Source organism: Acinetobacter sp. ACNIH3 (assembly GCF_002918965.1).
Taxonomy (GTDB): Bacteria; Pseudomonadota; Gammaproteobacteria; order Pseudomonadales; family Moraxellaceae; genus Acinetobacter; species Acinetobacter schindleri.
Map to the genome: position 1 here is coordinate 1 of NZ_PQLP01000016.1, position 55,466 is coordinate 55,466.

Annotated in this window: 63 protein-coding genes and 1 rRNA gene (1 of these 64 running past the window's edge); 40 read left to right on the forward strand and 24 right to left on the reverse strand. The window is 44.0% G+C overall.

Annotated features, from left to right (window positions below; genetic code table 11):
* A 5S ribosomal RNA gene (rrf, locus tag C3420_RS08415) occupies positions 1-110 on the forward strand; the annotation flags it as partial.
* Between the two features lie 472 nt (positions 111-582).
* On the opposite strand, the gene C3420_RS08420 is transcribed toward rrf, so the two are convergent.
* The 5 genes from C3420_RS08420 to rplM form a co-directional block, all read right to left on the reverse strand.
* Positions 583-1,236, reverse strand: a complete 654-nt coding sequence (locus C3420_RS08420) for a hypothetical protein (RefSeq protein ID WP_103800250.1) — start codon at positions 1,234-1,236, stop codon at positions 583-585.
* A gap of 19 nt (positions 1,237-1,255) precedes the next feature.
* A complete protein-coding gene (locus C3420_RS08425) occupies positions 1,256-1,684 on the reverse strand; it encodes a ClpXP protease specificity-enhancing factor (RefSeq protein WP_103800249.1) in 429 nt (142 codons plus the stop codon).
* A 13-nt stretch (positions 1,685-1,697) separates the two neighbouring features.
* On the reverse strand, positions 1,698-2,348 hold the full coding sequence (locus C3420_RS08430; RefSeq protein ID WP_004811304.1) for a glutathione S-transferase N-terminal domain-containing protein: 651 nt from the start codon (positions 2,346-2,348) through the stop codon (positions 1,698-1,700).
* A 334-nt stretch (positions 2,349-2,682) separates the two neighbouring features.
* Positions 2,683-3,069 carry a 30S ribosomal protein S9 gene (gene rpsI / locus C3420_RS08435; RefSeq protein ID WP_004811301.1) on the reverse strand — a complete coding sequence of 129 codons (387 nt, stop codon included), beginning with the start codon at positions 3,067-3,069 and terminating at the stop codon, positions 2,683-2,685.
* 12 nt (positions 3,070-3,081) lie between these two features.
* Entirely contained in the window at positions 3,082-3,510 is a 429-nt protein-coding gene (gene rplM / locus C3420_RS08440) for a 50S ribosomal protein L13 (protein ID WP_004811299.1), read from the reverse strand.
* A gap of 302 nt (positions 3,511-3,812) precedes the next feature.
* On the opposite strand from rplM, the gene pdxA reads away from it, so the two are divergent.
* The 3 genes from pdxA to C3420_RS08455 are packed head-to-tail and all read left to right on the forward strand — an operon-like array spanning position 3,813 to position 6,487.
* A complete protein-coding gene (pdxA, locus tag C3420_RS08445; protein ID WP_103800248.1) occupies positions 3,813-4,781 on the forward strand; it encodes a 4-hydroxythreonine-4-phosphate dehydrogenase PdxA in 969 nt (322 codons plus the stop codon).
* Between the two features lie 30 nt (positions 4,782-4,811).
* On the forward strand, positions 4,812-5,624 hold the full coding sequence (gene rsmA / locus C3420_RS08450) for a 16S rRNA (adenine(1518)-N(6)/adenine(1519)-N(6))-dimethyltransferase RsmA (RefSeq protein ID WP_103800247.1): 813 nt from the start codon (positions 4,812-4,814) through the stop codon (positions 5,622-5,624).
* A 5-nt stretch (positions 5,625-5,629) separates the two neighbouring features.
* Positions 5,630-6,487: a symmetrical bis(5'-nucleosyl)-tetraphosphatase gene (locus C3420_RS08455; RefSeq protein ID WP_103800246.1), complete on the forward strand. Its 858-nt coding sequence runs from the start codon at positions 5,630-5,632 to the stop codon at positions 6,485-6,487.
* Between the two features lie 47 nt (positions 6,488-6,534).
* Here the strand turns inward: C3420_RS08455 and C3420_RS08460 are convergent, their stop codons facing one another.
* The 6 genes from C3420_RS08460 to C3420_RS17800 all read right to left on the reverse strand — a co-directional run bounded on the left by C3420_RS08460 (position 6,535) and on the right by C3420_RS17800 (position 10,672).
* Positions 6,535-6,984, reverse strand: coding sequence for a DUF2147 domain-containing protein (locus C3420_RS08460; protein WP_048881122.1), 450 nt, complete (start codon positions 6,982-6,984; stop codon positions 6,535-6,537).
* A gap of 69 nt (positions 6,985-7,053) precedes the next feature.
* Positions 7,054-7,491, reverse strand: a complete 438-nt coding sequence (locus C3420_RS08465; RefSeq protein WP_103800245.1) for a hypothetical protein — start codon at positions 7,489-7,491, stop codon at positions 7,054-7,056.
* 529 nt (positions 7,492-8,020) lie between these two features.
* Positions 8,021-8,695, reverse strand: a complete 675-nt coding sequence (locus C3420_RS08470; RefSeq protein ID WP_071320881.1) for an LrgB family protein — start codon at positions 8,693-8,695, stop codon at positions 8,021-8,023.
* 9 nt (positions 8,696-8,704) lie between these two features.
* Positions 8,705-9,076, reverse strand: coding sequence for a hypothetical protein (locus C3420_RS08475; RefSeq protein WP_004811284.1), 372 nt, complete (start codon positions 9,074-9,076; stop codon positions 8,705-8,707).
* A 32-nt stretch (positions 9,077-9,108) separates the two neighbouring features.
* Positions 9,109-10,449, reverse strand: coding sequence for a ribosome rescue GTPase HflX (hflX, locus tag C3420_RS08480; RefSeq protein ID WP_103800244.1), 1,341 nt, complete (start codon positions 10,447-10,449; stop codon positions 9,109-9,111).
* A 91-nt stretch (positions 10,450-10,540) separates the two neighbouring features.
* Complete coding sequence (locus tag C3420_RS17800) at positions 10,541-10,672, reverse strand: hypothetical protein (protein WP_260396356.1); 132 nt, start codon at positions 10,670-10,672, stop codon at positions 10,541-10,543.
* Positions 10,673-10,859: 187 nt separating this feature from the next.
* Here C3420_RS17800 and C3420_RS08485 point away from each other — a divergent pair, with 187 nt between their 5' ends.
* Positions 10,860-11,690, forward strand: a complete 831-nt coding sequence (locus tag C3420_RS08485; protein WP_103800243.1) for a lysophospholipid acyltransferase family protein — start codon at positions 10,860-10,862, stop codon at positions 11,688-11,690.
* A 91-nt stretch (positions 11,691-11,781) separates the two neighbouring features.
* On the opposite strand, the gene C3420_RS08490 is transcribed toward C3420_RS08485, so the two are convergent.
* On the reverse strand, positions 11,782-12,330 hold the full coding sequence (locus C3420_RS08490) for an NUDIX hydrolase (protein WP_103800242.1): 549 nt from the start codon (positions 12,328-12,330) through the stop codon (positions 11,782-11,784).
* A gap of 124 nt (positions 12,331-12,454) precedes the next feature.
* Here C3420_RS08490 and C3420_RS08495 point away from each other — a divergent pair, with 124 nt between their 5' ends.
* From C3420_RS08495 to C3420_RS08535, 9 genes are all read left to right on the forward strand, one after another.
* Positions 12,455-13,069: an NUDIX hydrolase gene (locus C3420_RS08495; RefSeq protein WP_004893234.1), complete on the forward strand. Its 615-nt coding sequence runs from the start codon at positions 12,455-12,457 to the stop codon at positions 13,067-13,069.
* 15 nt (positions 13,070-13,084) lie between these two features.
* The gene (locus tag C3420_RS08500) at positions 13,085-13,615 is read left to right on the forward strand and encodes a gamma carbonic anhydrase family protein (RefSeq protein WP_103800241.1); all 531 of its coding nucleotides are present in this window, start codon (positions 13,085-13,087) and stop codon (positions 13,613-13,615) included.
* A gap of 135 nt (positions 13,616-13,750) precedes the next feature.
* Complete coding sequence (gene tsaB / locus C3420_RS08505; RefSeq protein WP_008304387.1) at positions 13,751-14,416, forward strand: tRNA (adenosine(37)-N6)-threonylcarbamoyltransferase complex dimerization subunit type 1 TsaB; 666 nt, start codon at positions 13,751-13,753, stop codon at positions 14,414-14,416.
* A gap of 16 nt (positions 14,417-14,432) precedes the next feature.
* A complete protein-coding gene (locus C3420_RS08510; RefSeq protein WP_005221045.1) occupies positions 14,433-15,257 on the forward strand; it encodes an undecaprenyl-diphosphate phosphatase in 825 nt (274 codons plus the stop codon).
* Positions 15,251-16,072, forward strand: coding sequence for a class I SAM-dependent methyltransferase (locus C3420_RS08515; protein WP_103800240.1), 822 nt, complete (start codon positions 15,251-15,253; stop codon positions 16,070-16,072). The genes C3420_RS08510 and C3420_RS08515 overlap by 7 nt, the downstream gene beginning before the upstream one ends.
* A 121-nt stretch (positions 16,073-16,193) precedes the next feature.
* On the forward strand, positions 16,194-17,594 hold the full coding sequence (locus C3420_RS08520; RefSeq protein WP_103800239.1) for a C13 family peptidase: 1,401 nt from the start codon (positions 16,194-16,196) through the stop codon (positions 17,592-17,594).
* Between the two features lie 38 nt (positions 17,595-17,632).
* The gene (fghA, locus tag C3420_RS08525; protein WP_103800238.1) at positions 17,633-18,469 is read left to right on the forward strand and encodes an S-formylglutathione hydrolase; all 837 of its coding nucleotides are present in this window, start codon (positions 17,633-17,635) and stop codon (positions 18,467-18,469) included.
* Positions 18,470-18,584: 115 nt separating this feature from the next.
* A complete protein-coding gene (locus tag C3420_RS08530; protein ID WP_103800237.1) occupies positions 18,585-19,703 on the forward strand; it encodes a YjgN family protein in 1,119 nt (372 codons plus the stop codon).
* A 12-nt stretch (positions 19,704-19,715) separates the two neighbouring features.
* Complete coding sequence (locus tag C3420_RS08535) at positions 19,716-20,756, forward strand: M48 family metallopeptidase (protein ID WP_103800236.1); 1,041 nt, start codon at positions 19,716-19,718, stop codon at positions 20,754-20,756.
* A gap of 3 nt (positions 20,757-20,759) precedes the next feature.
* Here the strand turns inward: C3420_RS08535 and C3420_RS08540 are convergent, their stop codons facing one another.
* Positions 20,760-21,050, reverse strand: coding sequence for a DUF2218 domain-containing protein (locus C3420_RS08540; RefSeq protein WP_103800235.1), 291 nt, complete (start codon positions 21,048-21,050; stop codon positions 20,760-20,762).
* 173 nt (positions 21,051-21,223) lie between these two features.
* On the opposite strand from C3420_RS08540, the gene rpe reads away from it, so the two are divergent.
* The 4 genes from rpe to C3420_RS08560 all read left to right on the forward strand — a co-directional run bounded on the left by rpe (position 21,224) and on the right by C3420_RS08560 (position 24,155).
* Complete coding sequence (rpe, locus tag C3420_RS08545; RefSeq protein WP_071320891.1) at positions 21,224-21,910, forward strand: ribulose-phosphate 3-epimerase; 687 nt, start codon at positions 21,224-21,226, stop codon at positions 21,908-21,910.
* 643 nt (positions 21,911-22,553) lie between these two features.
* Positions 22,554-22,871 (forward strand): quaternary ammonium compound efflux SMR transporter SugE, encoded by a 318-nt coding sequence (sugE, locus tag C3420_RS08550; protein ID WP_103800234.1) that lies wholly within the window; start codon positions 22,554-22,556, stop codon positions 22,869-22,871.
* 110 nt (positions 22,872-22,981) lie between these two features.
* A complete protein-coding gene (locus C3420_RS08555) occupies positions 22,982-23,464 on the forward strand; it encodes a methylated-DNA--[protein]-cysteine S-methyltransferase (protein ID WP_103800251.1) in 483 nt (160 codons plus the stop codon).
* A 37-nt stretch (positions 23,465-23,501) separates the two neighbouring features.
* Complete coding sequence (locus C3420_RS08560; RefSeq protein ID WP_103800233.1) at positions 23,502-24,155, forward strand: nuclease-related domain-containing protein; 654 nt, start codon at positions 23,502-23,504, stop codon at positions 24,153-24,155.
* Between the two features lie 16 nt (positions 24,156-24,171).
* Here C3420_RS08560 and C3420_RS08565 read toward each other — a convergent pair whose 3' ends face one another.
* Complete coding sequence (locus tag C3420_RS08565) at positions 24,172-25,122, reverse strand: tRNA dihydrouridine synthase (RefSeq protein ID WP_103800232.1); 951 nt, start codon at positions 25,120-25,122, stop codon at positions 24,172-24,174.
* A 210-nt stretch (positions 25,123-25,332) separates the two neighbouring features.
* Between C3420_RS08565 and C3420_RS08570 the strand changes: the two genes are divergently transcribed.
* Positions 25,333-26,097 (forward strand): class I SAM-dependent methyltransferase, encoded by a 765-nt coding sequence (locus tag C3420_RS08570; protein ID WP_103800231.1) that lies wholly within the window; start codon positions 25,333-25,335, stop codon positions 26,095-26,097.
* Positions 26,098-26,163: 66 nt separating this feature from the next.
* On the opposite strand, the gene C3420_RS08575 is transcribed toward C3420_RS08570, so the two are convergent.
* Complete coding sequence (locus C3420_RS08575; protein ID WP_004893275.1) at positions 26,164-26,973, reverse strand: cytochrome C assembly family protein; 810 nt, start codon at positions 26,971-26,973, stop codon at positions 26,164-26,166.
* A gap of 138 nt (positions 26,974-27,111) precedes the next feature.
* Here C3420_RS08575 and ffh point away from each other — a divergent pair, with 138 nt between their 5' ends.
* From ffh to C3420_RS08590, 3 genes are all read left to right on the forward strand, one after another.
* Positions 27,112-28,518 carry a signal recognition particle protein gene (gene ffh, locus C3420_RS08580; RefSeq protein ID WP_004811236.1) on the forward strand — a complete coding sequence of 469 codons (1,407 nt, stop codon included), beginning with the start codon at positions 27,112-27,114 and terminating at the stop codon, positions 28,516-28,518.
* A gap of 142 nt (positions 28,519-28,660) precedes the next feature.
* The gene (locus C3420_RS08585; RefSeq protein WP_004893278.1) at positions 28,661-29,227 is read left to right on the forward strand and encodes an RBBP9/YdeN family alpha/beta hydrolase; all 567 of its coding nucleotides are present in this window, start codon (positions 28,661-28,663) and stop codon (positions 29,225-29,227) included.
* Positions 29,228-29,364: 137 nt separating this feature from the next.
* Positions 29,365-29,976, forward strand: a complete 612-nt coding sequence (locus C3420_RS08590; RefSeq protein WP_004811232.1) for an RBBP9/YdeN family alpha/beta hydrolase — start codon at positions 29,365-29,367, stop codon at positions 29,974-29,976.
* Here the strand turns inward: C3420_RS08590 and C3420_RS08595 are convergent.
* Both C3420_RS08595 and C3420_RS08600 read right to left on the reverse strand, forming a co-directional pair.
* Entirely contained in the window at positions 29,924-30,670 is a 747-nt protein-coding gene (locus C3420_RS08595) for a type III pantothenate kinase (protein ID WP_004811230.1), read from the reverse strand. The two genes, C3420_RS08590 and C3420_RS08595, sit on opposite strands and share 53 nt — an antisense overlap.
* 10 nt (positions 30,671-30,680) lie before the next feature.
* Positions 30,681-31,436, reverse strand: coding sequence for a biotin--[acetyl-CoA-carboxylase] ligase (locus C3420_RS08600; protein ID WP_004811228.1), 756 nt, complete (start codon positions 31,434-31,436; stop codon positions 30,681-30,683).
* A gap of 27 nt (positions 31,437-31,463) precedes the next feature.
* Here C3420_RS08600 and C3420_RS08605 point away from each other — a divergent pair, with 27 nt between their 5' ends.
* The 7 genes from C3420_RS08605 to ftn all read left to right on the forward strand — a co-directional run bounded on the left by C3420_RS08605 (position 31,464) and on the right by ftn (position 41,825).
* The gene (locus tag C3420_RS08605; protein ID WP_004811226.1) at positions 31,464-32,273 is read left to right on the forward strand and encodes a sulfite exporter TauE/SafE family protein; all 810 of its coding nucleotides are present in this window, start codon (positions 31,464-31,466) and stop codon (positions 32,271-32,273) included.
* Between the two features lie 259 nt (positions 32,274-32,532).
* The gene (locus C3420_RS08610; RefSeq protein WP_004811224.1) at positions 32,533-33,228 is read left to right on the forward strand and encodes a GntR family transcriptional regulator; all 696 of its coding nucleotides are present in this window, start codon (positions 32,533-32,535) and stop codon (positions 33,226-33,228) included.
* A gap of 11 nt (positions 33,229-33,239) precedes the next feature.
* Positions 33,240-36,692 (forward strand): chromosome segregation protein SMC, encoded by a 3,453-nt coding sequence (smc, locus tag C3420_RS08615; protein WP_004811222.1) that lies wholly within the window; start codon positions 33,240-33,242, stop codon positions 36,690-36,692.
* 1 nt (position 36,693) lies between these two features.
* Complete coding sequence (locus tag C3420_RS08620) at positions 36,694-37,680, forward strand: cell division protein ZipA C-terminal FtsZ-binding domain-containing protein (RefSeq protein WP_004811220.1); 987 nt, start codon at positions 36,694-36,696, stop codon at positions 37,678-37,680.
* 94 nt (positions 37,681-37,774) lie between these two features.
* Positions 37,775-39,814, forward strand: coding sequence for an NAD-dependent DNA ligase LigA (ligA, locus tag C3420_RS08625; protein WP_004811218.1), 2,040 nt, complete (start codon positions 37,775-37,777; stop codon positions 39,812-39,814).
* Positions 39,815-39,984: 170 nt separating this feature from the next.
* Positions 39,985-40,959 (forward strand): 23S rRNA (adenine(1618)-N(6))-methyltransferase RlmF, encoded by a 975-nt coding sequence (gene rlmF / locus C3420_RS08630; protein WP_004811216.1) that lies wholly within the window; start codon positions 39,985-39,987, stop codon positions 40,957-40,959.
* 401 nt (positions 40,960-41,360) lie between these two features.
* Positions 41,361-41,825 carry a heteropolymeric bacterioferritin subunit Ftn gene (gene ftn, locus C3420_RS08635; RefSeq protein ID WP_004811213.1) on the forward strand — a complete coding sequence of 155 codons (465 nt, stop codon included), beginning with the start codon at positions 41,361-41,363 and terminating at the stop codon, positions 41,823-41,825.
* A 599-nt stretch (positions 41,826-42,424) separates the two neighbouring features.
* Here ftn and rluB read toward each other — a convergent pair.
* From rluB to C3420_RS08655, 3 genes are read right to left on the reverse strand one after another with little or no spacing between them, the layout of a single operon-like run.
* Positions 42,425-43,498, reverse strand: a complete 1,074-nt coding sequence (gene rluB, locus C3420_RS08645) for a 23S rRNA pseudouridine(2605) synthase RluB (protein WP_004811208.1) — start codon at positions 43,496-43,498, stop codon at positions 42,425-42,427.
* A 41-nt stretch (positions 43,499-43,539) separates the two neighbouring features.
* Positions 43,540-44,130, reverse strand: coding sequence for an SMC-Scp complex subunit ScpB (gene scpB / locus C3420_RS08650; RefSeq protein ID WP_004811206.1), 591 nt, complete (start codon positions 44,128-44,130; stop codon positions 43,540-43,542).
* On the reverse strand, positions 44,127-44,921 hold the full coding sequence (locus C3420_RS08655; RefSeq protein ID WP_026056761.1) for a segregation and condensation protein A: 795 nt from the start codon (positions 44,919-44,921) through the stop codon (positions 44,127-44,129). The genes scpB and C3420_RS08655 overlap by 4 nt, the downstream gene beginning before the upstream one ends.
* A gap of 411 nt (positions 44,922-45,332) precedes the next feature.
* Here C3420_RS08655 and C3420_RS08660 point away from each other — a divergent pair, with 411 nt between their 5' ends.
* Both C3420_RS08660 and C3420_RS08665 read left to right on the forward strand, forming a co-directional pair.
* Entirely contained in the window at positions 45,333-45,860 is a 528-nt protein-coding gene (locus tag C3420_RS08660; protein ID WP_004811201.1) for a hypothetical protein, read from the forward strand.
* 90 nt (positions 45,861-45,950) lie between these two features.
* Positions 45,951-46,412: a hypothetical protein gene (locus tag C3420_RS08665; RefSeq protein WP_076753143.1), complete on the forward strand. Its 462-nt coding sequence runs from the start codon at positions 45,951-45,953 to the stop codon at positions 46,410-46,412.
* Here the strand turns inward: C3420_RS08665 and C3420_RS17605 are convergent.
* From C3420_RS17605 to C3420_RS08680, 3 genes are all read right to left on the reverse strand, one after another.
* The gene (locus tag C3420_RS17605) at positions 46,390-46,692 is read right to left on the reverse strand and encodes a hypothetical protein (RefSeq protein WP_103800230.1); all 303 of its coding nucleotides are present in this window, start codon (positions 46,690-46,692) and stop codon (positions 46,390-46,392) included. The genes C3420_RS08665 and C3420_RS17605 overlap by 23 nt on opposite strands.
* A 36-nt stretch (positions 46,693-46,728) precedes the next feature.
* The gene (locus C3420_RS08675) at positions 46,729-47,346 is read right to left on the reverse strand and encodes an L-threonylcarbamoyladenylate synthase (RefSeq protein WP_103800229.1); all 618 of its coding nucleotides are present in this window, start codon (positions 47,344-47,346) and stop codon (positions 46,729-46,731) included.
* Between the two features lie 86 nt (positions 47,347-47,432).
* Complete coding sequence (locus C3420_RS08680; protein WP_103800228.1) at positions 47,433-48,095, reverse strand: elongation factor P hydroxylase; 663 nt, start codon at positions 48,093-48,095, stop codon at positions 47,433-47,435.
* 99 nt (positions 48,096-48,194) lie between these two features.
* Here C3420_RS08680 and C3420_RS08685 point away from each other — a divergent pair, with 99 nt between their 5' ends.
* The 6 genes from C3420_RS08685 to lysM all read left to right on the forward strand — a co-directional run bounded on the left by C3420_RS08685 (position 48,195) and on the right by lysM (position 51,980).
* A complete protein-coding gene (locus C3420_RS08685; RefSeq protein WP_004811191.1) occupies positions 48,195-48,752 on the forward strand; it encodes a YceD family protein in 558 nt (185 codons plus the stop codon).
* Between the two features lie 77 nt (positions 48,753-48,829).
* The gene (gene rpmF / locus C3420_RS08690; protein ID WP_004279227.1) at positions 48,830-49,012 is read left to right on the forward strand and encodes a 50S ribosomal protein L32; all 183 of its coding nucleotides are present in this window, start codon (positions 48,830-48,832) and stop codon (positions 49,010-49,012) included.
* Between the two features lie 234 nt (positions 49,013-49,246).
* Entirely contained in the window at positions 49,247-50,233 is a 987-nt protein-coding gene (gene fabD / locus C3420_RS08695; RefSeq protein ID WP_103800227.1) for an ACP S-malonyltransferase, read from the forward strand.
* On the forward strand, positions 50,230-50,964 hold the full coding sequence (gene fabG / locus C3420_RS08700) for a 3-oxoacyl-ACP reductase FabG (RefSeq protein ID WP_103800226.1): 735 nt from the start codon (positions 50,230-50,232) through the stop codon (positions 50,962-50,964). The genes fabD and fabG overlap by 4 nt, the downstream gene beginning before the upstream one ends.
* Positions 50,965-51,050: 86 nt before the next feature.
* Positions 51,051-51,287 (forward strand): acyl carrier protein, encoded by a 237-nt coding sequence (acpP, locus tag C3420_RS08705; RefSeq protein WP_004646101.1) that lies wholly within the window; start codon positions 51,051-51,053, stop codon positions 51,285-51,287.
* Positions 51,288-51,473: 186 nt separating this feature from the next.
* Positions 51,474-51,980 carry a peptidoglycan-binding protein LysM gene (gene lysM, locus C3420_RS08710; protein WP_076753146.1) on the forward strand — a complete coding sequence of 169 codons (507 nt, stop codon included), beginning with the start codon at positions 51,474-51,476 and terminating at the stop codon, positions 51,978-51,980.
* 81 nt (positions 51,981-52,061) lie between these two features.
* On the opposite strand, the gene C3420_RS08715 is transcribed toward lysM, so the two are convergent.
* The gene (locus tag C3420_RS08715) at positions 52,062-52,529 is read right to left on the reverse strand and encodes an Lrp/AsnC ligand binding domain-containing protein (protein WP_004811183.1); all 468 of its coding nucleotides are present in this window, start codon (positions 52,527-52,529) and stop codon (positions 52,062-52,064) included.
* 139 nt (positions 52,530-52,668) lie between these two features.
* On the opposite strand from C3420_RS08715, the gene C3420_RS08720 reads away from it, so the two are divergent.
* The 3 genes in view from C3420_RS08720 to C3420_RS08730 are tightly spaced (at most 48 nt apart) and all read left to right on the forward strand, a layout consistent with a single transcriptional unit that may run on beyond the window.
* Entirely contained in the window at positions 52,669-53,928 is a 1,260-nt protein-coding gene (locus tag C3420_RS08720) for a D-amino acid dehydrogenase (protein ID WP_004811182.1), read from the forward strand.
* Positions 53,929-53,951: 23 nt separating this feature from the next.
* On the forward strand, positions 53,952-55,064 hold the full coding sequence (gene alr, locus C3420_RS08725) for an alanine racemase (RefSeq protein WP_004811180.1): 1,113 nt from the start codon (positions 53,952-53,954) through the stop codon (positions 55,062-55,064).
* A 48-nt stretch (positions 55,065-55,112) separates the two neighbouring features.
* Positions 55,113-55,466, forward strand: partial view of a RidA family protein gene (locus C3420_RS08730; protein ID WP_034424226.1) — the 5' portion only. Its footprint extends 6 nt past the window's final position; only the first 354 of its 360 coding nucleotides appear in the window; it begins with the start codon at positions 55,113-55,115; its stop codon lies off the right edge, out of view.

Genomic DNA, 55,466 nt, shown 5'->3' on the forward strand with positions numbered 1-55,466 from the left:
CGACCATAGCAAGAGTGAACCACCTGATCCCTTCCCGAACTCAGAAGTGAAACCTCTTAGCGCTGATGGTAGTGTGGGGTTTCCCATGTGAGAGTAAGTCATCGCCAGCTCATTATTCTAAACACCCTCTGCCAAATGGCAGGGGGTGTTTTTTTATGGCCGAGATTTAATCAAAAGCTTGCAAATATTATTTTTATATAAAGCCACAGCAGAAAATCTGCACACTATATAAATTCATAGTGGTTGTTATCTTCTAGGATGAATTCCCTGTAATCGATTTTAGTAGTGTTTTTTAGCTGATGCTTAAGTGCAGTATCGCTATTAAATACTTCGCTACAGTGCCTAGGAGGACGGGTGAAAGGTGAATAACTTTGTTTACCTACCACCATGGTGGTAATAAAACGTTTTGCGAGCTATCGGTAGATAGACTCAAATGCTTTATATGAAGGGTATTGATATCTACGGTGTATATTTCATAAAGGATGAAAGATTTACATATAAATATTATTTTTAGTTATATGCTGTATGTTTACATAGAAATAAAAAACCAGCTCAAAGCTGGTTTTTTATTAGTTGGATAATTTAAGCAAACACTTTCATAACCTGATCTAGAAGTACCCATAGGATCACAATCGCCACTACAGGCTCTGCAATTTTTGCCCAAGTTGGCGCATTGACTACAACCACATCTTCAACTTCATGTTCTAGGGACTGATTGTTTTGGCTGACCATCTGATTAAACTCCTTCATCGTTGCCTCCAATGATAGCTCTTCTTGTGGCATTGGTTTAGAGCCTTTCAGTTCTAACAGATTATTTGTTGTCCAAACCCAATCATCTGCTTGACCAGAAAGATGCTCGATCTGACCATCTAACAGTTCCTGAATACTGTTCAGATTATGATTGCCGGTATCATGTAGCTGTTTAAGCTCTATTAGCTGAAGTTTGAAAATCTCATAAATATTGGCTTCTTGTACTTCACGAGAAAGGGTAGACTGATTAGATTTAAGTGTACTCAGATGACGGGCAATTTCCTGGATATATAGTTCATCAGGATGATTAATTTCATTATAGATCTTATTCGGATTAAGCTTCCATTCACTAACCAGCTTACCTAAAGTCAGCGCACTGATTTCGGCAATGTATGCACGACGTTCCTGCTTTGGATACTGACTTAGAAGCTCAGGCTTTTGAGTTTCTATCTGTTCAACAAAATATTGTACTAAATCAAAAGCCATTCACTTACTCCGTTCTTATTTAATCTAATAACCTGAGGCTTGGTTTTCTCTTTGGTGTTTCAGGTTCTTCTTCAATGTTTGATTTTAAAGCATCTTCTTCAGTTTGTGTATGCTCATATTCATTTGGATCAAAGAATAGTCCCTGACCATTTTCACGTGCATAGATGCCAAGTACCGCAGCCATTGGTACATAAATATCACGTGATACACCACCGAAACGTGCAGAGAATGTAATCGCGTCATTGCTCATATGTAGCGCATGTACGGCGTGTGGTACGATATTTAGAATGATCTGGCCATCTTTAATAAACTGTTCTGGAACCATGGTATTTGGACGCGTAGCATCAACCAATAGGTATGGTGTCATATTGTTATCACAGATCCATTCATAAATCGCACGAGACATATAAGGACGTGTAGGCGTAAGGTTGAATTCCTGTTCAGACATAATGAATACTCGATTAATTTGATAACTGGGCAGCGTAGCGGTTCTTTTCCTGCAACGTCATTGATTTGATAAAAGCAGGACGGCTGAAGATTCGCTGGCAATACAGATAGAATGGGCGGCATTGCTGTTTAGGTAATTCTACACCCATACTGTGCAAACGGATAAACATCGGCGCAAGCATGCAGTCCAAGATACTGAACTGCTCTGACATGAAATAGGGAAAGTGCTGAAATAGTGGCATCAGTGATACCAGAATATCGCGAAGCTGTTTTTGCGCCTGAGCTTTCGCAGCGGGATCTAAAGAATCCGGGTGTTTGAGCATGATATCGGCCAGTTTAAGCCAGTCATGTTCAAAGCGCCATAGATATTGGCGTTGCTCAGCTCGCGGCATCGGTGCATCGGCATAGAGCTTGTTCTGGCGATAGCGATCATCAATATATTCAGAAATAATCTGGCTAATAAATAATTTCAGATCATTTTCAATCAGCATCGGTAGCTGATTATAAGGATTTAGACTGGCCAAGTCCTCATCGTCACTATCGACCAAGATTAAATGATATTTAATTTGTTTTTCGGTAAGAACGTAGCGAATCCAATGGGAACGAAAGTCATCGGCATGGCTATATAAGGTGATTCCTTGAAGTGGCGCGCTTTCGACTGACATAAATCCTGAGCAAATTTTAGTGAGTAGAATAGGATACTAAAAATCAACCTAAAAAGCACGAAGCATAAAAGACCAATTGGCTTTTGACAGGGTAGATTATAAGAAAAAATGAAAGGAGCAGAACAAGATGATCATGAATTTAGGTTTAATCATAGTGTTTGTGATTATAGGTATAGCCAACTATTATCTGACCAAGTCCTTCTGGTGTCATGAAGGGGTATGGGGTAAAGATGTTCATGAACAATAATATATACAATTCTATTCAATGGTAAATTTAAAGCCATAAAAAAACCCTGGAATAAACCAGGGTTTTTTGTCCGATTCGGTAAACGAATTAACGTTTAGAGAATTGAGGACGTTTACGAGCTTTACGTAAACCAAGTTTCTTACGTTCAACTTCACGAGCATCACGAGTAACGAAACCAGCTTGACGAAGAGCAGGTTTAAGAGTTTCGTCAGCAGCGATCAATGCACGAGTAATACCGTGACGGATAGCGCCTGCTTGACCACCGATACCACCACCAGCAACAGTGATGTAAAGGTCGTATTTGTTAGTTGCTTCAAGAAGTTCTAACGGTTGGTTAACAACCATACGAGCAGTCTCACGACCGAAGTATTGTTCTAAAGAACGGTTGTTAATTACGAGTTTACCAGTACCAGCAGATAGGAAAACACGTGCAGTTGCGGTCTTACGGCGACCTGTACCATAGTTTGTAGCCATGTGCTGTATCCCTTAGATGTCCAAAACTTGTGGCTGTTGAGCTGTGTGAGGATGCTCAGTACCAGCGTACACTTTCATTTTCTTGATCATTGCATAACCAAGAGGACCTTTTGGCAACATGCCTTTAACAGCGCGTTGGAAGATCTCTTCTGGTTTGTGTGCAACTAATTTCTCGAAGTTAGTTTCACGGATACCACCAGGGAAACCAGTATGGCGATAGTATTTCTTATCAAGTGATTTTTTACCAGTCACTTGAACTTGCTCAGCATTAATAACAACGATGTAATCGCCAGTGTCAACGTGAGGAGTATAAGAAGTTTTGTGCTTACCGCGTAAACGACGAGCGATTTCCGTCGCAAGACGGCCTAGAGTTTTGCCAGAAGCATCAACAACGTACCAGTCGTGTTGAACTTCAGCTGGCTTAGCGCTGAGAGTTTTCATTAAACCACTACCTATTATAGTTGGTTTGGACGGTGGAATCTGTCCAAACAAAAGGAGACGAGATTCTAAACGAATACGTGAAGAATCACAAATGAAAATTAAAAATTTCAAGCGCTGTATTTTATATAATCTACGAGCATAAGGGAAGAAAAATTAAGCAGAATGCATAAAAATAACTGGCGAGATTTGTAACGCAGATTTCTCTGAGAATCACAACAGTCCAAAACACTGTACAGATCGCTGCACGCAAGCCTGTTTGAAACAGGCTATACTATTGAAGGCCTTAGTGAATAGAGAAGAAGATGCTGCCTTTATATGTCACCAGTGGTGAACCTGCCGGAATTGGTCCTGATATCTGCTTGAGTCTGGCAAATCGGGTTGATGAGCGTCCGATTGTGGTACTTGCGGATCTGGAAATGTTGGGTCAGCGTGCCCAGCAGTTAAATCTGGCAATAGAGCTGATTGAATATAAGGGACAAGAGTCTTCTTCTGAAGAAGGTCAGCTCTATGTAGAGCATGTACCTTTAAAACAACAAGTGATATTGGGTGAGCTCAATAGCCATAACGCTGCTTATGTATTGGAACAGTTACGTCGTTCAGCTGACTATGCCATGACCGGGAAAAGTGTTGGTGTGGCAACAGCACCAGTGCAAAAGTCAGTCATTAATGATGCCGGAATTCATTTCAGTGGGCATACTGAGTATTATCAGGAATTTGCTGGTGTGCCTCGTGTGGTGATGATGCTGGCAACTAAAACCTTACGTGTCGCTTTAGCAACAACGCATCTTCCGTTACGGGCAGTCGCGGATGCAATTACGCCTGAGCGTCTGCATCAAGTCATTAATATTTTAATTCATGATTTACAATCCAAATTTAAAATCGAACAGCCAAAGATTCTGGTCTGTGGTTTAAATCCGCATGCAGGCGAGGGCGGTTATTTGGGGATGGAAGAGATTGAGGTGATTAATCCGGTACTGGAAAGCTATCGTGCTCAAGGCATCAATATGAGCTTGAGCCTACCTGCTGATACCTTATTTACTCCGGAAAATTTAAAAGATGCCGATGCTGTTTTAGCCATGTATCACGATCAGGGCTTACCTGTGTTAAAATCGCAAGGCTTTGGTGAAGCCATCAATATTACTTTGGGCTTACCGTTTATCCGAACTTCTGTCGATCATGGCACAGCACTCTCCCTCGCAGGTACAGGCCTTGCGAAAAGCTCTAGCTTACATGTCGCTGTGGATTTGGCGCTGGATTTAGCGCGTCAGTGATCTCGTCTTTATTACACGTTGGAAATGTCTATGTATCAGATTAATGCCTTAAACCCGAAAGATGAAGGGCATCACACGCGTAAGCGTTTTGGTCAAAACTTCTTACATGACCAACGTGTCATTGCTAAAATTGTCCGTTCAGTCAATCCGCGTGCGGGTGAAAATATTGTTGAAATTGGTCCGGGTCTAGCCGCTTTAACTTCACCTTTAATTGGTGAATGTGATGCTTTAACAGTCATCGAACTTGACCGGGATTTGGCAGCTGGCTTGCCGGGTCGTGTTCCGCATCCTGAGCGTTTAACGATTGTTGAAACAGATGCATTGAAGTACGACTTCACCAATTTATTTGAAGAAGGTCGTCCATTACGTGTAGTGGGTAATCTGCCATATAACATTTCGACACCCTTATTGTTCCATCTTCTGGAATTCGGTGACAAAGTTAAAGACATGCACTTCATGCTGCAAAAAGAAGTGGTGGATCGTATTACCGCTTCACCGAATACTAAAGAATATGGCCGTTTGTCGGTGATGATTCAGTATTACTGCAAACCGACATTCTTGTTTGAAGTGCCACCAGGTTCGTTTAATCCACCACCAAAAGTAACTTCTGCGGTATTCCGTCTAGAACCCTATGACGTAAAACCGATCGTGGCGAAGAATGAAAAAGCCTTGGCACGTCTGGTATCCCACGTATTTACCCAGCGTCGTAAAACTTTGCGTAATAGCTTAAAAGGCATGCTGGTTGAAGATGGTTTTGAAAAGGCAGGTGTAGATCCGATGGCGCGTCCAGAGACCCTGACACTTGCTCAATTTGTGGCTTTATCTGATCAAATGGTAGCTTAAAAAGAATGACTCGCACTGTTCGATACAATTATGTGATTGGTGATGTGCAAGGCTGTTTTGAGGCCTTGAAGGCATTGCTGAAAGAAATCCGCTTTGATCCGGATCAGGATTTTATCTGGTTTGCGGGTGACTTAGTCGCTCGGGGTGAAAACTCGCTGGGCGCGTTGCGCTTCATTAAAAAGTTGGTCGATAATGGTGTCGCTGCAACAGTGCTGGGCAACCATGATTTGACTTTATTGGCTTATGCACGCGGCATTAAGCCGATTAAAGACAAGGACAATGTCCGTGATGTGATTGATGCCATTGACAGTGATGATCTGATTGACTGGCTGCGGAAACAGCCTATGTGTCTGTTCCCGAATGAACAGACAGTGCTCACGCATGCCGGTATTCCTAAACTTTGGGATGTTGCCAAGACTGCTGAGTTAGCTAAAGAAGTAGAAGTAGTCATAGGTCATGATGATTTTGAAGTCATGGATGCGTTCCTGAGCGATATGTTTGGTAAAGAGCCAGCACTCTGGTCAGATGAGTTAGAGGGTCATGAGCGTATACGTTGTATCGTGAATTACCTGACGCGGATGCGTTTAACCGATATAGAAGGACGTTTAGAATACAGTTTTAAAGACTCTCTAAATGATCCAATGCCGGAAGGCTTTCAGCCCTGGTTTGACTTTGAATCCAAAGCGGCCAAAACCCATCAAATTATCTTTGGACATTGGGCTGGATTACAAGGGAAAACCATTACGCCACAGATTCAGAATGTAGATGGCGGGTGTGTTTGGGGAAATCAGCTGATTGCGTATCGATTGGAAGATAAAGAATTATTTAAGGTTGATAATCCGGTCATGTCATCCTCAAGCTAAGCCATAATAAAAAAGCCACATGATGTGGCTTTTTTATTTACAGGGCCTTAATCCAGTCTGATCCAGGTTTGGCTGCGACCTAATGCGGATACTCCCATATAGCCACGTAAGGTCAGACGTTTACCAGTGGCATTCAGGCGAGCTTTGGCATCATAAATTTTTCCGGTCAGCGGATCGATGATCCGACCCTTATCATAGTTATTGGCTTTACCTACTTGTTTTAAGCCGGTAAGTAAGTCCATGCCTAAGATCGGTTGATTGGTATACGGAGCCGGGCAGTTGTTACAGCTTTTTTGTGGGGTATAACCAGGGCGAGGCGTTACTTTAACGATTTTACCTACGTAAGTACCGTTATTTTCTTGACGAATTTCAATAATGGCTTTAGGGGAGCCAGTTTTATCATCAATTTGTTGCCAAGTGCCGGTTAAATCCTGTGCAAAAGCTGACACAGTCATACATGCACCCATTAGCATCATTGCGATTTTAGATTTTTTCATATTAATCATCCCCATGTGGTTTGTTACAGACAGTCACTAGTTATTTTTTGATCAGTCTGCACTAAGAATTCAGTTGTGTTTAAGTCCCATGACCGAAACTTGAGTATGGTCATATAAATTTAAGGGATTACCATCGACAGCGACCTGATTAATCAGGTCATGAATATGTATATCGGATGCTGATTGCAGCGTAGCGTTTCCAGCATGATGTAATGCAGTGAATTTCAATTTATTGAAGGCTTCTGGCTCCAGTATTTCAAATAAGTACTGAGTGGAGGGCAAATGATCAGCACCTTGTTTTATTGGCTTATTACCAAAAAGTGGGTGGGATAACGAGGTGCCTAAATTTCTAGATAAGCCACCTCTATTATACTTCGCCGATTTAATCAGGACCATGGCCGGATCTGTCTTGTCATGCATCTGCTGCCAGCTGCTTATCCAATTCTCTCCACAAGAAATTGGGTTTAAAGCAACACCAGATGTCCTGAAAACACTCATTGTTTTCATTCAATTTCCTTGTATTTCAAAATCAAATATCCATTTGATTTGCTTCACTCTTGCTGTATATGAAGTTTTAATACACAAAGATTAAAAAAATCTATATGTTTATTATTCATACAACCTTATATAAAAAAATGCAAGTTGAATATAGGCAGAGATTCATACTTAAGTCTTAAAGATTATAACAATATTCTTGTTAGTGGAAACGTGATTTTTAACCCATATTGAATTATGTATAGGAAAATGAGAGAGAAATATTTAAAATAACTGACCAAAGAGACAGCGTGTAGCCAAGTTGAAAATAGGGGAATTTAGTAATATTAAAACGCTTGAAAAGATTATAAATATATAAAATTACTAAGTTAAAATCTGTCATTTAGGTCAATTTTATTACTGGTATGAAACTTAAATGAATTTATGAAGTGACTAAATTGTCATTAGAATTTAATAATTCATATTTTTATCTAAATCGATATAAGAATAAAATGACTATATAAAATAGATATAGTCATCCAGAAATGACGATGTGGTCAGATTAAAGATTCTGAAGATATAGAATAAAAGTCGGTAGCCAGAGGGCCGTAAAGACAGCATTCACTGCCATACCAAATGCTGCGTATCGACCTGCAACACTACCACGCTGCCAGGCTTGCGCTGTGCCAATCGCATGAGCGGCAAGGCCCAGTGCAAGACCAGAAGCACGTTCGTCATTGATATGACGCAGAATGAGGGGGGAAAACGCAGCCCCAATGACACCAGACAAAATTACAATCAGAATCACCAGGCTAATTGGTGCATCCAGTAAAGTTGCGATATTAATCGCAATTGGGGTAGTAACTGCACGAGTGGCAAAGGCCATGATATCACCGGCTGCCATATGTAACAGATAAGCGAGTCCCATGGGCAGGGCAACTGCACTGATACTGGCGAAGATCAGAATTCCAATCACACCTTTTAATGGTAGGTCATCATAGCGCATCGCTGCCAGAGGAATTGCCAAGGCCACCGTAACATAGCCTAAAAGACGGTTAAACAAGGGATTGGTGTCTTCCGTATAATGTTCATAAGGAACACCCAGTACAAACAGAATAGCCAGCACGAAGAACATGCCAAAGACAATGACCGGAATTTTAGGAATCACACGGTTACATGGTTTTGCCGCAAGATAGGCCGCCAGCGTGATCAGGAAACCATAGAGTACAGATAACATAATGATCTCCTAAAGCCAGCGCTTGGCCATTTTTGCATAGACCCATAATGGAATGAGCGTACTAACAAACAGAATTAGCAGAAAGGCTGGAATTTTATGTCCCATATGCACCAGCATCATCAATGAGCCGGCGCTGACAGGTAAAAATGCAAAGGCACTTTCTTTCATAATCTTGTTATTGGTATCTACCAGTCGGGCAGGAATTTTGCTCCAGCGACGCCAGCTAAACAGGACGATGAGCAGGCTGATCAAACCAACCAGATTGCCTAACTCAGGGTGCTCTAGCTGGGTCATGATCCATACTGCTGCTTCCCGAAAGACAATAATTAGAAGCAGCGTGCCGATCCATGCTGGCCAATCTATATGCTTAATCCAGTTCATTTTAGAGTCTATTTAATTTGATTTATCGAGTTTTAGTCGATCTTACGCGGTATTTCAAATTCTTCAAGTGGCCGTTGAAACTGAACTGCTTGCTCACCCAAAATATCTTCTAGGGATAGATGTGCCTGCCGGATGATCTGTGCCAGTTTCTGTGGAGCAATACTGACCTGCAAATGCAGCTGACCTTGCTCATCATAATGCTCGGACTGAATCACGTTCAGATCATAAAGTTGATTACGCAGTTTGCCATGTGCAGGCTGTAACTTAAGTTCAAACTTTTGCAGTTCTCCCATCAACGCTTCATGTACCGCCTTACGTAGCAGGTCAATCCCTTCTCCAGTGTGAGCAGACACATACACCCGTTCTGGCTGATTAGGTCTGTGATAGATAATCTTGGCTTCTTCACCGCTTTGATCAATTTTATTATAAACACGAAGTACTGGAACATTAGCCCCAATTTCCTTGAGCACACTTTCTACTGCATCAATCTGTTCCAGAATTTCCGGACTGCTGGAGTCAATCACGTGCAGCAACAGGGTGGCTTCTAAGGTTTCTTCCAAAGTCGCTTTAAAAGATTCTACCAGTGAGTGAGATAGGTTACGCACGAATCCTACCGTATCTGCCAGTACTACAGTGCCAATGCCTTCCCAGTCCAGACGGCGCAAGGTTGGATCTAGAGTGGCAAACAGCTGGTCAGCGGCATAGACATCGCTATCTGCAAGAATATTAAACAGGGTAGATTTACCGGCGTTGGTATAACCAACCAGAGAAATGGTAGGTACAGCAGCTTTCTGACGGGCTACACGACCTTGCATCCGAGTTTGACGGACTTTATCCAGTCGGGCTTTGAGTTGCCCCATCCGTACACGCAGCAAACGTCGGTCAGTTTCTAACAAAGTTTCACCAGGACCACGTAAACCAATCCCCCCTTTCTGGCTATCCAGATTGCCACGACTACGAATCAGGCGAGAAGAAAGATGCTGTAACTGGGCCAGTTCGACCTGTAATTTACCTTCATAAGTACGGGCGCGCAGCGCGAAAATATCCAGAATGAGTTCAGTACGGTCGACCACCCGGCATTTAACAACGCGTTCAAGGTTACGTGCCTGGGCAGGGGTCAGGGTATGATCAAAAATCACCAGATCAGCTTCAAGAGCTTCAACTTTTTCTGCAATTTCCTCAGCCTTGCCGGAGCCGATAAAATATTTAGGATCGGGTCTTAAACGCTGAGCATACATATGCTCAAGAATTTCTGCCCCTGCTGAACTGGCCAACAGGTGAAATTCTTCTGCATCCAGATCTTCCAGCATCTGCACGGTCACACTGACCAGAATGACACGATCTTTGGCACGATGCTGTTCAAAATGTTCCACTCAGTCCACACTCTACTTAAAAACTTTTTTAATAGAATTCATTTTAGTGGAAAAAGACAGGGACAGATAGCATTGCTCTGTGAGTTTTGGGTTAGAGTGCAGCAACAAAAAGTTGAGCAAGGCCGACTAAAACAGCCGCATAGAATGCGGTTGCCACAAAAATGTATTTCAGTGCTTGTGTGGGTTGAAGGGTTTCAACCGTAACCTTTGGATCTTGCTGCATGCTAAAACTCCATAATTTGCTCATTCAATGGAAATATAATAATTCATCGTATAATTGAATAAAAATTGCAAAATTTAATCCGTCTGAACGGTTTTTATAATCAATGCATGTTCAGAATGAACAGTATAGAATAGTAAAGATACGTGAAGATGATGACCTGAATCGACCTGGAAATAGTGATCCTTGTATGCACTCGACTATAAATAATGAAACATCTGAAATTCGTGGTTTAGCAAAATTTTTGCTCTATAGCAGAAAAATGTTTGCCTCTGTCGCAGCAGTGAGTGAAGGGTTCTATCTGGTTTACCGACACGGTTTATACAAGAATCCGAATAACCCACATAACACGCGATATGTGCAGTATTTCTGTCGTCAGTTATGCAAGGTATTTAATATTGAAGTGCAGGTACATGGCACTATTCCACGAGAACCCGCCCTTTGGGTAAGTAATCATGTGTCCTGGCTGGATATTGCAGTACTCGGTTCTAGTGCACGGGTATTTTTCCTGGCTAAAGCCGAGATTGAACAGTGGCCGCTGCTTGGCAAACTGGCGAAGGGCGGGGGAACTTTATTTATCAAGCGTGGGTCGGGAGATTCAGTCCGGATCCGTGAGCAGATTACCGGATTTTTAAAACAGGACATTCCAGTGCTGTTTTTCCCTGAAGCCACCACTTCAGATGGACGTGCAATTAAGAAGGTCCATGGCAGGATTCTGGGGGCGGCGATTGAAGCAAAGCGCCCGGTACAGATTTGCCTGATTTGTTATGTCAATCAGCAGGGGGAGCTAGATACGGTCGCGCCTTTTATTGGTCAGGTCGGTTTCGCTGAGCATGTACGTAAAGTGTTAGAGATGCCAAATGTCACGGCACACTTAATGGCATTACCGGGCATTTCTACAGAAGGTCATACGGTGGATACGCTGACGCCGTTGGTGCAGGAAAAGATGAATGAAGGTCTGAAGTATTTACAGAATAAAGTCCTGAAAACACCCTTGGAAGTTACTGCATCAGTTTCATAGGTAAAATAAACAGAATCATTTTCCAAAAAACTAAAATGAGCGTTTATTGGCGCTCATTTTTTTTATATGTAGCATTCAGTAGTTTGTTGTTTTAACCGGTGTGATCCAGACGTGAACCTAGGGTTTCAAGATGCATCGGGAAAACATTATTTTTACGGTCTTCAAAATAATGACGTAAGGTTCTTTCTACACTCGGGAATGCCAGCTCTGCCCAAGGAATATCCGCTTCGTCAAACAGGCGTGATTCAATGGTTTCTTCACCAGCACCAAATTTGCCTTCCACCAGTTGAGTTTTAAACAGCACATAAATCTGACCGATCCGTGGAATATTGTACATGCAGTACAGCTGTTCGATTTCCACTTCAGCTTCGGCTTCTTCACGGGTTTCACGTGCTGCCCCTTGTTCCATGGTCTCAAACAGCTCCATATAGCCGGCAGGTAAGGTCCACAGGCCATAACGGGGTTCAATCGCGCGTCGGCATAGCAGTACTTTGTCTTCCCAGACCACTAGGGATCCGCAAATAATCTTTGGATTAATATAATGAATAAAACCACAGGAGCTGCAGACATGACGAAGTTTTTGATCACCTAAAGGTATTTTTTCAGTTGTCTTATGTCCACAGGCCGTACAGAAGTTCATATTCATCATCAATGACAAAAAGTAGACTCAGGATAACTGAAAAATTGAAATTTGGCATCAATTCTATCCTCAGGAATCAAAAATCAGCTATGATGAAATCATAATGAGAATGAGGAAGGCGTGGATGGATGAACGCGATTTAACACACAGATTACAGCAACGTTTGCGCTTTTCCAGGCGGATTCAGCCAGCGCATGCTGCCGTGTTAATTGCGATTACGGATGAGTCGAATCCCAAGGTCTTACTCACCCGCCGTTCGGCTTATCTGTCCAATCATGCCGGTGAGGTTTCTTTTCCGGGTGGTAAGCGTGATCCGCAGGACACCAGCAATATCGTCGTAGCGCTACGCGAAGCCTATGAGGAAACCGCACTAAATCCTTTTGATGTGCAGCTCATTGGTGATCTGCCCATGCAAAAGGCACGAAATGGCATGCTGGTAAAACCGATTGTCGGACTGATTCCACCAAAAGTTCAGTTGGTTCCACAGCCCACTGAAATTGACCGGATTTTCTTTGCCTCACTGCGGCATTTACTTGAAGCCAAACCCACACCTTATGAAGTACGCTTTGCCCAGCAGTCTTTATATTTCCCGAGTATGCGCGTGGAAAATGAAGTGGTCTGGGGGCTGACTGCGCGTATGCTGATTTCTTTATTTCAGTATGGCCTCGACTATAAAAAAGACTGGCCATTCTTACTTAATTCACCAGCTTTTAAACGATCAAAATTCTTTCAGGACTGAAGAGGATATTCAGGCATGTTGTACAAATTTCAGGGACATTCTCCAAAAGCGCTGCAACAACCATGGGATGGTTGGGTCGCACCCACAGCGACCGTGATTGGTCAGGTTGAATTGGGCAAACAGGTCAGTATCTGGTTTGGCGCCGTGGTGCGTGGTGATAACAGCAAAATCCATCTTGGGGACTATACCAATGTACAGGAAAATGCCGTACTGCATACTGATGCGGGGATTGAAATGCATATTGGTGATTATGTGACGATTGGTCACCAAGCCATGCTGCATGGCTGTACCATTGGTGATAATAGCCTGATCGGGATTCAGGCTGTAATTCTCAATAATGCCGTGATTGGTAAAAACTGTATCATTGGCGCGAATGCGCTGATTCCGGAAGGCAAAGTGATTCCGGACAATTCTGTGGTGATGGGATCGCCGGGCAAGGTGATAAAAACCCTAGATGAAGATACTGTACAAAAGCTGAAAATGAGCGCACTGCATTATGCCAACCATTTTCAGAAGTTCCAGCAACTGGAACAGGTTGAGCTTTAAGCAACTCTTCTACCTGTATTTATTGACCTGGCGATGGCCAGGTTTTTTTGTATCTGTTTCGGGAAAATCTCGCGTAGCGGATATGAGTGGAGTATCATATCCGCGTTTTTTATATTCTCTGAATTAAGGTTGTGCATGAAAGTGCTGGCATTGGAAACTGCCAATGAGCAGTGTTCCGTTTCTGTGATTGATGACACTCAAGAATTATTTTTCCAACTTGATGCGCGCGCAAAGGCACAAACGCAAACAATTCTCCCAATGATCGAGCAGGCTTTAAAAGATTTAAGCCTAGCGGTTTCTGATTTGACTGCGATTGCATTTAGTCGTGGACCGGGTTCATTTAGCGGTGTACGTATTAATGCCGCGGTAACACAAGCCTTGGCTTGGTCGAATGACCTGCCTGTGGTACCCGTTTCGACCTTACAGGCCTTGGCACAGGCGGCATACCGTTTGCATGGTCTGACGGAAGTGACTGCGGTACTCGATGCACGTATGAATGAAGTTTATATCGCCAGCTATCAGCTGGATGCTCAAGGCATTATGCAGCCAGTAGATGAAGAACAGTTGCTTGGTTATGAACAGGGTAGCGCCACAGTAAAATTTGCTGTAGTCGGCTCAGGCGCTCATCTGGTTCAAACAGAAGCCACTGAATACAAAGATGTCAGTGCGACTGCACAGGATATTGCCACGATAGCGCGTGTGGCAGCAGCATCAGAAAACTGGGTCAGTGCTGAATTGGCACTGCCGGTCTATTTACGCGATAACGCATGGAAAAAAATTCCAGAACAAGGCAAAGCATAATTAATCAGGATTAAGCATGGATCTATTACTGCTGCTGAAAGCGGCAATCATGGGTATTGTTGAAGGTATTACAGAGTTCTTACCAATTTCCAGTACAGGGCATTTGATTCTGGCTTCAGAATTAATGAATTTCTGGACCAAGGAAAAGAGTGATGTTTTCGTGATTGCCATTCAGATGGGGGCGATCGCAGCAGTAATTTATGAATACTGGACACGTCTGTCGGGAGCCGCCACCGGGATTGTCAGTGGTGAACCACAAGGACGCCGTCTCGGTATTGGTCTGATTTTGGCTTCGATTCCAATCATACTTATCGGGCTGACTTTTGGTCAGACTGTAAAAGAATTGTTATTCAACAATATTGCAATTGCGATTGGCTTGATTGTCGGTGGTCTGATCATTATCTGGATTGAAAAGAATCCACCTCAAGTCCGTGCCCAAGAAGTTGAAGACCTGACCATTAAAGATGCTATCTGGATTGGTCTGATTCAGGTGTTATCGCTGATTCCAGGTACTTCACGTTCTGGTGCTACCATTATCGGGGCGATGTTCCTGGGAGTATCACGTAAGGCAGCGACTGAGTTTTCCTTCTTTCTGGGTATCCCGGTAATTGTCGGTGCAGGCCTGTTAGACTTATACCAGAGCTATGACGTGTTTAGTGGGACTCAGGACTGGGTGGTACTTACTGTTGGTCTTTTAGTCTCCTTTATTTCAGCATTGTTATTGATCCGTGCGTTAGTCGCTTATGTCGCGAAGCGTGATTTCATGATTTTTGCCTGGTACCGTATTGTATCGGGACTGCTCATTTTATTGTTTGCATACACAGGCTGGACATTATGGTAAGCGAGATTCGCTTATACACTGAAACTGCATATATCGAGAAAGCACAGCACTTTGAGGCTGTGCTTTCTTCTCGTGGTGTACAGGTTCAGATTGAGACCGTAGAAAAACTCAATGCGCGTTTCTTTCGCCTGACTCCCGAACTGGCACTGTGTGTTGATGCGGACGGTTTATGGCTATCTGCCAATGGCATGAAAATGCAACCGGACTGGAAAGCGGAAGTGGGGCGTTTAAAACGTGCTTCACTGAAGTCGGAAATGATTGCACGTGCTTGCAACCTGGGTGAAAAGCCGACCCTAATTGATGCGACTGCCGGTCTTGGTCATGACAGCCTGTTGATGGCACATCTTGGTGCGCATGTCACTCTGGTCGAACGTCATCCGATTCTGTTTACCTTGCTGGAAGATACCCATACGCGTGCGCAGAATGATGCTTTCCTGAATCCGGTTGTATCGCGTATTCATCTGGTCTTCTCTGATTCTGCTGACTATTTAATCCAGCAGGCAGCAGAAAGCGCCATGGTGGATGTCGTTTATCTGGATCCGATGTTCCCGCAGCGTGACCAGAATCAGCAGGCACCCAAGAAACAGGCACAGGTGAAAAAACAGATGCAGCTATTGCATATGCTTTTGCCTGAAGATGGTGAAATGGACCTTGGCGATAACCTGCTGGAACTGGCACAGAAAATTGCTAAACGGGTGGTGGTGAAGCGTCCGCGTCTTGCCGTTTTTCTGGCTGATAAAGCACCCGATCATCAATGGCAAGGGGATGCTTGTCGCTTTGATGCGTATTTTCAGCATGATCTTGTAGCTGAATAAGATAATTGCTTCAAAATTCGCCAAGGATTTGTTATATAGTTAAAAATAGCATTGATAAAAGTCCTATCAAGCATAAACTTATTCTGCGAATTAGCGAGCCACTTGATCTCCCCGAAATCCTATGATCGACTTCAAACCATCCATTAATTTTTGGCACGATTTTAAGAGCAATCAAATTGCCGGAATATGGTTGTTTCTGGGGTCGAGGCGTTCCCTGCAAATGGTACGTCCCTCCATTCTTCAACTGGTGTTCTGGGGCATTCTGGGCGGTTGTGCCAACACCCTGTTCAGTTGGCTCAGTTCAGGCCGGATTGGGGAATTTAACTCCCAAGGTCTGGTTAGCTACGCACTCTGGCCTTTTATTGCCCTGATTGTTGGGATTTTTCTGTCACAGCGGATCAATAATCCGCGTTTGATGCTGGTGCCGGCCCTGCTTTGGCTGGTACTGGATACGCACATTATGCTGTTCCAGTGTCTGATTCAGTATCTGGGCGATCTCGACTATCTGCCGTACATCCTGTATGACTATATCCCGACCTTATTTGTGATGCTGTTTGTCTGGCAAAGTCTGGCTGTGGTCTGGGTATTTTCACGTGAGCTGAAATGGCCGTGGTGGGAACGGGCACTGATTATGCTGGCAACCCTGTTTACCTTGGTCGTTTGGCAGATTTCTGTCAAAGATCAGCCGATCTGGAAAGTGGAAGAAGTCCCGCCAAGCTTTGCTGAAGATGCCTTCTATGCACAACCTAATTTACTAAACAAAGCGTTGGATTCTATTGAATATGGCGAGTTTGCGCAATCACACTGGTATTTTGTGGGTGTGGCAGGTGCCAGCTATCAAGATGTATTCTATTCAGAGATCGAACGGATTAAGGAACAGTTTGATACCCGCTTTGGAACCTTTGGTCGTTCGATTGCCTTGGTAAATCACCCAGCAGCTCGTACCGAGATGCCAATTGCTTCCAAAACCAGTATGGAACTGGCTTTACGCCGTATTGGCCAGCAGATGAATCGCGAAAGTGATGTGCTCTTCCTGTACATGACTTCGCATGGTTTGCCAAACGTATTTGAAATGGAAAATGCACCGCTAGATCTGGCGCAGGTCGATCCAAAGTGGTTGCGTGACACGCTGGATGCATCCGGCATCCGCTGGCGAGTCATTGTGATTTCTGCCTGTTATTCCGGCAGTTTTGTTTCTGCACTGCAAAATGAAAATACCTTGATCATCACCGCTTCAGCAGCAGATCGCCAGTCCTTTGGCTGCTCGAATGAAGCCGACTATACCTACTTTGGCCGTGCCTTCTTTGATGAAGCCATGCGTGAGCAGGACAGCTTAAAGGAAGCTTTTACACAAGCCAGCCAGACGGTAGCGAAGTGGGAAAGTGCACAAGGTTTTGAACCTTCTGAGCCACAGTGGGTCATCGGTAAGAATATGGAGTTGATGTTACCTCAGCTTGAACAACGTCTTTTCCCGCCAGCGACAACAACTTCAGCTTCCCAGTCAGTCGCTTTGGCGCCCTAAACCGATCAATGACTTTAGAAAATAGAAAAGGAATCATGATGGAACTGCTACAGAATAATAGAAGTTTTGAAGGTGAACAGCGAATCTATCGCTTTGATTCTAAAGTGTTAAAAAATTCAGCGCGCTTTGGTATATTTCTGCCGCCGCAAGCCTTGGCAGGACAAAGCTGTCCAGCATTATTTTATTTGGCAGGTCTGACCTGTACTGAAGAAACCTTTGCGATTAAAGCGCATGCGCAGCGTCTGGCAGCACAGCTGGGCCTGATTCTGATTACACCAGATACCTCGCCACGTGGTGAAGGGGTAGCTGAAGGGGATAACTGGGACATCGGACAGGGTGCCGGTTTCTATATCAATGCAACGCAGTCTCCTTGGGCTGAACACTTCCAGATGGAAAGCTTCCTCATGAATGAGCTTTATCCATTAGTGAATGAAGAATTTGAAATTCAGCCAGGCAAAATCGGTATCTTTGGACATTCGATGGGGGGGCATGGCGCATTAACCTTGGCATTTAAATATCCAGAAAAATTTGTCTCTGTTTCTGCCTTCGCTCCGATCTGTGCACCAAGCCAATGCCCTTGGGGTGAAAAGGCCTTTAGCAATTATTTAGGTGAAGATCGTGCAGAATGGGCCAAACATGATGCGACTGAACTGGTCAAAGCCAAAGGTGCACTTTATCCGGATATCCTGATTGACCAAGGCTTTAATGATCAGTTCTATAACCAGCTGAATCCTGCCTTATTCCAGCAAGCTTGTGATGCCGCGGGACAAAAGCTTACCTTACGTGAACATCAGGGCTATGATCATGGTTATTACTTTATCCAAAGCTTTGTTGATGACCATCTACAGTTCCATGCGGTACAGCTCGAAAACTGATTTTTAGCTATAACCCAAAGCAAATGACTCATGGCGTGGATGCAAATATACTGGCATCCATGTCTGGTCATGCGTTATGCTTGCAAAGATTTATACAATAAAAACAAGGCAGTTTATGCAAAATACCAGTGATATAGACGCATCTACAATTCCTCCAGTCATTCCACCATTTCCACCTGATATTCCAGCCACGTCGGAAGTAAGACCTGTACGGGTAGGCGGATTGCAGCATTTTCGTTTTCATGGGACTGCCAGTGAATATTTCGGTATCTGGATTGTGAATATCCTGCTGACAATCGTCACTTTAGGATTGTATTCACCTTGGGCCAAGGTACGCCGTTTACGTTATTTTTATGGTAATACTGAATTTGTACAACGCCGTTTCGACTTTACCGGGGTGCCAGTCAAAATTTTGATGGGGCGTCTGATTGCGCTGGGACTATATTTTGCGATTTCGATTGCTTCAAACCTGTCTACTACAGCGACACTGGTCGGGTTGCTGATTCTTTATCTGGCAGTGCCCTGGCTGATTCGGGCGACACTACGATTTAATGCCCGCAACAGTAAATTTGGCAATGCCCGGTTTTATTTTGGCGGCACCAATAAGGAAGCTTACTGGACCTTTATCAAAGCCATTCTGATTTATATCCTGACCCTAGGGATCTTTTTCCCGGTATTGGTCTGGCTATATAAACGTTATTGCTTTGATCATCTCTATGCAGGCCAGTTGAACTTCAGGCTGAATGCCACATGGGGCGATTACATGAAGGCCATGTATGTCCCGCTGTTTATTTTCATGGGTTTTCTGGTTGCGGTGATGATCTTTGGCATAGGTTCCAGTTTTGCCAATCTTGGCAATCCTGGAGTTTTAAGCTCGCTAATCGGCTGGATTGTGGCGATTTATCTCTTTGGTTTTTTTATTATTTTCCCCCTGATGCAGGCCCGGATTTTTATTACCACTTGGAACAATACCTCTATCAGTCGTAGCCAGTTCAAGACCGAGTGTACCCAATGGCACTATACCTGGATTTTGGTGACTAACTGGATTGCACGTATTCTGAGTTTAGGTTTGCTTACACCATGGGCAGCGATTCGTCTATATCGCTATCAGGTGGAATCATTAACCCTGAATTTACATAATGATCCGGACATGATGATGAACAGAGCACAGCAGGATCACAGTGCGCTGGCAGAAGAGATCAGTGACATCTTCGATATTGATGTGTCGTTATAACAGGAGAAAAGTATGTCTGCTCAGGTCACTGACGTCATTTTCTATGATGGTATTATCTCAAAACCGCAACCGGCGCAGGTGTCCCGGATTGATGATCAGTCGGTACTGATTCGTTATGGCGAAGCTTATGCACAGCAGCGGCGTTATCTGTATGCAGACATGCAGCTGATTGGAGCACTTGGAAAAATTCAGCCAGTGATTGAACTCAAAGATGATGCCCGCCTGGAGTTTTCTTCTGAGCTGCCAGAATGGTTTAATTTACAGCGTAAGGGATTACAGCACTCGATCTGGAAACTGGAACGCACCCCGGCTTTAATTCTGTTTAGTGTGGCATTTGTACTGGCACTGGGTTTTGCGACAATTAAATGGGGCATTCCAGCAGCTTCCTATCATGTGGCTCATCATCTGCCTGCCAACACTTTGACGCGTATGGGCGATGAAGCAGAAAGCTATGTCTTGAAGATGACTGAAGATACTAAATTGCCTAAGGCACGTCAGCAGAAGATTGTTACGCAATATCAGCAACTGGTTGCAGGAGATCAGCCGGCGAAAGTGGTGTTCCGTCAAGGCGGAGCAATCGGTGCCAATGCACTGGCGATTCCAAACAATACCATTATCCTGACTGATGAACTGGTCGCACTGGCTCAGGATGATCGGGAAATTATGGGGGTGTTGGCACATGAACAGGGCCATCTGGTACAGCGGCATAGCCTGCAACAGGCACTTTCCAGTTTAGGGTTTAGCGTAATTTTAATCATGATTACCGGTGATGGTTCAGACCTGCTGACCAATTTACCGGTGGCCATAGTCGGTGCCAGCTATTCGCGTAATTTTGAGGCTGAAGCAGATGACTATGCTTTAAATGCGATGCAGGCCCAGCATATTCCCACCATTCATTTTGCCAACTTCCTAGAACGCTTGGCTAAAGACAGTGGGGAAGATAAGGAGGCCGAAAGCTCAGTATGGGATTTCTTTAGTAGCCATCCTGCAACACAAGAGCGGACTAAGGCGGTAAAAGCATTTGAGGCAGAACATACACTACGACAGCCCTGAGGCTTAGAGTTGCTGAATTTGCCATTCTGCCTGTAAAGGCTCCTGACCCATCCGTTCGAGATGCTCAATGACCACCTGCTGTAGTCGCGGCAGGTCGACATCTTCCTGCTGTGCTCGAATCTGTACCCGTAAATGCTGATCCATAGGTATCATTTCCACCATCGCATTTGGCATGTGAATTTGAATATTCTGTTCAGTCGAGGCCACTTCAAATTTGTGTTGCCAATGTTTCATTAACCGTAAGGCAATACGTTGAGCTTGTAAGGTCGGAATATCAGTATAACTTTCTTGCATAGTTTGAATGATCTTGTTGAGAGGTATTCATCATAGGCGGGAGCATCCATAACCGGCAAGTCTTGTCCTATAACAATTTGTTAAGCGGATGCGATTATTGCGGCGAACAGACGCAGGCGCAAATACAATTTGTTATAATGCGGTATTCATCTCATATTCAGCCAGGTTCTTCCATGTCCAAGCCGTATTTAATTGCACCTTCTATTTTGTCTGCTGACTTTGCCCGCTTAGGTGAAGAAGTTGAAAATGTACTGGCAGCAGGTGCTGATGTTGTTCATTTTGATGTCATGGACAACCACTATGTGCCGAACCTGACTTTTGGGGCAGGTGTGTGTAAGGCATTAAAAAAATATGGCATTAAGGCACCGATTGATGTGCATCTGATGGTCAAACCGGTCGATCGCATGATTGGTGATTTCCTTGAAGCCGGTGCGGACATTATTACTTTTCATCCGGAAGCTTCTGATCACGTTGACCGTTCTTTGCAGCTGATTAAATCTGGCGGTGCTCAGGCAGGTCTGGTATTTAATCCGGCAACACCTTTGCATTACCTTGATTATGTACTGGATAAAGTGGATCAGATCCTGTTGATGAGTGTAAACCCGGGCTTTGGTGGTCAGAAATTCATTCCGATGACTTTGGATAAATTACGTCAGGCACGCAAGATCATTGATGCTTCTGGTCGTGATATCCGTCTAGAAGTAGATGGTGGTGTAGGACCAGCCAATATCCGCGAAATTGCAGAAGCAGGTGCGGATATGTTTGTGGCAGGTTCAGCGATCTTCGGTAAACCGGATTATAAAGCTGTGATTGATGAAATGCGTGCAGAACTGGCGAAAGTAGGACAAGTCACTGTCTGATCGGAATTTTATGTTATTCACAGCAATCTGTGGATAACTTTATGGATAAGTATATGGATATCTATGTGGGTAACCCTATGGATATCCAGCATAAATTGTAATCAATTGTAGCTTGGTTGTTTAAGCATTATACAAAATATGTATAAAAAGAACTCAATTTGGGTTCTTTTTCTATTTTGAAAGACTTACAAATTCTGGTGTTTTATTCACCTATGCTTACAAATCAAGCTTTATAAAAAGTGATCAACTTATTTTAAATTCGTGTTTCATTGTGTAACTTCTCCGAACAATTTTAAATTTAATTCATGTGCATAACTTAATTATTTGATGTGGATAAGCTTCTTGTTTTGGAGCAGTGCTGAGCACCTTGTTGTCATTTTTAAAGCAAATGAGAACTCTGTTTTGTTCTCAACTGTATCTCTAAAGTAGCGAGTTTTTTAAGGGCTGTCTTGGGTGCTTGAGTTAAGCTGAGTTAAGTTACATCTCATACGGTCAATTTTTGTAATCTGCACTATATTTTTGCAAGTAATTTTATACAATCTCACAGTTTTAGGAGGAACGACCTCCCTTGATGTAAAATATTGCTTTTACTCAGGAAAAATCGTCAGGACGGCCTGATTTCTTAATTCATGAAGGAGGGCATATGGCCTGGTTTTTACTCATACTGGCAGGTCTTTTAGAGGTAGTGTGGGCCTACTCAATGAAGCTATCGGAAGGCTTCAGCAAACTGCCCCCCAGCATTATTACTATCTTTTTCATGTTTCTAAGTTTTGCACTGCTGGCTTACGCTATGCGTACGCTACCTTTAGGCACCGCCTATACCATCTGGACCGGAATTGGTGCAGTTGGTTCTTTCCTGATTGGGATTTTTATTTTGGGAGAACCTGCGACTGCCATGCGCATGCTAGCAGCTGTCTTGATTATTTCCGGTCTGGTTTTGATGAAACTCTCATCTTCTTAAAGTTTATAGGGTGTACCCTAATGTAAATGTTTCAGTATTTATTTATATCAGCCTTATATTGATCATTGCGTTAAAATAATCTTTCTATGGCAATCCAACAGGGTGAAGACATGAACTTAAGCTATATCTATATGGATTCACCTGTAGGGCAATTGCGATTGGTCGCCAGTACTGAGGCACTGGTTGCGGTGCTCTGGGATTGTGAAACGCCGAACCGGGTCAAGCTGGCAACTTTAATGGAAGATCCTGAGCATCCTGTTCTGATTGCGACTAAAGTACAGTTGGAACAATATTTTGCTGGTCAACGTAGCTGTTTTGATGTGCCACTCGATTTTGCTGGTACACCATTTCAGAAAAGTGTCTGGCAGGCCTTGCTGAATATTCCTTATGGAGAAACTCGAACCTATCGTGATATTGCCCTGGAAATTGGCAATCCGAAAGCGGTTCGTGCCGTGGGGGCTGCCAACGGTCGCAATCCGATTTCGATTATTGCTCCATGCCATCGTGTGATTGGTAGGAATGGCGCTTTGGTGGGTTTTGCAGGTGGACTGGACCGCAAGGAAATCCTGTTAAATATTGAACGAAATAAGTAAGATATATTCTATCCTAATAAAAATCTGACCCGACAAAATGAATCCATTTTTTGCTCCAGTGATTGAAAATTTCTGGTGGCTGTTTCTTTTATTTTCCTTAGCAGCTTTATTCAAGCTATTTAAACCATATCTCAAAGGGAAATTCGGTGAGTTTGCCGTTGTTGTGCATGCTAAACGCTATCTTAAACAGCCGCATTATATTTTGATGAATGACCTGACCTTTGAGGATGGGCAAGGGGCTACTACCCAGATTGATCATCTACTGTTAAGCCCATTTGGGCTATTTGTGATTGAAACCAAAAATTATAAAGGCTGGATTTTTGGTAGTGAACGTCAAAAAATGTGGACTCAAAAACTTTATAAACAGAGTTATAAATTCCAGAATCCGCTGCATCAGAACTATAAACACGTCAAAGTGCTGGAACAGGTTCTGACAGACGTTTTAAGTCCAGAACATATCCATTCACTGGTGGTGTTTATGCCAGAAGCTGAGTTTAAGACCGCGATGCCAGCAAATGTTTTTCGTAATGCCAGCTGGACGGATTACGTGAAAAGCTTTCAGGAGCCGGTAATTTCTGAAACCAAACTCAATCGGATTCAGCTGCATCTGGAGAAGGCTATGCTGGAGAAATCCAGACAGACCAATCGTCAACATATAGAGGGCTTAAAGCAGCGTAAGCAAGTTAAATAAAAAATCCCTGAAAAGTTCAGGGATTTTTAGCTGAATGCTGAGCAGCTTTGAGCTTTTCAGTAATTTCTTCCAGCGGTTTTACCCGTTTTACTTCATCCCACAGCGACTTCGCTTCAGGATAATGCTTAGACATCATGCCGAGCCACTGCTTATAACGACCGACCATATTCATTTCTTTTTTATAGGAACCATTCAGAAAACGAATTTGCAGGCCAAGCAGTTCGTTCCAGCTAATGAGTGGATCATCACTATTTTTACGGATACATTGAGTCAAATCAGGCGTCGTTACTGCACCGCGTCCAATCATCAGATCTTCACAACCAGATTCCAGCTGACATTGCTTGGCATCGGTATTTGTCCAGATTTCACCATTGGCAATGACATTAATCTTTAAAGCTTCACGGATCGGTTGCAGCTGGTCCCAGAATGCAGGTGGGGTATAGCCATCCGCTTTAGTCCGCGCATGCACTGTTACCCAGGCAGCACCAGCATCTTCAATGGCATGGGCATTTTCCAGCATAAAGTTACGGTCCATATAGCCAAGCCGCATTTTTGCGGATACCGGAATATGTGCAGGAACCGCATCACGCACAGCTTTCACCAGCTCATACACGACTTCAGGTTCATCCAGCAGTACTGAACCACCACGATGACGGTTGACGGTTTTAGCCGGACAGCCAAAATTCATATCAATTGCGGGTGCACCCATAGCAGCAACTTTGACTGCATTGGCTGCCAGCATTTCCGGATTATTCCCCAAGAACTGTACATGTACCGGTGTACCGGCTGCAGTTTTACCTTCATTTAGGAGTTCAGGGCAATAATTATGGTAAACATGGTCCGGCAGCAGCGAATCTGTGACACGAATAAACTCGGTCACACACCAGTCAAAGCTTCCGACGGATGTCAGTACATCGCGCATAATCGGGTCCGTTAAGCCTTCCATGGGTGCAAGAACAAGTTTCAACGTGTTCACCTGTGAATTTGAAAAACGGTGTTATACGGCTTTTTCGCCTGAATGTCCAGGCAGTTTAAATTTCATGCTTATAAAGGAAGGAAGCGTAAAAATGAATTTAGTACATATCAACAGATCAGCTGTCTTCAGCACAACAAAATAATAGAGTTTTAAATATTGATGGCTATATTGAAAAGAACAATAAATCTTCAGGATAGCAGTATGGAACAGCCTCATTTCAAGGATTATTTCTCCAAGCAGTCACAGGACTACGCCTTGTTTCGCCCACATTATCCAGACATGTTGGGCAAGATATTGTCAGAGCTGTCACCTGATATACAACTGGCTCTAGACGTTGGTTGTGGCTCAGGGCAGTTTTCAGAGGTCTTGGCAAATTACTTCGATCAGGTGATTGCGATTGATGGCAGTGCTGAACAGCTTGCCCAAGCCAAGCCTCATTCAAAAATACAATATCTTCAAGCTAGAGCAGAAGATATTCCTCTGGCTGACCAGAGTGTTGATCTGATTTCGGTAGCGCAAACTGCACATTGGCTGGACCTGGATAAGTTTTATGCAGAAGTACAACGTATTTCGAAACCAAATGCCATTCTGGCTTTGATTACTTATGGTGTTTTTAATGTTGATGAGGAGCATTTGAATCATTATTTCAGGCATTTTTATGAAGTGACACTTGCTTCATACTGGCCGCCAGAACGTCATCATGTAGATGAAGGTTATCAGAATCTGATATTCCCATTTGAAGAAATTTCAATTTCGCCCCCTGTGCTGCAAGTTGAATGGAACTTTTACCAGCTGATTGGTTATATGAGTACATGGTCAGCTGTTAAAGCAGCCACCAAAGCTTTAGGACATAATCCACTCAATATACTGGCAGATACCATGTTATCCGAATGGGAAGATCCGGAATTGCCCAGAGTCATCCGCTGGCCCTTGTCGGTACGGGTAGGCAGAGTAAATCCAGATTAAGTTTTGGCAAATAAAAAGCCCAGTAGTTGGGCTTATGAAAATATTAATTTTAAAAAAATCTTAAACTTACTTATTCAACAACATTTCCAGCACAAACTTGGAACCGATAAAACCTACAGCCAGCAAACCAAAACCGATTAAAGTAAAACGAACAGCCTTTTGTCCACGCCAGCCAAATTTCCAGTGACCAATCAGTAAAGCGCCATAGACCAGCCAGGAAATAATACTAAATGCTGTTTTATGTGCAAGGTGTTGGGCGAAGAAATCATCAATGGTAAAGAAGCCGAAACCTAAGGCAATGGTCAGTAAGACAAAACCGGTCATCAGCATATCAAACAGCAATGACTCCATATCCTGATAAGATGGTAGCAGATTGACCCAGACCCGACGTTTCTGTTTTTTCTTGAGTTCACGGTCCTGAAAACGCAGAATCACCGCCTGAATGGTGGCCATCAGCAGTACCGCATAGGCAGATAATGACAGGATGATATGAATATCAAGACCAAGCGAGTTCTGCACAATGATTTTGGCTTGTGGGGTAAAAGCAAAGCCTAAAATCAGGCCAGTCGCTGCAACCGGAATACCAATCAGATTCAATGGCAGAATAGGGCGATAGGTACTATAAGCCAGACTCAGTAAAAGCATTAGTCCTGAAGTAAACGAAACCAGAACAAAGACATCGTAATTTATCCCCATCGGGGTGTGCATGTCACCATAAAGAACCATGCCATGTAACACCAGACCAAGAGCGGCTGTGATACCGACAAACCACTGATTTGGAATACGTTTCGACATTAAATGAACAAACAAATACCAGAAAGATGCGGTATAGGCGACTAATGCCAAAATTGTATAAACCAGAGGGAGGCTAACCATGTCTAACCTTTTTAAGGGTGATGAATATTCATTTATATAAATTCGATGCGAACTACAGTATCCTATAGCATTCTATGCATAAATTTTCTATTTTAAGAAACAATTTTTTGCTCACGGCTATTTTAAGCGGATTTTGCAATGTTTGATACCTTAACAGAACGACTCACGCAGAGTTTAAGAAATGTTACTGGCTCAGGGCAGCTAACCGAAGACAATATTAAAGATACGTTACGTGAAGTACGTATGGCACTTCTTGAAGCCGACGTTGCGTTACCTGTAACTCGTGAATTTATCGCGAAAGTTAAGGAAGAAGCATTGGGCCAGGAAGTGATGACTCAGTTATCTCCAGGCCAGGCCTTCGTCAAGATTGTCTATGACGAACTAACCAAGATGATGGGCGCGGCGAACGAAAGCCTCGACCTGGCAGCAAAACCACCTGTGGTTGTGCTACTTGCTGGTTTGCAGGGTGCGGGTAAAACCACGACTGCTGCAAAACTTGCACGTTTCTTACAAGAACGTCAAAAGAAAAAAGTCGCGATGGTGTCTGCCGACGTATACCGTCCAGCAGCAATCAAGCAGCTACAAACGGTTGCGGGTGAAGTAGGTGCGATTTTCTTTGAATCGAATGCCAATGAACGTCCAATTGATATTGCTAACCGTGCCATCGAACAGGCAAAAATCCAGTTTGCTGATGTCCTGATTGTCGATACCGCAGGCCGTCTGCATGTCGATGATGACATGATGGACGAGATCAAAGAGTTGCACGCTGCGATTAGCCCAACTGAAACCCTGTTCGTGGTCGATGCCATGACTGGTCAGGATGCGGCAAATACTGCAAAAGCCTTCAACGATGCTCTACCTTTGACCGGTGTAATCCTGACCAAGACTGATGGTGATGCTCGGGGTGGTGCAGCACTTTCTGTTCGTGCTATTACTGGCAAGCCAATCAAGTTCCTGGGGATGGGTGAAAAGCTGGATGCGCTTGAGCCATTCCATCCGGAACGTGTGGCACAGCGTATTCTTGGCATGGGTGACGTGCTTTCTCTGGTCGAAGAAGTTGAACGCAAAATCGACAAAGAAAAAGCCGAGAAAATGGCGAAAAAACTGCAGAAAGGCGGCAGCTTCAACTTTGAAGATATGCTGATGCAGTTTGAGCAAATGAACAAGATGGGTGGCATGATGGGCTTCCTGGATAAACTTCCAGGGATGAGCAGTGCTGGCCTTCAGGATGCAATTGCTCAAGCCAACCCTGAAAAACAAATCAAGAAAATGGAAGCGATTATCCAGTCTATGACTGTTAAAGAGCGTCGTAACCCTGACTTGATGAACCCAAGCCGTAAGAAGCGTATTGCAGCAGGCTGTGGTATGGATGTTGCTGAAGTGAATAAACTGATCAAGCAGCATGCCCAGATGGCGAAAATGATGAAGAAATTTGCCAATCCATCAGGTATGGCAAAAATGATGAAGTCACTCGGCGGCTTGCAGAAACAGTTTGGCGGCGGTGGTGGCATGGGTCCACTGTTCGGCGGCAACGACAAGAAATAAGTTCTTTGTTTAAAAAAAGGCGCTTCATGCGCCTTTTTTGCTTTTTAAGATATACAGTTTAATCAAAGCATACATTTACTTACCCAATCCTGTCGTTAGCTGAGGCAGACTCTTTAAAAAATGCAAACACAGGAGTAATAAAATGACGCAAGTGATTGTGGTACACGGCTATACGGCTGGTCCAGATGAAAACTGGTATCCCTGGATTCAGCAGAAAGCCAAGGAAGAACATGTGAGTCTAAAAGTTTTACGACTTGATCCCTCTACCACACCTCGGCTGGAAACCTGGCAAAAGCAGATGCAGGAGCAGATAGAAAGCGTCGATGAGAACAGTATCTTTATCGCTCACAGCTTAGGCACTATTGCGGCTTTGCATTATTTATCTCATAAATTGAAACAGCAGAAAATCAAGCAACTCGTACTCATTGCTGGTTTTAATGGGCGACTCGGACGTCTGGAAGAAGTGAATCCATTTATTGATGCTGCCCAAATTGACTTTGATTTATTGAAGCAGCAGATTCAGGAACGAGTGGTCATCTACTCTGAAGGTGATGATCGGGTAGCACCAAAATTTAGTCTGGAGCAGGCAGAAAGTCTGGATGCACAAGTGATTAAGGCGCAGCATTTTGGTCATTTTATTGACTCGCAAGGCTGCACTGAACTGCCTGAAGTCTGGCAAAGTATTGAACCAAATCTTATACGCCAATAAGCGTTTCGAGGCTGAAAGACTAAACTTTACAAAATGGGTGCTAGTGGTCTGGAAATTTGCTTGAAAGCTTTGTAAAACATGTTAAAACAATGAGCCGGTAGCATCATTATTTTAACAATTAGTATAAGTATACAGCTATGACAAATAAATCAGGAAACGTTTATATCATTCATGACTATCAGTCGACCTCTAATGACCATTGGTATCCGTGGTTAAGTCGACAGGTCAAGAAACTTGGTATTGATGCTAAGCGCATCATGTTAGCCAATCCATTAGAACCGAAAATGCAAGATTGGCAACAAAGTCTGGCAGTGCAGATCCCGCAAATGGATGCCGATACCATTCTGGTAGCACACGGGTTGAGCTGCCTGAGTGTGCTGAAATTCGTAGAACAGCACTATCTGACTCACCGTAAAGCTATTCGTGGGGTAGTGATGGTGGCAGGTTTTGATCAGCCGCTGGTGATGTGGTCAGAACTGAATGATCTGGTGCGCAGTGTAAAACTGGATTTCAAAACACTTTCCAAAAGCTATAAATACGGGATTATGTACATTTCTAACAATGATCCACATGTACCCACTGCCATGTCTTTAAGTCTGGCCCATCGACTTCTCAATACCCAGATTTTTGAAGTCTTGCAGGCAGGACATTTTGAAAAAACTGATGGTTATGCGGATTTCCCACAGCTACTGGAAGTCATCCAGCGGCTATATGGTCTAAATGAGCTGCAAAATGCTGCAGGCCTTTAAGTAACAGGTCGGATTCAATCACGGGGTGAAAGGATTGTAAATGCTGTGCAAACAGAGGGGCATCTCCACCCGTGAGAATCAGCTGGGCAGGAAAGTCACTCAACACCTTTTCAATGGTGCTGAGTAGCCCGAGCAGAATACCGTGATGTACTGCATCAATGGTATTGCGTCCCGGGCTCAGCTCTTCAAACGCAGCATCTGGAATTTTAATGCCTTTAGTATTCTGAATCAGGGCATCTCGCTGTAGATGTAAGTTTGGCAGGATAAAACCCCCCAGATGTTTTTGCCCTTGAGCCAAGTCAATGGTGAGAGCGGTACCACAGCTAATGACGCAATAGTTTTGTGTATTCGATGTTGCAACTGCCAACACCTGTAACCAACGGTCAATTCCGAGTTGAGCCGGATCATCATAGCCACAGATCAGGCCTGCATATTCAGCATGAACTTTGGCAAAGATCACTGGAATATCCAGGCGTTTTAGAATTTTCAGGATACGTTCATTATTTTGCTTATCTAGTACAGAAGAGATTCCCACCTGATGCAGGCCAGATCCCATAAAATGCTGAATCAGACCCAGCAGTAAATCCGCCGGAGACTGTAGATGCATTTCAGCCGCATGTTCAATGATACGGTCTTGTTCCGTGATCCAGTATTTAAGACGTGTATTGCCAATATCCAGCCATAATTTTTTCATTGATCTTGCCTTAGCTACCAGTCTTTAAACGTAATTGCCCCTGATAAAAGGTCTGAATACCAGATTCAGTCTCAATCTGCACCGCGCCATCTTCCTGAATACCGGCAAAGATACCGGCATATTGTCCTTGTAGGTCAGTAAATTCCACCTGTTGCTGAATAAAAGCGGCATAATGATTAAAGCGGGCCGCCAGATTGTGGCTGCCATGATTAAACCATTGACCCGCCTGTTGAATGGCCTGATAGAGTTCAGCAATCAGCTGGTTGCGTATCACTGTAGCCAGGCCCAGTTCAGAAAGGGAAGTGATCGGCTGATCCAATTGTTCTGCTTCAATCGGCGCCAGGTTAATTCCCACACCGACCACTGCCTGATGGGTAGAGATCGGCTCTACCAGAATGCCGCCCCATTTGGCATTCTGACTATATAAATCATTTGGCCATTTCACTTGCAGATCAAGCTTTTGCAAGCCAGGCATTTGCAGAATATTGAGTGCAACTTCAAGCGCGAGACGACCATCAATCGGTATCTCTGTATTCAGCAATGTGCTTAAATAGATATTACCTTCCGGAGAAATCCATTGGCGTTGACGCTGGCCCCGGCCCTGAGTTTGGGCACGACTGCTGACCAATACCTGTCGAATGCCTTTGTGAGCGAGATCCCGAACATCATCATTGGTCGAAGTGGTGACGGGTTTCAGCAACAGGACTTCAGGCAGTTGTCCTGCATCTTTAAGCAGTTGCTGCAGTTCGCGAGTTTCTACATCCATCTGAATTTAAACGTGGTAAATGTCGTTATGGAGTTAATCATATATTTGTTGATTGGTGCAATTGCTGGTTTCACCGCAGGCCTGTTTGGAGTCGGTGGTGGCCTGATTATTGTGCCAATTCTGTACATTGTATTTACCCAGCTCCAGTACGATCCAAGTGTCATCATGCACATGGCAGTGGGAACCTCTTTGGCGACGATTATTGTGACCTCAATCAGTTCGGTCATGGCACATCATCTCAAAGGTGCAGTACTTTGGCCCGTTTTCCGCAATCTGGCACCTGGTTTGGTGATTGGGTCTTTCCTCGGTGCAGGCATTGCAGACTATTTACCGGGTCAAGGCCTGCAGCTTCTGATCGGTTTCTTTGCAGTATGGGTAGCTTTACGAATGTTTAGCCGTGCCAATGTCAAGATTGATCCAGCAAGCACACTACCTTCTACGCCAAAACAAATGGCGACTGGGGCTGGAATTGGTATTGCCTCTGCAATCTTTGGAATTGGCGGCGGCAGTCTGACAGTGCCATTTTTAAACCGTTGTGGCGTAGTGATGCAAAAAGCCGTAGCGACTTCAGCTGCATGTGGACTCCCCATAGCGATTGCTGGCGCACTCGGATTTATGTGGTTTGGTAAGCAGTCGGATGTTACGGTACCGAATACCATTGGCTATATTCATATATATGCTTTTATCGGCATCAGTATCATGAGTTTTTTTACTGCCAAAGTGGGGGCAAAAGTGGCACATCTATTGTCACCGGTCATGTTGAAGAAATGTTTTGCGGCCTTATTAAGCGTTGTCGGTAGCTATTTTATTTATCAGGGTGTCAGTGCCTTTCTGTAAGGTAATTTCTTTAATGCAGATTTCAGAAAAGAGAGTTTAAGTACTCTCTTTTTCTATTTGATCAATATGTTTATGCTGATAAAGAGAATAAAAACAGAATAAACAACCGCTAAACTGGTTTATATAGAGGCTGGTTGGCTGCATAGACAGAATATTGTCTGACAATGTCAAAGCATTCCTTTAATAAAATAGGTTAAATAAATGAAAAGTCATTCAGCATGACAAGAACTGCATCAATAAAAATAAAGACAGGATGGCCATGCACGAGGAAAAAGCAAACAGCTTGTCTGAGCAGATCGCCAGGCATATCAGTGAACAGATTATTCGTGGTGAGCTTGTGGAAGGTGAGCGGATCCAGGAACTGAGAATTGCATCAGAACTTGATGTCAGTCGTGGTTCTGTACGCGAAGCATTATTATTGCTGGAACGCACCCAGCTCATCGAAATCTACCCGCGCCGCGGTGCCATTGTCTCGGAAATGTCTGCACTGCAAGTTCGTGCCCTGTTTGAAATGTGCTGTCTTCTGCTAGGTCAGATCGTACACCGTATGGCTGAAACCTGGCGCCCGCATGAGGCAGAGCGTGTTCAGCTATTATTAGAACAATTAGAAGCGGAAACCCGTCAAGGTCACACCGAAAAGTTTTATGATTTGATCTTTCAGGGCTTGGCGCAGCAGCAGGACATGGTTGGCAATCCCTATCTGATGCGTTACTACCATGAGCTACTGCCTTCACTGCGGCGCAGTTACTTTTTAACCCTGAATATTTCCAAGCGCGAGCTACAGGAATCTTTTGATCTGTTTAAGCTGGTAACTGATGCAATTCTGAGCCGAAAATCACATCAGGCCACTTTATTTATGGAAGATTTTTGTCGACACTTGCGCAACCTTGTGTTGGAATCACTAACACGGATGAAACAAATTGAACTTGCGTGGGCGAGACGCTCGCGCCGTTAAATCAGGACATTATGCGTTTAAGCAGTTTAAAACTTTCAGGCTTCAAATCTTTTGCCGATAGTACAACTTTACACTTTAAAGATAACCGGACTGCCGTTGTGGGGCCCAATGGTTGTGGCAAGTCCAACGTCATTGATGCAATTCGCTGGGTGATGGGGGAATCGAGTGCGCGCCAGTTACGTGGCGGCAGCATGCAGGACGTCATTTTTACCGGAACTGCGAAGCGTAAGCCAGTGGGTGTGGCGAGTGTAGAGCTACGCTTTGAAAATACCTACGGAAAACTTGGCGGTGCGTATAATGCCTATAACGAGCTGGCCGTACGCCGTCAGGTCAACCGGGATGGCAAGTCTGAATATTTCCTGAATGGTACCAAATGCCGCCGTCGTGACATCACTGATATTTTCCTGGGTACCGGTCTGGGACCACGTTCCTACGCCATTATTGAACAGGGCATGATTAACCGTCTGGTCGATGCCAAGCCTGAAGAAATGCGGGTTTATATCGAAGAAGCAGCGGGCGTATCGCGCTATCAGGCCCGCCGTCGCGAAACCATGCAGCATCTGGAACATACCACCCAGAATCTGTCTCGCTTAGAAGATATTGCTTCCGAACTCAAGTCCCAACTCAAAACCTTAAAACGCCAGTCCGAAACTGCAATTCAATATAAAGAACTCGAAGGGCAGATCCGTACCCTGAAAGTTGAAATCCTGTCATTCCAGTGCGAGCAAAGCCAGCGCTTGCAGGAAGAATATACCGTTGAGATGAACACGCTAGGTGACAGCTTCAAGTTAGTACGTTCTGAACTGACCACGGTTGAGCACGATCTGGGGACAACCAGTGAGCTGTTCCAGCGTTTGATCCAGCAGTCCACCCCATTACAAAATGAATGGCAACAGGCTGAGAAAAAGCTGGCTGAACTGGAAATAAACCTGAAGCAGAAACAGTCTCTGCTGGAGCAAAACTCAACCAGTCTGGTGCAACTAGAACAACAGAAAGCTCAAACCAAAGAACGTTTACAGTTGATTGAATTACAACTGGATACCCTACAAGAGCAACTAGAAGATCAAACTACACAGTTACAACAACAGGAAGGTTTAAGTCAGGATCAGCAACAAGGTTTGCAGGAACTGAAATCTCAACAGGCTTCAGTCGCGACCCAATTTGCTCAGATTAAAACTCAAGTCGAACAGCAACAGCAGCGCAAGATGCAGATGCTGGCACAAAGCGAGCAACTAGCTAAAAATATCGTTCGTATCGAGCAGCAGAAAGAAACCTTGCAGCAACAGTCCGCCCAGATTCAGAATCAAGCACAGCAAGATGAGCTGGAACAGTATCAGCGGGAGAAAGCTGATACTGAACAACAGCTGATTCGCCTAGAAAGCCATTATGCTGAGCTGAGCCAGCAGATGGAACAGGTTAAACAGGCACATAGCGAACAACAGCAACAACAGATGCAGTTGAAATCTGAATTGCAAGTATTGAATGCAGAAAAGAAAAACCTTTCCCAACTTCTGACGAAAGCTAATCCGGCAGCTAAAGCGGATACCGTGCAACTGATGCATGTGCTAAAACTGAATGAGCAGGGCAAAGCCCATGCCAGCCTGATCGAAAAATTCCTGGCAAAATGGCTGTCTGCTCAGGTACTTTCGGATTCAGATCATTTTCTGGAAAATACAGCACGTCAACTGAAAGCACAGCAATCGCCTGCTAAAATCCAGCTAGCAAATGTCCAATCTCTGGCGGACTGGATTGAAAAACCACAGTATTCTTTATGGCAGCAGGTCGCCGTAGTGGAAACCCTACAGCAAGCGCTACAACTACAAGACCAATTGCAGTCGGGTCAATCCATCCTTAGTTTAGATGCTTATCATGTCGGTCCAGACTGGGTGATTGGACTAGAGTTTGATGAAGCCAGTCAGGCAGGTCAAGGCGCACTGAGCCACCGGATTCGTCTGGATGAAATTGAACTACAACTAGCTAAGCTGGAAGAGCAATCCTGCCAAGCTGAACAGCATCTGGCTGAAGCAAAAGAACAGCTCACAGCGCTGCAAATTCAGCTACAGCAGGTCACCAGCCAGCAGCAACAGGCACAGAAGCAGCTGCAACAGCTGGATTTAAATATTGCCAAAGTACAAAGCACTGCTCAGGCTTTTGCTGTGCAGAAACAGCAGTTGCAGAACCAGCTCCAGCAGCTGGATGAACAGCTTGAAGAAGATGCAATGCAAAAAGATGATCTGGAAATTGATCTGCATGCATTAAATCTAAAACTGGAACAGGCTTTACCGAATTATAAGACCTTGCAATTCCAGCTGGATGAACTGACTACGCAACTGGAAGATTGCCAGCAGCAAACCCACAATGCTCAGCAGGAACTGGAAATTACCCGTCGTCAATCGGTTCAGTCCAAACAGCAAGTCGAATTGCTACAAAAAGACCGAGTATTCCTGAAAGAGCAGTATCAACAAATTCTCCAACAGATTGAACAGGCCAAGAAATTTATTGATCCGGTACAGTTAGAACTGCCGCATCTGGAAAGCCAGTTTAACGAGCAGGTGGAATTGACAGGGAAACTGCAAAAAACCTGGTCGGAATGGCAGGTCGAACTGAATCAGGTACAAAATAAACAACAGCAGCTCACTGAAAAGCGTCATCAGTTCCAGCAGCAGGATGAAAAGCTGCGGAATGCACTGGAACAGAAACGCCTGGCTTGGCAAGCAGCTAAATCTGATCTGCAACACTATTCTGAGCAGCTAAAAGAATTGAATAGTGAAGTCATTAATGGTCTGAATATCGAAGTCAAAGTACATCAGGCCAAGCTGGAAAAAGCCCAATCGCAGTTCGACAAGCTCGGAGCGGTGAATCTTGCAGCATCTGAAGAATATGAAGAGGTCTCAAAACGCTATAATGAGCTGAGCCATCAGATTCAGGATCTGGAAAATACCGTCGAGCAGTTGCAGGCAGCCATGAAGAGCATCGATCAGGAAACGCGCAAGCTGTTTATGCATACTTTTGATCAGGTCAATGCCGAATTGCAAAACCTGTTCCCGAAAGTATTTAATGGCGGTGAAGCGAGCTTAAGTCTTGAAGACGGATGGCAATCAGGTGTAAAACTGATGGCACGACCACCGGGTAAGCGTAACAGTTCATTGGCTTTATTGTCTGGTGGCGAAAAAGCATTAACAGCATTGGCTCTGGTGTTTGCGATTTTCCGTCTCAATCCGGCGCCATTCTGTGTGCTCGATGAAGTCGATGCACCATTGGACGATGCGAACGTGGGGCGTTTTTGTAATTTAGTCAAAGAGCTTTCAGAACAAGTGCAATTTATTTACATCACACATAATAAGCTTGCAATGATGATGGCAACAGACCTCTTGGGTGTGACCATGCCTGAACCGGGCACATCAAAACTGGTTACAGTGAATTTGGAACAGGCAAAAGAATACGGCTTAGCTGCGGAGGCATAAAATGGAAATCACTACTATTCTCGGGATTGTTGTAGCAGTCGTGATTATGCTCTTGGGCATTCGAATGATCATGAAAAAACCTGCTGATGCAGCACCATCATTGGATTCGGAATTACATATTGATCCGGACAGTCAGACACCGGTTATTCCGCGTCATGTACGTGCCCAGCTGTCAGCACAGGAGGCAGAGGCGCAACGTGTTGAACCGAGCCTGAATGCGGAAACTGTTGAAAGCACAGCACCTGCAACAGAACCAAAAGAAACAGCAAAAGTAGAGCCGACATTGACGGAAACAGCCAAACCTGTAGCAGAATCTGCAAGCCCGCTGGATACGCCAATCGTTCAAGAGGCTGAAGTAGAAGTTACAAAAGCTGAAGTAAAAGAATCATCTGCTGAGGAAGCTAAGGCCGAAAATGCTGCTACAGAGGAAGTCAAACCTGTTGAATTTAGCCTGAACAGTAATATTGAAAAAGCTGAAATTTCAGACTTTGAAGATGAAAGCAGTATTCTTGATGCGCATCTGCATGAACAGAAAGTCGTGGATGATGAGTGTGCATTGGCGAATGCAGAAATGATTATTTCGCTGAGTGTCATTCCACAAGGCCGTGTATTGTCTGGTGAAAAAACGCTAAAAGTTCTGCTGAAATACGGCCTGCGCTATGGTGAGCTGGCTTGTTTCCATCGCTACAGCGAAGATGGTTCTAAGCTGCTATTCTCGGTATTGCAGATCACGGATACGGGTATGGAAGGTTTTGATCTGGAAACTTTGTCAACTGAAGAAGTGAAAGGTCTGGCATTCTTCCTGGCACTGCCGCACAGCGATGTACAAAATGCTTTTGACACCATGGACAGCATTTCACGTCTGATTGCCCGTGAAGTAGACGGTATTGTCTATGATCAGAACCAGCAGGAGTTTACACCGCAGCTGCGTGAGTTCTGGCGTCATCAGGCCATCGATTACCGTGCGGGACAGCCAGCAGAAGTCTAAGTTTCTGTATTGAAACCGGACATTTCGATTTTTATAATAGCCAAAACTGAAGAATATACAGGGCGGGTTTTCCGCCCTTTTTTATGGTGAAACTATGACCCAGGAAACCACTGTCGTTGCGCAAATGCGCCAGCTGATTCAACTGATTGCCAAACATAATCATGCCTATTATGTAATGGATCAGCCGATGATTGAGGACAGTGAATATGATCAGCTTTTTCATCAGCTCAAAGCCCTTGAAGAACAATATCCAGCATTGGTGCAGCCGGATACACCGACTAACCGTGTCGGTGGTCAGCCTTTAGCAAAATTCATGACTGTAACGCATGCCGTACCGATGCTGTCTTTAGGCAATGTATTTAATAAAGAAGATTTATTTGCCTTTGCCCGCCGTATTGAAGAACGCTTGCCGAACCAGAAAATTGAATATGATGTCGAGCTGAAATTTGACGGTCTGGCGATTTCCCTGTGGTATGAACATGGCGTATTGGTACGTGGTGTAACGCGTGGCGATGGTGAAACTGGGGAAGACATTACCCAGAATGTAAAAACTATCCGCAACCTGCCAAAATTATTATGTGAAGGTCACTGTAAGGTGCCTGACCTGCTGGAAGTACGCGGTGAAGTCTTGATGCCGAAATCCGGTTTTGAAAAGCTGAATGCGGCGAACCTGGCCAAAGGTGAAAAGACTTTTGCCAATCCACGCAATGCCGCCGCAGGTAGTTTACGTCAGCTGGACCCAAATATTGCTTCTTCACGTCCACTCGCATTCTATGCCTATGGTATTGCGCAGTGTGTGCCGCATCATGGACAGACCACGATGTCAGCCAGTCTGGAATGGCTACAGCACTTCGGTTTCGCCGTGGGTGAGCGTCATTTTATCTGCGATAGCATTGAAGACGTACAGCAAGTCTATGAGCAGATCATTGAGGAACGTCCAAATCTCAGTGTTGAAATTGATGGCATGGTGATCAAGGTCAATGACCTGAAACAGCAAAAGCAATTGGGTTTTTTAAGTCGTGAACCACGCTGGGCAACGGCTTATAAATTTCCTGCGGTTGCAGCACTGACGACAGTTGAAAATATTGACTGGCAGGTGGGGCGTACCGGGACTTTGACCCCTGTCGCACGCTTGAATCCTGTCGCAGTTGGTGGCGTAACAGTTTCCAATGTGACCTTGCATAACATTGGGGAAATTCATCGTCTGGATGTCCGGATCGGGGATACGGTCAGCGTTTACCGTAGTGGGGACGTCATTCCTAAAGTTGAAAAAGTCTGGCCAGAATTCCGTCCGGTTGACGCAGTTGAAGTACATCTGCCAGAAAACTGTCCGGTGTGTGGTTCCCCTGTAGTGATGCCAGAAGGTGAAGCACTTGCACGCTGTTCAGGTGAGTTGTATTGTGCAGCACAGCGTATTGAAACCATCCGTCACTTTGTGTCACGTAAGGCGATGGATATCGAAGGCTTGGGCGATCGTTGGGTAGAATCTCTATTACACCTGAACCTGCTGAAAGATGTGGCCGATATCTATCACCTGCATGAACATCGTGATCAGCTGCTACAGATTGAAAAAATGGGCGAGAAATCTGTTCAGAACTTGATTGATTCTATCGAGAACAGTAAGAAAACGACATTGGCTGCTTTCATTTATGCATTAGGTATTCGTGGTGTCGGTGAGACCACAGCACGTATGCTGGCCAATACTTTCCAGACGCTGGATGCTTTACGTCGTGCTGATCTTGATGCGTTAAAGAAAACCCCAGATGTCGGTGATATTACGGCTGAATGGATTCTGGATTTCTTCCAGGCACCGCATAATCTGGAAGTACTGGATCGTCTATTGGCAGCGGGTATTCACTGGGATGCACCAATTGCGCCAACACGTCAGCCTTTGAATGGCGAAAGCTGGGTGGTAACTGGAACTTTAAGTTCCATGGGGCGTGATGAAGCAACTCAATTGCTGCAAGCCTTAGGCGCACGTGTGAGTGGCAGTGTATCGAGTAAAACCAAATGTGTGGTTGCAGGTGAGAAAGCTGGTTCGAAGCTGGATAAGGCAGAAAAGCTTGGCGTGCCAGTATTAAATGAAGAACAGTTTATTACCTTAATGAAAGAGCATGGTCAACTTCCTGCTTAATCGATCTTAAGCAGGAATTAAAAAAGACATCCGAGGATGTCTTTTTTAATGGCTTGATTGGGTCGGGCTCGTCATGATGAACTGAATTCACGTACAATATCGATCTATTGACAGGTATTGAGCCTGTCTCATCAGATGATTCTGTTCTCCCGTTGATGATTGGCATACACATGGCGCAAGCAAAGAAAACTTTTCCGCAACAAAAATCGGAATTACATATACGAAATCTGCATCGCAGTCGTTACGATTTCCCTCAGTTAATGAAGACTTGTCCGGAACTTGCACCTTTTGTTAGCCTAAATAAATATAATGATCTTTCAGTCGATTTTTCTGATCCACACGCTGTGAAAATTCTCAATAAAGCATTGCTGAAACATTTTTATGGCATTCAATATTGGGATATTCCTCAAGATTTTCTTTGTCCGCCTATTCCGGGTAGAGCCGACTATATCCACTATCTGGCTGACTTGTTGAGTGCCAATCATCAAGGTCAGATTCCAACAGGACCTGCAGTTCAAGTCTTAGATATTGGGGTTGGTGCGAACTGTATTTATCCAATCATTGGTCATCGTAGCTATGGTTGGAAATTTGTCGGCTCAGACATTCATTCTGCATCCGTTAAAAGTGCTCAATTTATTGTCGAGGCGAATCCAAATCTACGTAAAGGGATTCAGATTCGATTGCAGAAGAACTCAAACAATATTTTCAAAGGTCTGATTAAACCTACAGACCGTTTTGATTTGACGATGTGTAACCCGCCATTTCATGCCTCGCAAGATAAAGCAGATGCCACAGCAACGCAAAAATTAAGAAAACTCGGCAAGCCGGTTGATCGGACAAAGGTGGTGTTAAACTTTGGTGGTCAAAAAAATGAACTCTGGTGTGACGGTGGTGAAGAACGCTTTGTCTGCCAAATGGTACAAGAGAGCATACAGTTTGCTGAGCAATGTCTTTGGTTTAGCACACTCGTTTCTAAGAAAACCACATTGCCTGTGCTTTTAAATGCGTTGCGTAAGAGCGGAGCAGGGGATGTGAAAATCATTAAAATGACGCAGGGGCAAAAAGAAAGTCGTTTTGTCGCTTGGACTTTTTTAGATTCAAAGCAACAACAAGCATGGAGAAATGCACGTTGGACTTCAGCTTAAGCTTATTTTCATCTGAGGATGAGTGAGCTTGTCGGTGCATGACGAAGATTTGGCTTGTTTATACCAATGAACAAGCTCAATTTTGCTTATATGATAACTTGATGCCGATACACTCAGCGTTTCTGATTTGATACGCATGCAGTTCAATGAATATAGGCCACAATGATTTTGAATCTAGTTACAAAAAACAATACATTATAAAAGTACTTTGATCTTGTTCATCTAAGCTGAGTACTGAGTGCAAGATATTGTTTTATAAATGGGAATTTATTCAACTAAAACTGTAAATGAAAGTACTTCTCATTTTAATTATTTAAAAATCATATATTTACGTAAATTTTATTTTGCAAATCCAGAAGATTTTCTCCATAATAAGTCCATAAAGGTAGGGAGTTATAAAAATGCGTGGTAATCCAGAAGTCGTAGATTATTTGAATATGTTGATCGGTGGCGAACTGGCTGCTCGCGACCAATACCTGATCCACTCTCGTATGTACGAAGATTGGGGCCTGACTAAAATCTTTGAACGCATTGATCATGAAATGCAGGAAGAAGCACAGCATGCGGACGCAATTATTCGCCGTGTTCTGTTCCTGGAAGGTACACCGAACATGACCCGTGATGATGTAGAAATCGGTGAAGATGTGGTGAGCTGTCTGAAAGCAGACCTGAAACTGGAATATGAAGTTCGTCAAAAACTGGCAACAGGCGTGAAACTGTGTGAAGAGAAGGGTGACTATGTGACGCGTGACATGTTACGTCAGCAAATGTCAGATACAGAAGAAGATCATACTTACTGGCTTGAAAAGCAACTACGTTTAATTGAGCTGATTGGTCTGCAAAATTATATTCAGTCCCAGATGTAAGATTTGAAAAATCCCGCCAGTTGAGCGGGATTTTTTTAACATCGAATTTTCAAGGATTTTAATAACATTTGGATGGTTCGTTGATCCTCAGCTGAAAACTCACTCATGTTAATATCAAATTCTTCCTGACCAGTTTTAAGTTTAAATAGATGAATGTCGGGGTTATGCGGTGGAATTAAAATGCACTGAATTTCAGTGTAGGCATTCAGTGGAAAGATTTGACCGATTTTCATATGACCCAAAGACCAATAAATTTGATCTGCGTCTATCTCCAGTTTCTTGAACTTGCTGATTCCATAAAGTGCCAAATAAGCCATCATTATGGTCAAGGTGATAATACTGATGTAGTGATCAGTATATTGAGCAGGTTGATAAAAAATAGCCGAGAACCACTGACTTAGTATTGCAAGCTTAAAGTTCCAGTCCTGATCAGTGATTCGCAGATAATAGCTGAATTGAAAAAGTAGATAACCTATTAAAATATAAGTCAAGAATAGAAAGGGATGCAATGAGCTTTGACAGTAGAAGGATCTTTTCATATTGTTATTTTTAGAGCTAAAAAAACCAGGCAACTGCCTGGTTTTTATCTTAACAAAGGCTTAGAACTTGTTAAAGCCTTTGTTTACGCCATAAGGACGACGTGGTGTGTTTTCATCACGTTCTTCACGTCGGCCAAAACCTGATTCGGGACGATTGTCACGGCGTACAAACTGAGTACCATTCTGGTTTTCACGACGACCAAACTGTGAGCCGGCTTGATTATTGTCACGACGGCCAAAACCACCTTCACGACGTTCACGGCCAGTATTCGCTGCCGGTTCATCACTGTCACGGCGCTGCTGACGCAGGAAACCACCACGACGTGCTGCCATAGGTTTTTCCTGCATACGCTCAGAACGGCGTTTTGCCATGCCGTACAAACCAGTACCTTGACGTGGTTTAAGCTCAACAGCTTTTGCCAGGTTATCGATATCCTGCTTGTCCAGTTCAATCCAGCGACCAGTACGCAGTTCGCGTGGCAGAATTACTGTGCCATAACGGGTACGTAACAGACGGCTGACTTTCAGACCTTGGGATTCAAAGATACGACGTACTTCACGGTTACGTCCTTCTTTCACCACCACCTGATACCAGCGGTTGATACCGTCACCGCCCAGTTCAGAGAATGATTCGAATTTTGCCGGGCCATCATCCAGTACGACGCCTTTGAGCATGTTATTTTTCAGCTCAGGCGTTACCTCACCCATGACACGAACTGCATATTCACGTTCGATTTCATTGGAAGGGTGCATCAGACGATTCGCCAGTTCACCGTCATTTGTGAAAAGTAACAGGCCAGTGGAGTTAATATCCAGACGACCAACCATCACCCAACGATCACCTTGGATCGCAGGCAGGTTATCAAATACAGTCGGACGTTGTTCAGGATCGTTACGTGAACAGATTTCGCCTTCAGGCTTATAGTAAATCAGTACGCGACGACGGATTTCGTCCTCAATCTGGAATTGTACCTTACGACCATCGATGCGAAGCTCATCACCTGGTTCGATACGCTCACCCACTTGGGCAACTTGCCCATTCACACTTACACGACCAGCGGCAATGACTTCTTCCATATAACGGCGAGAACCCAAACCAACACGTGCAAGCACCTTTTGCAATTTTTCACTCATGACAGCATAACCTTAGAAATAATTATCAACAGTTCACCTATTTATGACTTCGGTGCATTTGCATCGAGGGCCATAAAAGCTTCCTTGGCATCCTGCAGGGGAGGCAATTGGCCTAAACTGGTTAAGCCAAACGCATTTAAAAATTGTGGCGTTGTCACTAACAACGCAGGTCTTCCAGGGAGTTCACGAAAACCAGATTCTTTAATCCAGTTCCAGTCAAACAGCGAACGCAAAATCTGACTGTTATTTGTGACACCACGAATTTGTTCTATATCTGCCCGGGTCACCGGCTGGTGATAGGCAATTACGGCCAAAGTTTCAAGTAATGAAGGAGACAAGCGCGCTGGTCGCTCGGGCCATGTCTGAGCAATAATATTACGATACTTCGCACGTACTTGAAAACGGAAACCTTGAGCAGTTTCAATCAGTTCAATTGAGCGGCCATGCATCAGCATAGACAGTTGCTGTAGGTACTGACGTAATTCCTGCTTGGTATATCGATCCTGAAAAGCTTCTTTTAGACGTGCCAGAGACACCGCTGAATCACTCGCAAAGATAATCGCTTCCAGCTGCATTAGAACATCATGCAGACTATCTTCCGCTGTAAGGATTGAGCTATGGTCAATGGTCATAAAGGTGCTCCCTGAATTGCGAGCGGGGCTTCAACGCCTGTAGCAATAATCTGAATTTTTTGTTGACGTGTCAGTTCCAGAACCGCCATGAAGGTGACGACCATGCCCATCCGGCCCTGGTTTGGTTTGAGTAAATCTGCAAAAGAAAGCACTTCACCAGTTTCCAGGCAGCTTTCAATGTAGGCAATGCGTTCTTCAAGTAGCACCGGTTCCTGTTGCACCTGATGAATCACCGGCTCAGGACGGTTAAAGATACACAGCAGGGCATCACGCAGCAGATTGACGTTATGACCTTCATTCGGTTGAATGAACTCGCCCAGACTGACATTGGTCTCAAACGTATCACGTTCAAGCACACTCATTTTGTTCAGACGTTCTGCGGCCTGTTTAATGCGTAAATAATTTTCCAGACGATCGATCAATTCCTGTTTCGGATCTTGTTCCGTCGCAGAAATACTTTTGGGTTTTGGAAGAAGTAAGCGGGATTTGAGGTCCGCTAATAATGCCGCCATTACCATATAGTCTGCGGTCAGCTCAATATTGAGTGACTTCATCGCATCCATATAGGACAAGTATTGGGCAGCAATCGGCGCAATGTCGACTTGCAGCAAGTCAAAGCCATTTTTTTGGATCAGGTAAATTAAAAAGTCGAGCGGGCCTTCGAAATGCTCTAACAGGATTTCAAACGCTGAAGGAGGAATGTAAAGATCCTCAGGAATCGTCTCCTGCCATTCATCCAGTACACGGATGTGTGGAGTAGGTTCCATCATATTATGGATGCTTTGATTCATATACAGTTGTTGGCCACGCGAATTTTCAAAGGCATGAAGGCTGATTCTTCGATCTCACATCGAAAGAAAAAGCATGTAAAAGTTGATCTTAGTGTACTCGAAAAATACCTCTAAATAAATTGGATATGGAGTTAGATACAAAAAAACAGTAGCTTTTACGGCTATTCTTCGGTTTTTGATCATCTCAAATACAGGGATGCCTTTCTGAATTAAGGGTTCAGAGAAATAAGGTTAAGCTCCAGTTGAGTTTGCAACCCTTAAGATCGATCATGAGCATTGACAAATATTAAAAATTAGATCAGGAAAAATCATTCTTTAGCAGTAATTAAAAAGTAAAAGTTTTAAAAATAAACCTTAAAAACATATATCTATCGTTCAAAAAGTATTCTAATATCTCAGAAAAATATACTGATGAATAAAACAACTAAAAACAGGACGGGTGATCAATATGCCTATTATGCTGGTACTTATTGCCGTGATTGGCTTGGGGTATTTTGGGGTTATCCCAAATATGAAATGATGCAACTTGAAGACCAAACACGTCAGCAGCTTCAATCAGGTAGATTTGCCGATTTAGAAGCGAAGTATCAACCCATACTTCAAAGAGAAAAGGTAGAGCTTACAATTCTGGATCAGTATCCGAATATTCGCTTTTATACACGCTGGCTTGAAAATGAAAATAAAAAACTTTCTGTAAAGAGTGAACAGAATGTCAAAAACATAGCCTGTAATTCTGTAGAGGCGTTTCAAAACTTTGATTACAAGTCTCGAACTGCCGTCTTAAATGTGATTGAAGAAGATCAAATAGTTTTTCATATGAATGTCAAAAATAAATTTGGTACGGACATGATGCAACATCAGCAAAAGCTGTTGGATTGTCCAAGTTTTTTACAAGTGAGAGCATTAAAAGCTGGGGAAGAATATATCCCACCACCTTAAAAGAATACCCCAGTAGACATGGTTGCACTTGCTGCATCGGTTTCGGAAGAGGCTGCGCAACCTTTAAGTTAAAATCCTACGGATAAAAATATGAATATAAAATTTGTTGTTGTTGGCCTTTTAGTGATTGCCGGACTATTTTTCGGAACTGAAAAGTATTGGGAGCATAAGTTTCAACAGCAGGCACGAGATAATCTAAAACAGGTACACATGGATGCACAGACTCAACAGCGACTGGAAAATAGTGGTCTGCCCATCTCTGGAGATATACTCAATCAATATCCGAATATCATTACCTACATGAAACTCACCACTTTCGCGGATAATCAATTACCGACAGAAATCCAAAGCCATGTACGACAACTTGGTTGTATGCAGGTTGACCAGTTACAAGGTCAAGAGCCAGATTTGGTAAAAGCCTATATAACGGTTCTTGAAGAAGATCAGGTTTCATCCAGCTATACCATTCAAAATAAATTTGGCAAGGCTGTATTTGAGCATAAACAGATACTAGCAGATTGCCCGAATTTTATGACTTTGCGTCAGTTATAAATATGTTGTGGTCCTGCTGCTTTAACGCATATTCAATTATTCGCTGGCAGGTGTCTGCTAGACAGAGATTATTTGTTGAATAAATGTTCAGCAGTTTTCTTGTCATCGCAACTTCAAGAAAATACTGGTACTCAATATTGTCGATATTCAGACTTAAGACAGGCTTAGAATTCTTTTCGATAGAAATTGCCTTAGATTCTAATGTCCAAGGCCGTTCGACGTAGATCAGATGAGTGGCAGGAAACTCATTCAAGTTTAGAAGGAGATAAAACAGATTCACTTTATTTCCTCCTAAAACTGAATTAAAACGTTTTAATTATTCAAAAGCACTTACATCACCGACACCACGGCGAATCACTTCAGGCTGATCACCCGATAAATCCACGATAGAAGTTGTGCTTAATGTACCTAGGCCACTATCAATAAATACATCGATGCGTTTGCCGAGCTGCATTTCAATCTCGTATGGATCATCCATTGGATCAGTCTGATCTGGCAGGATCAGGGTTGAGGTTAACAGGGGTTCACCCAGTTCTTGAAGCAGCATCTGACACACGGGATTGCTGGGGATACGTAAACCGATGGTTTTTTTCTTCGGATGCATTAAACGTTTAGGTACTTCACTGGTGGCTGGCAGAATAAAAGTAGTGACAGCAGGCGTATTATTTTTCAGCAAACGATATACGGCATTGTCCACTTTGGCATAGGTCGCAATGTCCGACAAGTCACAGCAGAGAATGGCATATTGGTGCTTAGGGCCTAGACCACGAATCTGGGCAATGCGCTCCATGGCATTTTTATTTCCGATCTGGCAGCCAATTGCATAAGCGGCATCAGTTGGATAAACAATTACATCGCCGGCACGGATACGTTCCACGGCCTGACTGATCAAACGTGGTTGGGGATTGTCTGGGTGTAAGCGTAAATGCAACATAAACTCTGTCTCCGATCCTGTGCTGACTTTATTATGAGATTGCCTGCGACGGACATGCAATCTCAATAACGATAAATTTGTATAATTTAATCAAGCATTTCACGAATAAATTCGTCGGATTGTAAACTTTTGCCATTCCGTGTGCAGGCACAGATACAATCAATAAAACGTTTTGCATCACGCGGTAGTTTGGCTTCACCACTAAAATAACGCTGTACCTGTGCATAGACATTATCTTTAAAGCTGCTGCCATTGCCGCCTTCACCGGTCAGGTTGTCTAAAGACACGCGAAATTTACGCCCAAAGGCTTTGGCAAACATCCATTCAATCGCCTGGGGCTTGATTTCGACCTGTTCAAATAAAGCTTGCTGTTCCTGGGTGCGGCCATCCGGCGCATACCAGTAGCCCAGATCTGGCAATAGACGACGCTTGTCACCGGCAATGGTCCAGTGGCTGATCTCATGCAGGGCACTATTGAAGAAACCATGCGCAAATTGAATGCGGGCAGGAGTATCTTCAGTAGCCGGGAAATATTCTGGTTCAAAATCACCACGGACTAATGTGACATTTAGGTGGGAAAACCAGTGATTAAAGTGTAAGATGAGCCAATCAACCTGTTCTGCTTCTGGCGATACATTCGCCCACGGTAAGCGTTGCACTTGCTGTAGTGAGCTGTCAGAATCCAGAGTTGAAAGTGTGCTAACGAGTGATGAAACATTCACTTCTGTTTGCGGCTGCAACAGATGCATGACTGAAATTACCCAATTGGTCTGTCTAAAAATAAGTACAAAATTGTATCTTAATCTTTGACAGAGTTCTGATGAATTTGTAGAATTGCCGCCTTAATTATGTCAGCAAATACCTTTCCGGCACAGATTGAGCCGTTTAAATGGGCTGAACAGGGCTTTAAATGGTCAGGTCAACTGCCTTTATCCCGCTTTGTTCGTATTGCTCGTGAAGCTGTTGGATCAATTGATGATCAATTGATTAACATAGACTGTAAGCTATCAATGGATGCTTATCATCGCATTGTGTGGCTAGATGGCCATGTTGAAACGAAAGTTCCAATGGAATGCCAGCGTTGTCTGGAAACCGTTGAGATTGAACTCGTTTCAGATTTTCATCTTGCCCTTGTGGATGACGAATCACTGATAGAGCGCTTGGATGAGGATGCTGATTTCATCGTCTTAGGTGAAAGTGAAGCAACGACGAAAGGTTCATATGATGCACCTGCCACCGCTGATTTACTGGCACTCATAGAAGATGAATTGTTATTGTTGATGCCGTTGTCTCCTAAGCATGATGTTTGTGAGCATAAGCACCAACCCGCTCAAGAAGAAGTTGTTGAAGAAAAACGGGACAATCCGTTTGAAGTTTTGGCAGCTTTGAAGGGTAAACTTAACTAATTTTTGTGTTATACTTATACGTATAAGACAATCGAATTTGTTCTGATCCATTTTTTCGATATTTGTAAGGAGCCATCATGGCCGTTCAGCAAAACCGTAAAAGTCGCTCTCGCCGTGACATGCGCCGTTCACATGACGCTTTAACTGAGAATGCATTAACTGTAGACCAAGCTACTGGTGAAACTCATCGTCGTCACCACGTATCTAAAGATGGTATCTACCGTGGTCGTCAATTATTCGCTAAAGCATCTGCTGAATAATTAATGATGTATTAAGCGTCAAGCTTGATAGAAAAAATGGGAGCGTTAAGCTCCCTTTTTTTTGTCTGTCACTTTTAGGCGCTTTAATAAAGTCGGGCTTTTTGTTGTATTTGGCAATTACCCCAGCCAAAATTACGTGCTAAATTGCGCTCCACAATGAGTTAGGTGGTATTTAGCTGTTAATTTTCATCAATTCTGTGAAGATTAGCGCCTCTTAATCGAAAGGATTTTATTATGTCTGCTAAACAACTCGAGCAAGCAGCTCAGGCAACCAAAACTGCATTTGTATTCCCGGGTCAGGGATCGCAGAAGGCGGGCATGCTCGCTGAACTGGCTGAGCAGTTTAGTAGTGTAGGTGACACATTTGCCGAGGCATCTGAAGCAGTAGGCTTCGATCTGTGGCAGATTGCACAAAGTGGCGAAGGTCTGAACCAGACTGAATTCACTCAACCGGTCCTTCTGACTGCATCGATTGCATTATGGCGTGCATGGCTGGAACTGGGTGGTGTTGCACCAAAGTATCTGGCTGGCCATTCTTTAGGTGAATACAGTGCACTGGTTGCGGCGGGTGCGTTAAGCCTGGGTGATGCAGTGAAACTGGTCAACCTGCGCGGTAAGCTGATGCAAGATGCAGTCCCACAAGGTGTGGGTGCAATGGCGGCAATTCTGGGTTTGGAAGATGCTCAGGTTGTTGAACTTTGTGCACAGGCAACAGCAGCCGGTGAAGGTTCGGTTGAAGCGGCAAATTACAATGCCAAAGGTCAAATCGTTATTGCAGGGAACAAAGATCGTGTTGATGCGGTAATTGAACTGGCAAAAGAAATTGGCGCTAAAGCGATTGCATTGCCCGTATCTGTTCCATCCCACTGTTCACTGATGAAACCTGCCGCTGAACAGTTTGCTACGGCTTTGGAACAAACTGCCATTGAGCTACCACGTATTCCTGTAATACAAAATGTGGGCGCGGAAATCGCAACAGATGTGAACGCATTACGTCAGGCACTGACTGCGCAATTATATGAATCTGTACAATGGACCAAAACCTTGCAGTTCCTTCAAGATGAAGGTATTGCATATATCGTGGAATGCGGTCCGGGGAATGTACTTGCCAATATGGCAAAACGTTTACCAAATATCGAAAAAGCACTTCCACTGGATACTCAATCCCGTCTGGAAGATGCATTAAACACCGTATTGGTGGCAGAAGGGAAAATTGCATGACACAGGAACGTAAAGTTGCCTTGGTGACAGGTGCAAGCCGCGGCATTGGTGCTGCAATTGCACAACAACTCATTCAGGATGGCTACTTTGTGGTAGGAACTGCCACTTCTGAAGCTGGCGCTGAGAAATTATCTGAACAGTTTGCTGAAAATGGCGCAGGTAAAGTCCTTGATGTGCGTGATGGCGCAGCCATTGATGCACTGGTGACTGAAATTGAACAGAACTATGGTCCAGTTCTTGCGTTAGTGAACAATGCTGGTATTACCAAAGATAACCTGTTGCTGCGTATGTCAGAAGATGACTGGGACGATATCCTGAACATTCATCTGAAAGCCGTTTATCGACTTTCCAAGCGTGTCCTGAAAGGCATGACCAAGGCACGTTTCGGTCGTATCATTAACATCAGCTCTGTAGTGGCGCATTTTGCTAACCCGGGTCAGGCGAACTATTCTGCTGCCAAAGCAGGTATCGAAGCGTTTAGCCGCAGTCTTGCAAAAGAAATGGGTAGCCGTCAAATTACGGTAAACTCTGTGGCACCAGGCTTTATTGCCACTGAGATGACTGAACAGTTAAGTGAAGAAATTCGCAAGAAAATGAGTGATCAAGTGGCATTGAACCGTCTCGGTGATCCACAAGATATCGCAAATGCCGTAAGTTTCTTAGCTTCTGACAAGGCAAGTTACATTACAGGTACTGTAATTCACGTGAATGGTGGTTTATACATGAGCTAAGGGGCTTAAGTATAAACTTTCCAAATTTTTTAGATTCAATTAAACTAACGGCATTAAAAACGCCACAAGCAATGAGGAGAATTCCTGTGAGCGATATCGAACAACGCGTTAAGCAAGCGGTTGCAGAACAACTTGGTATCAAAATCGAAGAGATTAAAAACGAAGCATCTTTCATGGATGACTTGGGTGCTGACTCTCTAGACCTAGTTGAACTGGTAATGTCTTTCGAAAATGACTTCGACATCACAATTCCTGATGAAGATTCTAACGAAATCACAACTGTTCAATCTGCGATCGACTACGTTTCTAAAAAACTTGGTTAATCGTTGATTCTTAGCGCTGCTAAGCCTAAAGACCACCGCAAGGTGGTTTTTTTTGTGCCTGTGTTTTTCTTAGTGGTAACTTACATTCATTAACAGGAAGCTTACCAATGATTAACTTCTGCTTAGGTGAATTCCGCTATAAACAATAGGGAGATAAAAAATCAGACAACAATAAGGGAGTCTTCCATGGGTATTTTTGATTTTGTAAAAGGTATTGGTAAGAAAAATACCGCAGCGGCAGAACCGCAACAGACACCTGCTGCACAACAATCACCTGCGGCTGCGCCTAAAGCAGCTCCGGCAGAGCCATCGGCACAAGAAATTGCCAACAAGTTATTGGGTCATGTTAAAAGTTTAGGGTTGCCAATTAAAGGTTTGTCAATTAGCTATAACTCTACTTCTGATCTGGCAACTGTGCGTGGGCAGGTACAAAATCAGGCCGATCGTGAAAAAATTATTCTCGCGGTAGGAAATATTGATCATGTGGCCAAAGTGGATGACCAGCTTACGGTGAGCAGCCCTGAACCAGAAAGTAAATTTTACACGGTAAAATCAGGCGACAGTTTGTCAAAAATTTCTAAAGAATTTTATGGTGATGCCAATCAATACAACAAGATTTTTGAAGCCAACCGTCCATTATTAAAAGATGCTGATGATATTTTCCCGGGTCAGGTACTACGTATTCCTGATTAATATTTTTGAACTTTCAGATTTTTCAGATTAATGGCAAAGCTCCTTTTGGGAGCTTTGTTGTTATTGTCGATAACTAGAGTATTAAATACCGACATCCAGATATAGCGTCTCTTTTACTTCCTCCATCACCACATAACTGTGTGAAGAGGCGGAAGAAGGTAGTTTCTTTAATAGATCGCCCAACAGGCGGCGATAAGCACTCATCTCTTTCAGGCGCGCTTTGACCAGATAATCAAAATCTCCAGAAATCAAATGGCATTCCAGTACTTCAGGAATTTCACTCAGGTCTCGTGCGACCTGCTCAAATACATCACCGGATTTGGCTGAAAGTTTGATTTCAAGAAAGACCAGTAAATTGCGTTCCAGCTTTTCTGGATTGAGTCGGGCGTAATAGCCCATGATAATGCCATCGCGTTCCAGTCGCTTCACACGCTCAGAGCACGGGGTGGTGGATAGGTTCACCCGAGCTGCCAGTTCACTAATCGCAATACGTCCATCACGTTGCAGAATATCCAGAATCATACGATCAATACGGTCTAATTTGCGCATTCATTATTCCCTTAATTTTTTAAAATCACGCGAGAAATCTAGTGGATTCACTGAATATATTACTTTAAAACAGTGAAATTAACTATTGATCCAAAAATATACTAGTTAAATCAACTAGAAGGATTTTGAGGGTAAGGCAATGCGTGTTTTGGTCTTAGGTAGTGGTGTAATTGGTGTGGCAAGTGCCTATTATCTGGCACAGCAGGGTGCAGAAGTTACTGTACTTGACCGTCAGACTGGCCCTGCTGAAGAAACCAGTTTTGGTAATGCAGGCCAAATCTCTCCAGGTTACTCGACACCGTGGGCAGCACCTGGCATTCCATTCAAAGCAGTGAAATGGATGTTTCAGCATCACGCACCCTTGGCGATTAATTTAGATGGCAGCATGTGGCAGTTGAACTGGATGGCGCAAATGCTGAAAAACTGTAATCCAGCCAGCTATGCCATTAATAAAGAACGTATGACCCGTGTGGCTGAATATAGCCGTGACTGTTTACGTGAATTGCGTAAAGAAACCGGGATCAGCTATGAGCATCGTTCCAAAGGTACTTTACAGGTATTTCGTAATGAAGCCCAGTTGGATATGGTGCAACGTGATATCGCTGTATTGCAAGAGTGTGGTGTGCCGCATGAATTGTTACTGGGAGCTGATTTGGCAAAAGTTGAACCTGCCTTGGCACATGCTCAAGATAAACTGGTCGGTGGCTTACATTTACCCAATGATGAAACCGGTGATTGCTATCTATTTACCAACGCCTTAGCCAATGTTGCCAAAGAATTGGGAGTACAGTTCAAGTTTAACCAGAATGTGGAACATCTGCTAACTGAGGGCAATGAAATTAAAGGTGTTGTCGTCAATGGTCAGGTATTCACTGCGGACAAATACGTGCTGGCATTTGGTAGTTATTCACGTGATTTCTTGAAACCGTTGCATCTGGATTTACCAGTTTATCCAGTAAAAGGCTATTCACTCACGATTCCAATCGTTGATGCCGATTTTGCGCCGCAATCTACGGTGCTGGATGAGACCTATAAGATTGCCATCACTCGCTTTGACCAGCGCATTCGTGTCGGCGGTATGGCTGAGCTAAGTGGCTTTAACCATAATTTAAAAGACAATCGCCGTGCCACATTGGAAATGGTCACTCAGGAATTGTTCCCGGGTGGGAATCTGGCAGAAGCGAGTTTCTGGACCGGTTTACGCCCAATGACCCCAGACAGTACCCCAATTATTGGCGCAACGCGTTTTAAAAACCTGTTTCTGAATACCGGACATGGCACCCTGGGTTGGACCATGGCCTGTGGTTCGGGCAAGTTGATCAGTGACATGGTGCTGAATCATAAAACCGAGATTAGCACGGAAGGGTTGTCACTCGGACGCTATTCACACGCGGCTTAAATTACTGTTTCAAGGAAGAATCTATGCCACGTCCAATTCAAGCTGTAGTGCATTTAGATGCATTGCAGCATAACCTGAATATTGCTAAAGCTTCTGCTCCGAATGCTGAAGTGTATGCTGTGCTCAAAGCCAATGCCTATGGTCATGGCATTGAACGGGTTTATGCGGCATTTCAGTCTGCAGACGGTTTTGCTTTTCTGGATATTGAAGAAGGCAAGCGGCTACGTGCACTGGGATGCAAAAAACCGCTGCTGTTGCTCGAAGGTATTTTTGCGCTAGCGGATTTATTTGCATGTGCGAAGCATGACATGAGCTTTGCCATTCATTCCCGGCATCAAGTGCAATGGCTGAAACAGTTTGCAGAAATAGTCCCGGATGCACAGTTTGATGTGTTCTTGAAAATGAATAGCGGCATGAACCGTTTAGGTTTTCAGCCGCATGAATATGCAGAAATCTGGCAGGAGCTGCACCAGCTAAATAATGTCCGTTCCATAACCCATATGACCCATTTCTCTGATGCGGATGGCGAGCGTTTTGGGTTGGATGGTATTGAATATCAAAACCTGATTTTTAGCCAGACCATTCAGGGGCTTGAGGCTGAAACCTCACTCAGTAATAGTGCAGCCATTCTACGCCATCATCAAAGCTTGCATTCCGATATTGTACGTAGCGGCATCATGCTCTATGGCAGTTCACCAGATTATCCAAGCCATAGTATTCAAGACTGGAATCTCCAACCAAGTATGAGCTTACGCAGTGAAATCATTGCCATTCAAGATATTCAGGCTGGGCAAAGTGTCGGTTATGGGTCCAACTTTGTTGCGGAGCAGGCGATGCGAATTGGTGTTGTGGCTTGTGGTTACGCGGATGGTTATCAGCGCATTAGCCAGACCGGTACACCAGTGCTGGTGGATGGTGTTAGAACCCAAACCATTGGGCGGGTCAGTATGGATATGCTGACAGTTGATCTGACTGAACTTTCTCAAACGAACATTGGTAGTGAAGTGGTGCTCTGGGGGCGGTCGACCCACGGCACAGTGCTGCCCATTGATGAAGTTGCAGCAGGATCAGGAACAGTGGGCTATGAGTTGATGTGTGGCATTACCGCCCGTGTGCCGATTCAGGTTGAAACCTGAAATTCAATATTGACCCATTAACGGAAAAAATGGAGAGGAAAATTTATGATGGAACATAGCGATATTCAACGTATCCGCAGCAATCAGGTGATGAGTGCTGCCACTATTCACAACAAGACCGTGTATTTGTCAGGGCAGGTGCCAACACGTACCGATCTGGATATACACGGACAGACCTTGGAGGTCTTTGCCAAGATTGATGAACTGCTTGCGCTGGCAAATACTGATAAAAGCCGGTTGCTTTCGGCGCAATTATTTATCAAGCATTTAGCTGACTTTAGCAGCGTAAACCAACTCTGGGTGGAATGGCTGCAAGGTCATAACACTCCGACACGTGCCACCATTCAGGCGGATCTGGTCAATCCAGACTGGCTGATTGAAATTGCAGTGATTGCAGCACAG

Excerpts from the sequence above, each read along its gene's own strand:
- C3420_RS08420 (WP_103800250.1), bottom strand. The coding sequence starts at position 1,236 with ATGGCTTTTGATTTAGTACAATATTTTGTTGAACAGATAGAAACTCAA.
- C3420_RS08425 (WP_103800249.1), bottom strand. The coding sequence starts at position 1,684 with ATGTCTGAACAGGAATTCAACCTTACGCCTACACGTCCTTATATGTCT.
- C3420_RS08430 (WP_004811304.1), bottom strand. The coding sequence starts at position 2,348 with ATGTCAGTCGAAAGCGCGCCACTTCAAGGAATCACCTTATATAGCCAT.
- rpsI (WP_004811301.1), bottom strand. The coding sequence starts at position 3,069 with ATGGCTACAAACTATGGTACAGGTCGCCGTAAGACCGCAACTGCACGT.
- rplM (WP_004811299.1), bottom strand. The coding sequence starts at position 3,510 with ATGAAAACTCTCAGCGCTAAGCCAGCTGAAGTTCAACACGACTGGTAC.
- pdxA (WP_103800248.1), top strand. The coding sequence starts at position 3,813 with ATGCTGCCTTTATATGTCACCAGTGGTGAACCTGCCGGAATTGGTCCT.
- rsmA (WP_103800247.1), top strand. The coding sequence starts at position 4,812 with ATGTATCAGATTAATGCCTTAAACCCGAAAGATGAAGGGCATCACACG.
- C3420_RS08455 (WP_103800246.1), top strand. The coding sequence starts at position 5,630 with ATGACTCGCACTGTTCGATACAATTATGTGATTGGTGATGTGCAAGGC.
- C3420_RS08460 (WP_048881122.1), bottom strand. The coding sequence starts at position 6,984 with ATGAAAAAATCTAAAATCGCAATGATGCTAATGGGTGCATGTATGACT.
- C3420_RS08465 (WP_103800245.1), bottom strand. The coding sequence starts at position 7,491 with ATGAAAACAATGAGTGTTTTCAGGACATCTGGTGTTGCTTTAAACCCA.
- C3420_RS08470 (WP_071320881.1), bottom strand. The coding sequence starts at position 8,695 with ATGTTATCTGTACTCTATGGTTTCCTGATCACGCTGGCGGCCTATCTT.
- C3420_RS08475 (WP_004811284.1), bottom strand. The coding sequence starts at position 9,076 with ATGAACTGGATTAAGCATATAGATTGGCCAGCATGGATCGGCACGCTG.
- C3420_RS17800 (WP_260396356.1), bottom strand. The coding sequence starts at position 10,672 with ATGCAGCAAGATCCAAAGGTTACGGTTGAAACCCTTCAACCCACACAA.
- C3420_RS08485 (WP_103800243.1), top strand. The coding sequence starts at position 10,860 with ATGCACTCGACTATAAATAATGAAACATCTGAAATTCGTGGTTTAGCA.
- C3420_RS08490 (WP_103800242.1), bottom strand. The coding sequence starts at position 12,330 with ATGAACTTCTGTACGGCCTGTGGACATAAGACAACTGAAAAAATACCT.
- C3420_RS08495 (WP_004893234.1), top strand. The coding sequence starts at position 12,455 with ATGGATGAACGCGATTTAACACACAGATTACAGCAACGTTTGCGCTTT.
- C3420_RS08500 (WP_103800241.1), top strand. The coding sequence starts at position 13,085 with ATGTTGTACAAATTTCAGGGACATTCTCCAAAAGCGCTGCAACAACCA.
- tsaB (WP_008304387.1), top strand. The coding sequence starts at position 13,751 with ATGAAAGTGCTGGCATTGGAAACTGCCAATGAGCAGTGTTCCGTTTCT.
- C3420_RS08510 (WP_005221045.1), top strand. The coding sequence starts at position 14,433 with ATGGATCTATTACTGCTGCTGAAAGCGGCAATCATGGGTATTGTTGAA.
- C3420_RS08515 (WP_103800240.1), top strand. The coding sequence starts at position 15,251 with ATGGTAAGCGAGATTCGCTTATACACTGAAACTGCATATATCGAGAAA.
- C3420_RS08520 (WP_103800239.1), top strand. The coding sequence starts at position 16,194 with ATGATCGACTTCAAACCATCCATTAATTTTTGGCACGATTTTAAGAGC.
- fghA (WP_103800238.1), top strand. The coding sequence starts at position 17,633 with ATGGAACTGCTACAGAATAATAGAAGTTTTGAAGGTGAACAGCGAATC.
- C3420_RS08530 (WP_103800237.1), top strand. The coding sequence starts at position 18,585 with ATGCAAAATACCAGTGATATAGACGCATCTACAATTCCTCCAGTCATT.
- C3420_RS08535 (WP_103800236.1), top strand. The coding sequence starts at position 19,716 with ATGTCTGCTCAGGTCACTGACGTCATTTTCTATGATGGTATTATCTCA.
- C3420_RS08540 (WP_103800235.1), bottom strand. The coding sequence starts at position 21,050 with ATGCAAGAAAGTTATACTGATATTCCGACCTTACAAGCTCAACGTATT.
- rpe (WP_071320891.1), top strand. The coding sequence starts at position 21,224 with ATGTCCAAGCCGTATTTAATTGCACCTTCTATTTTGTCTGCTGACTTT.
- sugE (WP_103800234.1), top strand. The coding sequence starts at position 22,554 with ATGGCCTGGTTTTTACTCATACTGGCAGGTCTTTTAGAGGTAGTGTGG.
- C3420_RS08555 (WP_103800251.1), top strand. The coding sequence starts at position 22,982 with ATGAACTTAAGCTATATCTATATGGATTCACCTGTAGGGCAATTGCGA.
- C3420_RS08560 (WP_103800233.1), top strand. The coding sequence starts at position 23,502 with ATGAATCCATTTTTTGCTCCAGTGATTGAAAATTTCTGGTGGCTGTTT.
- C3420_RS08570 (WP_103800231.1), top strand. The coding sequence starts at position 25,333 with ATGGAACAGCCTCATTTCAAGGATTATTTCTCCAAGCAGTCACAGGAC.
- C3420_RS08575 (WP_004893275.1), bottom strand. The coding sequence starts at position 26,973 with ATGGTTAGCCTCCCTCTGGTTTATACAATTTTGGCATTAGTCGCCTAT.
- ffh (WP_004811236.1), top strand. The coding sequence starts at position 27,112 with ATGTTTGATACCTTAACAGAACGACTCACGCAGAGTTTAAGAAATGTT.
- C3420_RS08585 (WP_004893278.1), top strand. The coding sequence starts at position 28,661 with ATGACGCAAGTGATTGTGGTACACGGCTATACGGCTGGTCCAGATGAA.
- C3420_RS08590 (WP_004811232.1), top strand. The coding sequence starts at position 29,365 with ATGACAAATAAATCAGGAAACGTTTATATCATTCATGACTATCAGTCG.
- C3420_RS08595 (WP_004811230.1), bottom strand. The coding sequence starts at position 30,670 with ATGAAAAAATTATGGCTGGATATTGGCAATACACGTCTTAAATACTGG.
- C3420_RS08600 (WP_004811228.1), bottom strand. The coding sequence starts at position 31,436 with ATGGATGTAGAAACTCGCGAACTGCAGCAACTGCTTAAAGATGCAGGA.
- C3420_RS08605 (WP_004811226.1), top strand. The coding sequence starts at position 31,464 with ATGGAGTTAATCATATATTTGTTGATTGGTGCAATTGCTGGTTTCACC.
- C3420_RS08610 (WP_004811224.1), top strand. The coding sequence starts at position 32,533 with ATGCACGAGGAAAAAGCAAACAGCTTGTCTGAGCAGATCGCCAGGCAT.
- smc (WP_004811222.1), top strand. The coding sequence starts at position 33,240 with ATGCGTTTAAGCAGTTTAAAACTTTCAGGCTTCAAATCTTTTGCCGAT.
- C3420_RS08620 (WP_004811220.1), top strand. The coding sequence starts at position 36,694 with ATGGAAATCACTACTATTCTCGGGATTGTTGTAGCAGTCGTGATTATG.
- ligA (WP_004811218.1), top strand. The coding sequence starts at position 37,775 with ATGACCCAGGAAACCACTGTCGTTGCGCAAATGCGCCAGCTGATTCAA.
- rlmF (WP_004811216.1), top strand. The coding sequence starts at position 39,985 with ATGGCGCAAGCAAAGAAAACTTTTCCGCAACAAAAATCGGAATTACAT.
- ftn (WP_004811213.1), top strand. The coding sequence starts at position 41,361 with ATGCGTGGTAATCCAGAAGTCGTAGATTATTTGAATATGTTGATCGGT.
- rluB (WP_004811208.1), bottom strand. The coding sequence starts at position 43,498 with ATGAGTGAAAAATTGCAAAAGGTGCTTGCACGTGTTGGTTTGGGTTCT.
- scpB (WP_004811206.1), bottom strand. The coding sequence starts at position 44,130 with ATGACCATTGACCATAGCTCAATCCTTACAGCGGAAGATAGTCTGCAT.
- C3420_RS08655 (WP_026056761.1), bottom strand. The coding sequence starts at position 44,921 with ATGAATCAAAGCATCCATAATATGATGGAACCTACTCCACACATCCGT.
- C3420_RS08660 (WP_004811201.1), top strand. The coding sequence starts at position 45,333 with ATGAATAAAACAACTAAAAACAGGACGGGTGATCAATATGCCTATTAT.
- C3420_RS08665 (WP_076753143.1), top strand. The coding sequence starts at position 45,951 with ATGAATATAAAATTTGTTGTTGTTGGCCTTTTAGTGATTGCCGGACTA.
- C3420_RS08675 (WP_103800229.1), bottom strand. The coding sequence starts at position 47,346 with ATGTTGCATTTACGCTTACACCCAGACAATCCCCAACCACGTTTGATC.
- C3420_RS08680 (WP_103800228.1), bottom strand. The coding sequence starts at position 48,095 with ATGCATCTGTTGCAGCCGCAAACAGAAGTGAATGTTTCATCACTCGTT.
- C3420_RS08685 (WP_004811191.1), top strand. The coding sequence starts at position 48,195 with ATGTCAGCAAATACCTTTCCGGCACAGATTGAGCCGTTTAAATGGGCT.
- rpmF (WP_004279227.1), top strand. The coding sequence starts at position 48,830 with ATGGCCGTTCAGCAAAACCGTAAAAGTCGCTCTCGCCGTGACATGCGC.
- fabD (WP_103800227.1), top strand. The coding sequence starts at position 49,247 with ATGTCTGCTAAACAACTCGAGCAAGCAGCTCAGGCAACCAAAACTGCA.
- fabG (WP_103800226.1), top strand. The coding sequence starts at position 50,230 with ATGACACAGGAACGTAAAGTTGCCTTGGTGACAGGTGCAAGCCGCGGC.
- lysM (WP_076753146.1), top strand. The coding sequence starts at position 51,474 with ATGGGTATTTTTGATTTTGTAAAAGGTATTGGTAAGAAAAATACCGCA.
- C3420_RS08715 (WP_004811183.1), bottom strand. The coding sequence starts at position 52,529 with ATGCGCAAATTAGACCGTATTGATCGTATGATTCTGGATATTCTGCAA.
- C3420_RS08720 (WP_004811182.1), top strand. The coding sequence starts at position 52,669 with ATGCGTGTTTTGGTCTTAGGTAGTGGTGTAATTGGTGTGGCAAGTGCC.
- alr (WP_004811180.1), top strand. The coding sequence starts at position 53,952 with ATGCCACGTCCAATTCAAGCTGTAGTGCATTTAGATGCATTGCAGCAT.